The 57,671-nt window shown below is 32.3% G+C and carries 55 protein-coding genes, 5 pseudogenes and 1 riboswitch (2 of these 61 cut by a window edge); of the genes and pseudogenes, 19 read left to right on the top strand and 41 right to left on the bottom strand.

All coding sequences use genetic code 11. The features are described 5' to 3' along the window. The 4 genes from KI230_RS02115 to KI230_RS02100 form a co-directional block, all read right to left on the bottom strand. A protein-coding gene (locus KI230_RS02115) for a sodium-dependent transporter (RefSeq protein ID WP_000828722.1) crosses the window boundary here: on the bottom strand, nt 1-894 show its 5' portion. 444 nt of this gene lie to the left of the window's left edge; the window shows 894 of its 1,338 coding nt (coding positions 1-894); its start codon is at nt 892-894; its stop codon lies beyond the left edge, outside the window. A gap of 164 nt (nt 895-1,058) precedes the next feature. Continuing rightward, nucleotides 1,059-1,172 carry a hypothetical protein gene (locus KI230_RS02110; RefSeq protein ID WP_000510434.1) on the bottom strand — a complete coding sequence of 38 codons (114 nt, stop codon included), beginning with the start codon at nt 1,170-1,172 and terminating at the stop codon, nt 1,059-1,061. A 177-nt stretch (nt 1,173-1,349) separates the two neighbouring features. Next, the gene (locus KI230_RS02105; RefSeq protein WP_001220807.1) at nt 1,350-2,084 is read right to left on the bottom strand and encodes an alpha/beta hydrolase; all 735 of its coding nucleotides are present in this window, start codon (nt 2,082-2,084) and stop codon (nt 1,350-1,352) included. A gap of 36 nt (nt 2,085-2,120) precedes the next feature. Beyond that, nucleotides 2,121-2,795, bottom strand: coding sequence for a phosphatase PAP2 family protein (locus KI230_RS02100; RefSeq protein WP_000565820.1), 675 nt, complete (start codon nt 2,793-2,795; stop codon nt 2,121-2,123). 37 nt (nt 2,796-2,832) lie between these two features. Here KI230_RS02100 and KI230_RS02095 point away from each other — a divergent pair, with 37 nt between their 5' ends. Further along, nucleotides 2,833-3,249: a hypothetical protein gene (locus KI230_RS02095; protein WP_001789536.1), complete on the top strand. Its 417-nt coding sequence runs from the start codon at nt 2,833-2,835 to the stop codon at nt 3,247-3,249. A gap of 228 nt (nt 3,250-3,477) precedes the next feature. Here KI230_RS02095 and KI230_RS02090 read toward each other — a convergent pair whose 3' ends face one another. The 3 genes from KI230_RS02090 to KI230_RS02080 all read right to left on the bottom strand — a co-directional run bounded on the left by KI230_RS02090 (nt 3,478) and on the right by KI230_RS02080 (nt 8,204). Then, nucleotides 3,478-3,840 (bottom strand): Na-translocating system protein MpsC family protein, encoded by a 363-nt coding sequence (locus tag KI230_RS02090; protein ID WP_000831496.1) that lies wholly within the window; start codon nt 3,838-3,840, stop codon nt 3,478-3,480. 161 nt (nt 3,841-4,001) lie between these two features. Then, nucleotides 4,002-6,707, bottom strand: a complete 2,706-nt coding sequence (locus KI230_RS02085; RefSeq protein ID WP_045177097.1) for a DUF2309 domain-containing protein — start codon at nt 6,705-6,707, stop codon at nt 4,002-4,004. 12 nt (nt 6,708-6,719) lie between these two features. After that, complete coding sequence (locus tag KI230_RS02080; RefSeq protein ID WP_045177096.1) at nt 6,720-8,204, bottom strand: NADH dehydrogenase subunit 5; 1,485 nt, start codon at nt 8,202-8,204, stop codon at nt 6,720-6,722. Nucleotides 8,205-8,724: 520 nt separating this feature from the next. Here KI230_RS02080 and KI230_RS02075 point away from each other — a divergent pair. The 4 genes from KI230_RS02075 to KI230_RS02060 all read left to right on the top strand — a co-directional run bounded on the left by KI230_RS02075 (nt 8,725) and on the right by KI230_RS02060 (nt 9,133). Further along, nucleotides 8,725-8,790 carry a phenol-soluble modulin PSM-alpha-1 gene (locus KI230_RS02075; RefSeq protein ID WP_014373781.1) on the top strand — a complete coding sequence of 22 codons (66 nt, stop codon included), beginning with the start codon at nt 8,725-8,727 and terminating at the stop codon, nt 8,788-8,790. Between the two features lie 31 nt (nt 8,791-8,821). Further along, nucleotides 8,822-8,887, top strand: coding sequence for a phenol-soluble modulin PSM-alpha-2 (locus KI230_RS02070; protein ID WP_014373780.1), 66 nt, complete (start codon nt 8,822-8,824; stop codon nt 8,885-8,887). A 51-nt stretch (nt 8,888-8,938) separates the two neighbouring features. Next, the gene (locus tag KI230_RS02065) at nt 8,939-9,007 is read left to right on the top strand and encodes a phenol-soluble modulin PSM-alpha-3 (protein WP_014373779.1); all 69 of its coding nucleotides are present in this window, start codon (nt 8,939-8,941) and stop codon (nt 9,005-9,007) included. Nucleotides 9,008-9,070: 63 nt separating this feature from the next. Beyond that, complete coding sequence (locus KI230_RS02060; RefSeq protein ID WP_014532416.1) at nt 9,071-9,133, top strand: phenol-soluble modulin PSM-alpha-4; 63 nt, start codon at nt 9,071-9,073, stop codon at nt 9,131-9,133. Between the two features lie 643 nt (nt 9,134-9,776). Here the strand turns inward: KI230_RS02060 and KI230_RS02055 are convergent. After that, nucleotides 9,777-10,979: a GTP-binding protein gene (locus KI230_RS02055; RefSeq protein WP_001062998.1), complete on the bottom strand. Its 1,203-nt coding sequence runs from the start codon at nt 10,977-10,979 to the stop codon at nt 9,777-9,779. Nucleotides 10,980-11,097: 118 nt separating this feature from the next. Between KI230_RS02055 and KI230_RS02050 the strand changes: the two genes are divergently transcribed. Then, the gene (locus tag KI230_RS02050; RefSeq protein WP_001798389.1) at nt 11,098-11,358 is read left to right on the top strand and encodes a hypothetical protein; all 261 of its coding nucleotides are present in this window, start codon (nt 11,098-11,100) and stop codon (nt 11,356-11,358) included. 289 nt (nt 11,359-11,647) lie between these two features. Here the strand turns inward: KI230_RS02050 and KI230_RS02045 are convergent, their stop codons facing one another. The 6 genes from KI230_RS02045 to KI230_RS02020 form a co-directional block, all read right to left on the bottom strand. Further along, nucleotides 11,648-11,944 (bottom strand): hypothetical protein, encoded by a 297-nt coding sequence (locus tag KI230_RS02045; protein WP_000074800.1) that lies wholly within the window; start codon nt 11,942-11,944, stop codon nt 11,648-11,650. 18 nt (nt 11,945-11,962) lie between these two features. Beyond that, a complete protein-coding gene (locus KI230_RS02040; RefSeq protein WP_000971506.1) occupies nt 11,963-12,286 on the bottom strand; it encodes a hypothetical protein in 324 nt (107 codons plus the stop codon). Continuing rightward, nucleotides 12,283-13,605 (bottom strand): alpha/beta hydrolase family protein, encoded by a 1,323-nt coding sequence (locus tag KI230_RS02035; protein WP_000066172.1) that lies wholly within the window; start codon nt 13,603-13,605, stop codon nt 12,283-12,285. The genes KI230_RS02040 and KI230_RS02035 overlap by 4 nt, the downstream gene beginning before the upstream one ends. After that, nucleotides 13,598-14,413 carry a tandem-type lipoprotein gene (locus KI230_RS02030; RefSeq protein WP_000970849.1) on the bottom strand — a complete coding sequence of 272 codons (816 nt, stop codon included), beginning with the start codon at nt 14,411-14,413 and terminating at the stop codon, nt 13,598-13,600. Before KI230_RS02030 ends, KI230_RS02035 begins: the two co-directional genes overlap by 8 nt. A gap of 178 nt (nt 14,414-14,591) precedes the next feature. Beyond that, complete coding sequence (locus KI230_RS02025) at nt 14,592-15,368, bottom strand: tandem-type lipoprotein (protein ID WP_045177091.1); 777 nt, start codon at nt 15,366-15,368, stop codon at nt 14,592-14,594. Nucleotides 15,369-15,436: 68 nt separating this feature from the next. Then, nucleotides 15,437-16,216 carry a tandem-type lipoprotein gene (locus KI230_RS02020; RefSeq protein WP_045177119.1) on the bottom strand — a complete coding sequence of 260 codons (780 nt, stop codon included), beginning with the start codon at nt 16,214-16,216 and terminating at the stop codon, nt 15,437-15,439. A gap of 366 nt (nt 16,217-16,582) precedes the next feature. Between KI230_RS02020 and spn the strand changes: the two genes are divergently transcribed. Further along, nucleotides 16,583-16,891, top strand: coding sequence for a myeloperoxidase inhibitor SPIN (gene spn / locus KI230_RS02015; protein ID WP_000669519.1), 309 nt, complete (start codon nt 16,583-16,585; stop codon nt 16,889-16,891). A 106-nt stretch (nt 16,892-16,997) separates the two neighbouring features. On the opposite strand, the gene KI230_RS02010 is transcribed toward spn, so the two are convergent. The 15 genes and pseudogenes from KI230_RS02010 to KI230_RS01945 form a co-directional block, all read right to left on the bottom strand. After that, nucleotides 16,998-18,488, bottom strand: a complete 1,491-nt coding sequence (locus KI230_RS02010) for an FKLRK protein (RefSeq protein ID WP_045177089.1) — start codon at nt 18,486-18,488, stop codon at nt 16,998-17,000. A gap of 21 nt (nt 18,489-18,509) precedes the next feature. Beyond that, entirely contained in the window at nt 18,510-19,193 is a 684-nt protein-coding gene (locus KI230_RS02005) for a superantigen-like protein SSL11 (protein ID WP_045177088.1), read from the bottom strand. A 402-nt stretch (nt 19,194-19,595) separates the two neighbouring features. After that, nucleotides 19,596-20,096, bottom strand: a pseudogene (locus KI230_RS13895) (restriction endonuclease subunit S); the annotation flags it as partial. 69 nt (nt 20,097-20,165) lie between these two features. Further along, a pseudogene (locus KI230_RS13890) lies at nt 20,166-20,756 on the bottom strand (restriction endonuclease subunit S); the annotation flags it as partial. Continuing rightward, nucleotides 20,749-22,305, bottom strand: a complete 1,557-nt coding sequence (locus KI230_RS01995; protein WP_045177083.1) for a type I restriction-modification system subunit M — start codon at nt 22,303-22,305, stop codon at nt 20,749-20,751. The pseudogene KI230_RS13890 and the gene KI230_RS01995, both read right to left, overlap by 8 nt. Before the next feature lie 263 nt (nt 22,306-22,568). Then, a complete protein-coding gene (locus KI230_RS01990) occupies nt 22,569-23,252 on the bottom strand; it encodes a superantigen-like protein SSL10 (RefSeq protein WP_045177081.1) in 684 nt (227 codons plus the stop codon). Between the two features lie 365 nt (nt 23,253-23,617). Further along, nucleotides 23,618-24,316 (bottom strand): superantigen-like protein SSL9, encoded by a 699-nt coding sequence (locus tag KI230_RS01985; protein ID WP_000778500.1) that lies wholly within the window; start codon nt 24,314-24,316, stop codon nt 23,618-23,620. A gap of 376 nt (nt 24,317-24,692) precedes the next feature. Further along, on the bottom strand, nt 24,693-25,391 hold the full coding sequence (locus tag KI230_RS01980) for a superantigen-like protein SSL8 (protein ID WP_000673034.1): 699 nt from the start codon (nt 25,389-25,391) through the stop codon (nt 24,693-24,695). A gap of 338 nt (nt 25,392-25,729) precedes the next feature. Further along, nucleotides 25,730-26,425, bottom strand: a complete 696-nt coding sequence (locus KI230_RS01975; RefSeq protein ID WP_214958307.1) for a superantigen-like protein SSL7 — start codon at nt 26,423-26,425, stop codon at nt 25,730-25,732. Nucleotides 26,426-26,856: 431 nt separating this feature from the next. After that, a complete protein-coding gene (locus tag KI230_RS01970; RefSeq protein ID WP_045177078.1) occupies nt 26,857-27,561 on the bottom strand; it encodes a superantigen-like protein SSL5 in 705 nt (234 codons plus the stop codon). 363 nt (nt 27,562-27,924) lie between these two features. Further along, nucleotides 27,925-28,872, bottom strand: coding sequence for a superantigen-like protein SSL4 (locus tag KI230_RS01965; RefSeq protein WP_214958306.1), 948 nt, complete (start codon nt 28,870-28,872; stop codon nt 27,925-27,927). Nucleotides 28,873-28,980: 108 nt separating this feature from the next. Further along, nucleotides 28,981-29,118 (bottom strand): hypothetical protein, encoded by a 138-nt coding sequence (locus KI230_RS01960; RefSeq protein ID WP_001791691.1) that lies wholly within the window; start codon nt 29,116-29,118, stop codon nt 28,981-28,983. Nucleotides 29,119-29,236: 118 nt separating this feature from the next. Then, entirely contained in the window at nt 29,237-30,307 is a 1,071-nt protein-coding gene (locus KI230_RS01955) for a superantigen-like protein SSL3 (RefSeq protein ID WP_214958305.1), read from the bottom strand. A 290-nt stretch (nt 30,308-30,597) separates the two neighbouring features. Then, nucleotides 30,598-31,293 carry a superantigen-like protein SSL2 gene (locus tag KI230_RS01950; RefSeq protein ID WP_045177072.1) on the bottom strand — a complete coding sequence of 232 codons (696 nt, stop codon included), beginning with the start codon at nt 31,291-31,293 and terminating at the stop codon, nt 30,598-30,600. 285 nt (nt 31,294-31,578) lie between these two features. Then, nucleotides 31,579-32,259: a superantigen-like protein SSL1 gene (locus KI230_RS01945; RefSeq protein ID WP_000668995.1), complete on the bottom strand. Its 681-nt coding sequence runs from the start codon at nt 32,257-32,259 to the stop codon at nt 31,579-31,581. Nucleotides 32,260-32,730: 471 nt separating this feature from the next. Between KI230_RS01945 and KI230_RS01940 the strand changes: the two genes are divergently transcribed. Both KI230_RS01940 and KI230_RS01935 read left to right on the top strand, forming a co-directional pair. Further along, on the top strand, nt 32,731-33,576 hold the full coding sequence (locus KI230_RS01940; protein ID WP_001024382.1) for an SDR family oxidoreductase: 846 nt from the start codon (nt 32,731-32,733) through the stop codon (nt 33,574-33,576). Between the two features lie 18 nt (nt 33,577-33,594). Then, nucleotides 33,595-33,954 (top strand): DUF1304 domain-containing protein, encoded by a 360-nt coding sequence (locus tag KI230_RS01935; protein WP_001021571.1) that lies wholly within the window; start codon nt 33,595-33,597, stop codon nt 33,952-33,954. Nucleotides 33,955-34,210: 256 nt separating this feature from the next. On the opposite strand, the gene KI230_RS01930 is transcribed toward KI230_RS01935, so the two are convergent. The 3 genes from KI230_RS01930 to KI230_RS01920 form a co-directional block, all read right to left on the bottom strand. Further along, nucleotides 34,211-34,900, bottom strand: coding sequence for an NYN domain-containing protein (locus KI230_RS01930; RefSeq protein WP_000416469.1), 690 nt, complete (start codon nt 34,898-34,900; stop codon nt 34,211-34,213). Between the two features lie 221 nt (nt 34,901-35,121). Beyond that, nucleotides 35,122-35,583 (bottom strand): 2-thiouracil desulfurase family protein, encoded by a 462-nt coding sequence (locus KI230_RS01925; protein ID WP_000600869.1) that lies wholly within the window; start codon nt 35,581-35,583, stop codon nt 35,122-35,124. Between the two features lie 46 nt (nt 35,584-35,629). Then, entirely contained in the window at nt 35,630-36,037 is a 408-nt protein-coding gene (locus tag KI230_RS01920) for a YjdF family protein (RefSeq protein ID WP_000423531.1), read from the bottom strand. Nucleotides 36,038-36,399: 362 nt separating this feature from the next. Between KI230_RS01920 and KI230_RS01915 the strand changes: the two genes are divergently transcribed. The 3 genes and pseudogenes from KI230_RS01915 (at nt 36,400) to KI230_RS01905 (ending at nt 37,827) form a co-directional block, all read left to right on the top strand. After that, complete coding sequence (locus KI230_RS01915; RefSeq protein ID WP_000248840.1) at nt 36,400-36,552, top strand: hypothetical protein; 153 nt, start codon at nt 36,400-36,402, stop codon at nt 36,550-36,552. Nucleotides 36,553-36,820: 268 nt separating this feature from the next. Next, a pseudogene (locus KI230_RS01910) lies at nt 36,821-37,404 on the top strand (SAR2788 family putative toxin); the annotation flags it as partial. Then, nucleotides 37,405-37,827 carry a hypothetical protein gene (locus KI230_RS01905; RefSeq protein ID WP_000843946.1) on the top strand — a complete coding sequence of 141 codons (423 nt, stop codon included), beginning with the start codon at nt 37,405-37,407 and terminating at the stop codon, nt 37,825-37,827. A 537-nt stretch (nt 37,828-38,364) separates the two neighbouring features. Here the strand turns inward: KI230_RS01905 and KI230_RS01900 are convergent. Further along, nucleotides 38,365-40,191: a DUF262 domain-containing protein gene (locus KI230_RS01900; protein WP_000542272.1), complete on the bottom strand. Its 1,827-nt coding sequence runs from the start codon at nt 40,189-40,191 to the stop codon at nt 38,365-38,367. A 1,104-nt stretch (nt 40,192-41,295) separates the two neighbouring features. Next, nucleotides 41,296-41,631, bottom strand: a pseudogene (locus KI230_RS01895) (hypothetical protein); the annotation flags it as partial. Nucleotides 41,632-42,553: 922 nt separating this feature from the next. On the opposite strand from KI230_RS01895, the gene KI230_RS01890 reads away from it, so the two are divergent. Both KI230_RS01890 and KI230_RS01885 read left to right on the top strand, forming a co-directional pair. Then, nucleotides 42,554-43,033 carry a YqxI family protein gene (locus KI230_RS01890; protein ID WP_000704946.1) on the top strand — a complete coding sequence of 160 codons (480 nt, stop codon included), beginning with the start codon at nt 42,554-42,556 and terminating at the stop codon, nt 43,031-43,033. Between the two features lie 21 nt (nt 43,034-43,054). After that, complete coding sequence (locus KI230_RS01885; RefSeq protein WP_000888757.1) at nt 43,055-43,447, top strand: hypothetical protein; 393 nt, start codon at nt 43,055-43,057, stop codon at nt 43,445-43,447. A gap of 625 nt (nt 43,448-44,072) precedes the next feature. Here KI230_RS01885 and KI230_RS01880 read toward each other — a convergent pair. The 5 genes and pseudogenes from KI230_RS01880 to xpt form a co-directional block, all read right to left on the bottom strand. Then, the gene (locus KI230_RS01880) at nt 44,073-45,179 is read right to left on the bottom strand and encodes an Abi family protein (RefSeq protein ID WP_000361527.1); all 1,107 of its coding nucleotides are present in this window, start codon (nt 45,177-45,179) and stop codon (nt 44,073-44,075) included. Nucleotides 45,180-45,690: 511 nt separating this feature from the next. After that, nucleotides 45,691-47,232, bottom strand: a complete 1,542-nt coding sequence (gene guaA / locus KI230_RS01875; RefSeq protein ID WP_000424963.1) for a glutamine-hydrolyzing GMP synthase — start codon at nt 47,230-47,232, stop codon at nt 45,691-45,693. A gap of 24 nt (nt 47,233-47,256) precedes the next feature. Beyond that, on the bottom strand, nt 47,257-48,723 hold the full coding sequence (guaB, locus tag KI230_RS01870) for an IMP dehydrogenase (RefSeq protein WP_000264071.1): 1,467 nt from the start codon (nt 48,721-48,723) through the stop codon (nt 47,257-47,259). A 37-nt stretch (nt 48,724-48,760) separates the two neighbouring features. Next, nucleotides 48,761-50,024 (bottom strand): annotated as a pseudogene (pbuX, locus tag KI230_RS01865) (xanthine permease PbuX). Next, nucleotides 50,024-50,602: a xanthine phosphoribosyltransferase gene (gene xpt, locus KI230_RS01860; RefSeq protein WP_000421410.1), complete on the bottom strand. Its 579-nt coding sequence runs from the start codon at nt 50,600-50,602 to the stop codon at nt 50,024-50,026. Before xpt ends, pbuX begins: the two are co-directional and overlap by 1 nt. Before the next feature lie 230 nt (nt 50,603-50,832). Continuing rightward, nucleotides 50,833-50,935, bottom strand: a riboswitch (purine riboswitch). A 179-nt stretch (nt 50,936-51,114) separates the two neighbouring features. On the opposite strand from xpt, the gene KI230_RS01855 reads away from it, so the two are divergent. From KI230_RS01855 to KI230_RS01845, 3 genes are all read left to right on the top strand, one after another. Beyond that, a complete protein-coding gene (locus tag KI230_RS01855; protein ID WP_000763767.1) occupies nt 51,115-51,522 on the top strand; it encodes a general stress protein in 408 nt (135 codons plus the stop codon). Between the two features lie 142 nt (nt 51,523-51,664). Then, on the top strand, nt 51,665-52,327 hold the full coding sequence (locus KI230_RS01850) for a hypothetical protein (RefSeq protein ID WP_000394698.1): 663 nt from the start codon (nt 51,665-51,667) through the stop codon (nt 52,325-52,327). Nucleotides 52,328-52,444: 117 nt separating this feature from the next. Beyond that, on the top strand, nt 52,445-53,389 hold the full coding sequence (locus KI230_RS01845; protein ID WP_045177561.1) for a prolipoprotein diacylglyceryl transferase: 945 nt from the start codon (nt 52,445-52,447) through the stop codon (nt 53,387-53,389). A gap of 1,009 nt (nt 53,390-54,398) precedes the next feature. Here the strand turns inward: KI230_RS01845 and KI230_RS01840 are convergent. After that, nucleotides 54,399-54,497 carry a hypothetical protein gene (locus KI230_RS01840; protein WP_001792089.1) on the bottom strand — a complete coding sequence of 33 codons (99 nt, stop codon included), beginning with the start codon at nt 54,495-54,497 and terminating at the stop codon, nt 54,399-54,401. Nucleotides 54,498-54,581: 84 nt separating this feature from the next. On the opposite strand from KI230_RS01840, the gene KI230_RS01835 reads away from it, so the two are divergent. Beyond that, nucleotides 54,582-55,970: an L-cystine transporter gene (locus KI230_RS01835; protein ID WP_000991018.1), complete on the top strand. Its 1,389-nt coding sequence runs from the start codon at nt 54,582-54,584 to the stop codon at nt 55,968-55,970. A 79-nt stretch (nt 55,971-56,049) separates the two neighbouring features. Here KI230_RS01835 and nfsA read toward each other — a convergent pair whose 3' ends face one another. Then, entirely contained in the window at nt 56,050-56,805 is a 756-nt protein-coding gene (gene nfsA, locus KI230_RS01830) for an oxygen-insensitive NADPH nitroreductase (RefSeq protein ID WP_045177559.1), read from the bottom strand. Nucleotides 56,806-57,296: 491 nt separating this feature from the next. Between nfsA and ahpC the strand changes: the two genes are divergently transcribed. Then, nucleotides 57,297-57,671 carry the 5' portion of an alkyl hydroperoxide reductase subunit C gene (ahpC, locus tag KI230_RS01825; protein WP_000052781.1) on the top strand. 195 nt of this gene lie beyond the right edge of the window, so the window shows 375 of its 570 coding nt (coding positions 1-375); it begins with the start codon at nt 57,297-57,299; its stop codon lies beyond the right edge, outside the window.

Genomic DNA, 57,671 nt, shown 5'->3' with positions numbered 1-57,671 from the left:
TTGACTAAAGACCATTGGCAGTACTTTAAATAATAATCCAGGCCCTTCTTGTGGTTCATAGCCAAAACTATGTAACGCCGGAAATATAGCTAGACCTGCCAATACAGATACAAAGATATTCATAACAACGATAGAAATAGCTGATGACTTAATCGTCATGTCTTTAGAGGCATAACTCGCATAAGTAATCATACCTGTAGTTCCTAATGATAACGTAAAGAATGATTGGCCTAGCGCAAACAAGATACCGTCAGCAGTAATCTCTGACACTCTTGGTTGTAAAATAAATTTCACACCTTCTAAGGCGCCATCTAATGTTAAAGACTTAATCACAATGATGATTAAAAAGACAAACAGCAATGGCATCATAACTTTCGATGCCTTTTCTAATCCTTTTTCAACACCTAACATGACAATAATCATCGTAGCGAATATGAATATACCTTGCCCTAGAACAGTTAACCAAGGATTTGATATTACCGCTTCAAAATTCATTTCTTGGAGATGATTGATGCGTTGAAATATAACTAATTGCCATAATACTTGTCCGATGTAAATGACAATCCAACCACCGATAACACTATAGAAGCCAAATAAAATAAACACGGCCAAATTACCGTTCCAGCCAATGATATTGAGCCATTTTTTACCAGTTAATTTACTATATATTTGTGTTGTATATGTCCGTCCCATTTTCCCAACAGTGAATTCCATAATGAGTAATGGTAACCCAACAAAAATGGTGAATATTAAGAACATAGCTAGAAAGGCACCGCCGCCATAAATCCCTGCCATATATGGGAATTTCCACATGGCACCAAGACCGATTGCAGAACCCGCACTAGCTAAAATAAATCCAGTTGATGACTTCCATTGTGATTGTTGTCTTTTCATCATTCACATCTCCTTTAAAGCGTTAAAGCGTCTACGTGTTTAAGTAACACTCTAACATGTATGTAAATAACATGCAATACACCTGCATCAAAATTGTTTCATTAATACGGTAGCGCCTGGATTTATCATAATATAGTCAACTCTTGTAATGTGTTGTCATTACGCTACATTAAAATTCCTGGTTCAACGCTGTATACGTGCGCCAATATCTCGCCACATACAACACCATCTATATCCCCAACATCTCGCCACATAACAACTTCAGGTGCAATGCCCATAAAATGCCCACAACATTACAATACAAATCAACTTCTGGTATAACTCCATAATATTTCCACGACATCACACTAAAAATTAACTTTAGTTAAGTTCCCTATACTATCACGCCACAAAAAACACTCAAATGACAAATATAATAACATCGTCACTCAAGTGTTAATTTTTAAAATCTTCAATTATGTTAAAGCATTGAAAAAGCGAATAACATTTTCTTCTAAAATATCTCTGCCTTCTCCATGCGTCATTAAATGATGCGAATCCTTCAGACCATTTAATTCTTTGTCTACTGATCCTAAATGTTCATAAATAAAATGTGCACTTGTTTCATAGGATGGCGCATCTTTACCACCAAATAATATATTAGCTGGCATTTTAATAACATTTAAATTTGTCATGATATCATCAATAAAATGTTGAAACTTCGTAATTTCACCTTCATAATCATCAATTGCTGCTAATTGCGCACTCGATGCTTGCTGATCTAAATTTAAAATATCCGACATGCGTTGACTATAATAAACTAAATGTTCTATTAAACCATCGTCACTCTTTTCCTTTGGTGCTGACATGACAGCGATACGTTTCAAAGGATAGTGTTGCGCCAATTTTAATGTCATTAATCCACCTAAAGACACACCCGTTGCACTGATAGATTCATAACCTTCATTGACTAAAAATTGGTAAGCTTTCTCAACTTCTTCCCACCAATCATCTACATTATATGTCATGAAATCTTTCAACAGTAAGCCATGACCTGGATAATTCGGTGCATAACAACTAAATCCTTGGTCATTTAACTCAGCTGCAAGATGCTTCACATCCCGATTTGTACCTGTAAATGAATGTAATAATAATATCGCATGTCCATTTGTGCCTTTTAAATAAGATGGACTCGGTGTTTTAATTCTCATTTTTCTATATACCTCCACTATGTCTAAAGATGTTTGCTAAACGCGTTGTCGTCGATGATTAATAAAGTATGGGTATACCATTAAGAATAACGCTACCCAAATGATTGCTAGTGACGTGCCGCCAATGACATCTGAAAAGTAATGCGCATGAAAATAAAGGCGACAAAATAATATGCTAAGCCATAATATTCCCATAACTAGCGCACTCAACACTTTTGTTATTGTCTTAGCAGCAAGTGAAATAATTATGATCATTAAAGCGAAATATAATAATGTGCTGGCGTTGGAATGTCCACTTGGAAATGAAAAGCCTGTATCAACGGCTAAATGATTATATGGTCTTGGACGTAAAACAGTATCTTTAATTAATTTGTTCATGATGACACCTGAAACCAAATATGTCACAAACCAAACCGCTAAATGCCTCTGTTTAATAAACAGTATGATTGTGACGATAATGGAAATCAACACGACACCTTTGACATCTCCAATTTCCGCACTAAACGTCATATAGTAATTAAATAAATTGTTAACATACTGACGTTGTGGCTCACCGAAATAATCTGTAAACCATGTTAATGATCCCATATCTATATTTTTAAGCCATTCTTGATTTGTCACTACACTGTAAAACATACCTATAAATACAATCAGCGCGATTAAAAATAAAGGCACTGTCATTTTCGGTGATGTTAATTTTTTATCTATCATCTTACAATCTCCTCGTATCATCATTTTCATTTTACAAATGTTATCCATAATATCAATGTGCCACAAATTTCACTTTACCGACAATATCAAAATTATAAAGTTCATATTGTTATGTATATTGCAAATAAAACATTGTATAATTGAAATAACAATATTTTGCTATTTTCAATTTAGTACGATCTATATTTATTATACAGAGGGGGTAAGGCGTATCAATAGAGTTATTTTTGTCTATATAGCGTTAATCATTACATTAGTTAGATTCTTTACCCCTATTCATCCATCGTTTTCAAATTTGATTTACTGGATATTTGTATTATATTTTATTCCTATTATACTATGCGTTATCGGTTTCAAGGCCGAAAAACTTATTGCAACAATGGTCATTATACCTAATTTTTTAGGCATACTTTATCGATTATATGCCTACGTCACACATATACTCTTTATGTAAAAGGATAGTGGGCATGTCTCGCAACAAATATGCTTGCGTCGACTTGTCACCATTCGCAAATTTTATGACATACGCCTTTCACGGGCTATATTCAGACCCACGCATTCATCCACGTAATAAACACATCATATAATAGAAAAACAGCACACCCAAATATATGGCGTTGCGCTGTTTAACCAAACATACTTCTATAGCTTTAATAAGCCAACAAAAGCATACCTAACCTTCTTAAATATGCTTTTCCAAATTATCCTCAAGTTTGAATACGATAATACGTTCACCTGTAACTGTACTTAAATCACTGTGGAAGCTCATCACTTTGATACCTGTAATTTTAAGAATGATATCATTCAAATCTTGCTCACCGGATTCAACTAATTCAGAACGTGTTCGTTTAATATTTAGTAATCCTTCATTCGTACTACACACACGATATTCTGCTGGCGTTAAGATACCTTGTAAACTAATAATCACCATATCTCTTAAAATGTCTGATTTAACCGACAAGGAACCTCTGCCAAGGAAATCTTTTTCCCATTGCGTAATGGCTTTACTGATTTCAGCTTCGATTTCACCTTTCGTTCTTTTCATATCACTAACTCCAATAATATTAAAATTGATTATTTCATCTTTGTATCGTTATCACGACATCAACTATTACATTAAGTTTATCATTTTTAGTATATTTTAAGAAGCTAGAACATTGTAGATATGATGATATATTAGTTACTTAGCATCGCAACATTTCATCGTTAAATCCAACTTTTAAAACGCCCTTCCTCATTAACGCTCATTAAACGCAGCCAATGATTAGACACCTTCCTAGCGAAATGCTCATTATTCGCGAGTAGTCTAGCTACAACATAGTCGGGTGCCTGAATAACGACAAGTAAACGAATTGGCGAATGATACATCGTCCGATCAGCAGCCATAACAGATTGCCATGATAAGCCATACATCAGATCACTCGCATTACCTTGCATGACACCAACACCTGACGTGACGGTTTGTGTCGCTTTATTCCCACTTCCGTAAAAATGCGGCGCAACTGTCGACGCATAATATTGTAAATTAATCCATTGTGCCACAAGCGCCGGACCAGAAATGATGGTATTTAACAATGTGCCATCTTTATCTTTACGCCAATCATAATTGTGTAAAAATGTCCGCCCTTCTAAATCAATGCCTTTTGTTAATTGGCGTCGTCCAATTATAAATGATGCATTTTTAGCCAAGCCCCATTCTGGACGTACCTCACTCCAATCACTTGCAAACCGCTGTGCTTCTTCCACTGGATGATTCACACGACCAATCGTTGGCAGTTTGTCCAAACGTTCGCGATTCGCTTGTTCAGAAATCATCGGCATCGCGTCATTCAATGATTCATATGCATCTAGAGCTAAAGCTGATAATGTGTCTGGCACATATACCCATGCCAACGTATCAGTAGACGTATGATGTTCTGCTGCCGCAAAAACAGTTGTCTCTGGAATATACACGCCTGCTTGTTTTAATCCTTGTCTGACATTTGGACGATTACATATCATCGCTAATAACTTAGCATTAAAACCGCTTGATGCGCCACCACAAGCCCCACATTCAAGTGATGCATGATGTGGATTATTGTGAGAATGACTAGCATGACCTGCTAACACAACGAACGGCGCAAATGCTTCGGTTAAATCCATCAATTTCAACGCTTGTAACGCGAAATCAATTTGCTCTTGCTCAGTAAATCCAACAGGTAAGTCTGATGTTCGGTCAAACTCACGATCAATCGTTAACTTTGTTTCAGGCTTTTTCAACCATTTTTGTTTTATTTTTTGTAAAGACGCGCGACTTTTTCTAGGCATAATCGAATTGACAATGGTACTCAAGCTTAAAAATGGCCCACTTAATTCAGGCAATAACAGACTAGGCATGACATTATTTTTCATCAATTTAAATGTGTAAAACATCGATGACATTGTCTGTTGCTGTTGTCGATAAACATTCATATCGTAGCGGTCTGCAAATTCTTTAATGCGATATGCCGGCGGTACCATGACAGGTAATGAATCATGTTTGAATTGTTCGTCGACGGCATCTTTTTGAATAGGTAATCCAAAGAAACCTGCAATACCAATCGTTTCAAAGGGCCCTGCTGCTTCGATATGTCTACGAAATGGTTCTGAACGAACATCTATACAAAATGCAATTTGCGCTTTCGTTGATGTGCCCACCTGATTTAGCTCGCTATTATTTTCATCAACTGCTTGTGCGTCATTTAACAATACTGAATGTGGCTGATTAGCGTTATCATTTTCTGAGACATTTACTTGGTTTGCATCTAATGCGCCCGCCACACTTTCATGACCTGCTTTAATTTTTTGTTTTAACTGAGATTCGTATGTCATTTCCCAGGCAATTAGCCATAAATTTTTAAATACATTTTTATTCATAGTTGCTGCAAAATGAATAAACGTTTGAATTTCATTGACGTCATGTTGTAGTAATACATCGCTAGGCATATCACTGTAGTAACACAATGATGCAACAGTTTGCTTAAACCAATTTTCCGATCTACTTTCACAATCTTTAGTGACTGACTTAAACTCATCACCAACTAGCAATTGTTCGACAACTAACCGAATTGCCAAATAATCCGTTAACAAATGTTGTTCAAAGTGATGCTGTTGTGAACGGTAATATAACATACCTGCCCAACCCGGTAACGCCAAAAGATGTCCTTCAACATAAGCTTGGTAGTCTTCCTGATCTATTGAAAAATGAGTTAATACTGACTCTATCGTCATTTCAGGATCATTGGGTAAGCCTTTAATCACTTGGCGCTGTGCTTTAGTAAAACTATGGTCATGTTGCGCTAAATGCAACCATGCATGGTAAAAACTTTGCTCACGCTTCGGCATTGTCCAACTCGATAGAAATTGATCGATATAAAGTTTCGTCCATTTAATCATTTGACGATTCACTTGTTCGCTAAGTGGCTCACCTTGTTCATCTATTATTGCATCACTCATCGGACGTACATCATAGTGATGATATGATTCAGCCATATCACGTTTTGATTTTTCTAATAGTAGATCAGCAACAACATCAACATTTGAATGATCCATATATGATGCAGGTACGTCTTTTAATGTTTTAATGTTATCAATATAAAGATTGATGTAGTGTTGCGGGATATTGTAGTAATGTTCAAGTAACATATCAGTAACAAGTTGATTAAAGACACTTTCATCTAATTCACCACGTGCCACAGCGCTTTCTATTAATGCTTTATTTGGGAAAATATCCACATCTCGAACGTCACGTAACCATTTTGCGACATCTTCAAACGTATCCGCTTCTAATCCTTCCCATGGATTTCGTGCTGCAAAAATCGAAATCGGTGATAATGGTGTAATAACACGTTTCGCATTTTCAATGACTGAATTGATATTTAACTGTGTTGTCATACCTTTCACCTCCTATAAATACTTCTTCAAATAATTCGGATGACTTTCTATCGCTTTCGAGCGTGCTTCACCTAAATTAACTAACCACACGTACAATACCGCAAAAGTCTTAGAGTATCGATGACGCGCTACCCAAATACTTAATAAACTACCAAAGATTAAAATGACAACACTAATGATGACACTCACTGTAGGCGGCGTTGTCGCATGTGTTGTTATATTTTGTAATACATCGTAAAAATAATTATGTGTGATGATGTAGATAAATGTCACAATTGAAATCAAAATCATGCCAACCAGACGTGCCATACGCCCTTTACTAAAGGCTACCATTTGATTCCAAGATACAAGTAATGACCATGCTAGAATGAGTGCACTTAACACTTCATATGCACTTCTGTCACTACTCATCCAAAACAGAAATGCCACGATAATAGCTAATACACGTCCCATGACAATCCAGCCATAAGCGTCTTTAGCAGATGCTTGTTTTGGAATATTGAATCGCTTCACGATAGAACCTGATTGTAAAAATAATGTTGCTTTAAAAATACCGTGCAATATTAAATGAATAATCGCTGCTGAATAGACACCTAGCGCACACTGAACTAACATAAAGCCCATTTGACTCATCGTAGAGCCGACTAACTGTCTTTTGTAGTCCACTTGAACCAAGCTAATACCCGATCCTAACAATACAGAAATACTAGAAAGGATAAGTAATAATGATAACGCAAATCCATTATCAAATATCGGCGCAAAACGAGTTAGAATAACACCACCTGCATTCACAATTCCTGCATGCATAATTGCCGATACTGGCGTTGGTGCTGTTACAGATTCAATCAACCATCGATGAAATGGAAATTGTGCTGCTGGTATCATGACAGCTAATACAAGTAGTACATTCGTCAACAATGACCATGTCGAATTAGACATATGTTGAGGCACGCGCCACTCGCCAGTCGCAATATAAATAGTTACAATTGCTCCAACGAATGCAAGCCAACCACATAAAAATGTCATGCTTGATAATTTCGCAGACTCACGTGGCACTTTCCAAAAACGATTAACGTTCATCAGCAGTGTTAAACATAATAATGTCATACCCCAGCAGAGTGCCATCAGTCTTAAGTCTTCAGACATCCATGCTAAAGATGCAAACGACGTAATCGCAGTGAACAATGGAAAGTAATGTCTATAATGATGATCACCTAGTAAATATCGCATTGAAAACTTTTGAATAATAAAGCCAAGCGCCATTACAAAGCCAGCTAATAACCAAGATAAACGATCTATTTTAAATGGGCCTAAGACATGTTGACCATGAATACCGAAAAAGCCAATGACTGCAAATAATACTGGCATGACTAGTATGTATAAATGTAATTTAATATATCTCATTGGCATAACTGGTGCTAAAAACAACAAGCCACTTATCAATGCAATGATAAGCGCAATAACAAACAGTGAAAATAGCAATTGAAAACTTAACACTGCATAACCTCCTTATTTCTAATCTCTCGCATAATTGCTTATGTATAAAAATAAAAACCTACAATAGTAGATTCTGTACATAATGGCAGAAAATTTACTATTGCAGGTTTCAGTTTAACTAGACACTGCATCACGGTACGTTGATATACCTTGTTGCAGTGTTCTCTTTAAGCGTGCTCCCATGCACATATGTATATAAAATGTTACTTCTGTCTGTTCAATTCATCTTCATAAATATGCTTTGCCTAGACGAGACCTAACGTGTTATTCGTTTTAAACTTATAACATAAAATATAATTAAATTTCTGCTTCATGTCAAATTCATGAGCTTAACCTCTATTAAACCAATGATTGTAAAGATTTTGTAAATGCACCTGTACAGTTAGGCAGTATTTCCCGTCCTTTTAAAATAAAAAATTCGCAGTTATGATCATAACAATTCAAGTTAGGAAAAAAATCAATTACGCACAAGATAACTATGTACAATGAAGTTAACTCATAAGCAAAGGAGGTAATCTTAATGGGTATCATCGCTGGCATCATTAAAGTTATCAAAAGCTTAATCGAACAATTCACTGGTAAATAAGATTTCATAACAAACAAAGGAGGTCTTTCACATGGGTATCATTGCAGGAATCATTAAATTCATTAAAGGATTAATTGAGAAATTCACTGGTAAGTAAGTTATAAAAATCTCATAGATATGAACATCTTATTTGAAGGGGGCCATTCACATGGAATTCGTAGCAAAATTATTCAAATTCTTTAAAGATTTACTTGGTAAATTTTTAGGTAACAACTAATCTCAAACATTAACGATCAACAACTCATCACTATGTTAAATCAACATACAGGAGGACAAAACGATGGCTATTGTAGGTACTATCATTAAAATCATCAAAGCAATTATCGACATTTTCGCAAAATAATTTAAGCGAATTGAATACTTAAAATTCTCAGGCCACTATGCCAATAGGGATGGTGGCTTTGCTTTGTGTTGATTTATTGATGTGAGGTTAGTCTTGTTAGTTTGTTGCAAATAAATGGTCTTGTTTTTTTTGTATAGGATGTTCTTGGTGGGACGTACGGAATATTCGTGATCTTTGGAGTCTGACGCGTTATATTTTTGTGGCGTGTTTTATGTTTGATACTCGAGGTCTGAGACATTCATGATTTGGCGTGCGAAATCTTAATGATTTTCATGATCTAGCGCAAGATATATTGGCCACGTACGGAATTGCGTTGCACGTTTAGACTGAAACACTCGTGTGACCGTAAGCGGTAATAGTACATTGATAGCTACATTTACTCCACTCATTTTTATGACCGTTAAACAATGATTGTGCTTTCATTTGATGATTATCATTTTTCATCAACGTAAATATAAAAAGGACTAAGACACATACATGTCCTAGCCCTATGGATAAAATGCAAATTTCTGCTTTATCAAAACTATCACACTTTAGATAGATTGAAAACAAAAAGATCCTAAGAACATCTTAACTTTTTATTAATTGTCATAAATTGCAAACAATTAAGCCACAATTTAAAAATGATTATACTTCATTCAACTTATCGTGCTGGTCTAATTTGCCATTGATATGGATCTTCAAATTGTTGCCAATCTGCATCAATTTCTTGCGCATTGACTAAGCATGCATCGAGTTCTTTTGTTAATTTTTCTTCATCTAATTCTGTACCAATAATGACAAATTGTGTATGACGATCGCCATATTCTGGATCCCATTCAGCTGCGACATCTTGACGTTCTGCTAATATTTGTGTTTGTTGCGCTTCAGACATACTAGCCACCCAATATGTAACTGGGTGAATATTGCAAGATGACCCTGCTTGAGATAATAAACATGCTACATGATTGTATTGTGCTAGCCATACGATACCTTTTGATCGAACGACATTATTTGGCATGGTTTCTAACCAATCATTGAACCTTTTAGCATGGAAAGGAAGTCGACGTTTATATACAAACGATGATATACCATATTCTTCTGTTTCAGGTGTATGCGATGCATGCCCACCAGACTCAAGTTCTTTGATCCATCCTGCTGACTCGCTCGCTTTTTCAAAATCAAAACGCTGCGTATTTAAGACTTCTTTTAAATCTACTTCAGAATTTGTTGTCTTAATGATTTTAGCAGTCGGTTGCAATGCGCTTAACACTTTTTCTAACTTTGCAAGTTCTTCTTCACTAATTAAATCAATTTTATTAATAATCAATACATCACAAAATTCAACTTGGTCAATTAATAAATCAGCAATCGAACGTTCATCTGTTTCATCAACGCTTTGATCACGATCCATCAATAAATCTTCTGAGTTGATGTCATGTACGAAGCGGTTAGCATCAACAACTGTAACCATTGTATCTAAACGGCAAATCGCTGTAAGATCAATGCCAAGTTCATCATCAATATATGAGAAAGTTTGTGCAACAGGTACTGGCTCTGAAATCCCTGTTGACTCAATAACAATTTGATCGATGCCACCTTTTTTCACTAAACGCTCAACTTCTTTTAATAAATCATCTCTAAGTGTACAACAGATACAACCATTAGAGAGTTCGACTAATTTTTCATCTGTACGCGATAGTCCCCCACCATCTGCGACAAGATCTTTATCGATATTGACTTCACTCATATCATTTACAATTACCGCGATACGTCGACCTTCTCGATTTTGTAAAATATGATTTAACAACGTTGTCTTCCCCGAGCCTAAATAACCACTTAATACCGTAACTGGAATTTTAGCCATATATATACCCTCACTTCAATTTATTTGTAAATAGGAATAATTACGTTTTACATTATATAGGAGCGTTTCCTCTTTCGCAATCTTCGATAATAAAAAAATAGTATACTTAATTAAATTATTGAGCACTTTACTTTATAATGGAGACAAAGATATATCTCACGAAAGAGAATCGAGGTGTATAAACATGCTATTTGTCATTTTAGTTTTATATGTCATTGGTATTGCATTTATTCTACTCAGTGTTTTTGGTTCAAAGACTGAAGGATTATCTACGAAACATACTTTATATACCATTGGCAGTGCTATTATAACGATTGCTATTTTCATTTCAATTGGCTATGCCATTCAATACTTAACTGCAGCGCTTTATGGTTTGTAAGGTGAGGATGATTTATGGCAAGTAGTTCGGTCGATGTTGACTTGCGTTGATTTTGATAAAGTGGTCATAGCTTTTGGTACTTGAGGATTTTTATTGTTGCTGTTACGAATGTGGTCATGTTTAATGCGGGACAGTAATTTAAGTTGTTTTTTTACAATTGAGAGTGTGATATGTCCATTCGGTTCGAATTACTTTACATGGGAATAAAATAAATTAAAAAGAAGCGGCCTAGAGTCAGTTGTGAATATACTGAACATTGGTCGCTTTATTTAGTAGTATGATATGTAGTTTAGCTATTAATTTTTTTCAGGTCATCCTTAATGCTGTCAATCTCAGACATGGCACTTTTAACCCAATCTCCTTGAGCTGCACCTTTAAAATTAGCTTTAAAAGCTTCGCAATGCTGCGCCATTTGTTCAATCAATACTTTTTCTTCACCTTTTAATTCATTTTCAATATTTTTCTGTTTTTTCTTATGTTCAGGTGCAATAACTGTGCGAATATTTACTTTTTGAGCATCCTTTATCATTGACGATATACTCGGTACTATATCCGGTCCTATAACTGGTCCTACCATTGGACTCATTTAATCTCCTCCAAATTATCAATCACTTAGTTTATCTAACTGATTTTTATAAGATTTTTTTAAGTCTTCTTTATATTCTTCTAATTTCCATTCTTGCTTTCTAATTATCTCATTGATTTCTTGCTCATACGCTTCTATATTTCTCGTCATTTTCCTTTGTGCATCTTCACTATAATTCATTTCGTGTTTCAAATATTGAAAGACATCATAACTACGTTCATTTTCTTTTCGAGCTCTATGCCTAAACTCATTCAAATTTTGCAGTTCATTCTCTATACGTTTTTTCTCATATTCATATGATTCTTCTAATTCATTTTTATTATTAATTCGATTGAACATCATAGTAATCCACCTATTTGTGATGCAAGCACTTGATCTTTATCAACGATTTCATTAATACTAGATCTAACTCTTAGAATATAATTTGATACAGAAGACCCTATCGTTGAAAGTTGTCTTTCTTTTGCAGATATCATTTGTTCAGGATCTCCTACCATACTACTTTCATTCACATGACCTTCATCTAAAGCTTCTAGCACTTCACTCACAGTTATATCTTTACCTACAGCGTTTCCAGCTTTTTGCGCGTCTTCCCAATTTTTTTCAAATTTCTTTTCCTTTTCATTATACATTTTTTTAATTTGATTAATTTCATCATCTATCAGTTGACTGAATGACTGCGCAATTGTTAAAGCTGATAAACTTTCTAAAGCTTTTTGTTGCGAAGAAGATAACCAACCTCCATTTGTAGTCATCATATTTGTTCTAAGTAATTCTATACTAGCTAATTTAGATATGGCATTATTAGAATGCTTTACAAATGACTTATTATTTTCTTCTACATAACCTTGTAGTTTTTTAAGTTCTTTTTTTATAGCTTTTTGTTCTTGTTCAGTTAAGAATCCATCCATTGAATGACCTTTACCATTTTCAATCACTATCTCATGTCCAAAATAAACATATTTCGTATATCCCTGAATAAAATTAGTTAACTCATCTTTATTAGATACAACTCTAGTAATGTTACCTTTATATCCTTTATATAATTTAAATAATCGAGAATTAGGGTCTAAGCCAATAGCTGATATGGGAGCTGGATTATAAACAACGATATTAGGAATACCATTACTCATACCTAATATTACCGCTTCTCTACCGCCTAATGAATGCCCAGTAATAAAATCAATATCATACTTATTTTTTATTTTTTTGATGAACTCTTGTGTTTCTTCATAATGTTTGCTTTTATCAGACGGAGGAAATGTTCCAATTTGGACATCGGAAATTAAATCCTTTCTAGTCTCAGCTGAGTCAATTTTATCTTGTTTTGTTGTTGCAAACCCTGGTAGCAAAAGTTGCTTCGCAAGAGCTTCCTTTTTGAAGTTTGTTCCAGTCATGCCAATAATCACTTTCCCAGTATCTTTGTTTAAGAAAGCTGATGCTGTCACACCGTACTTTTTATCTGTGTGACTATCTATATATTCAAGATTAGAAGGGAATTCATTAGTTACTTTTAATCTATCAAACTGCAATTGCAAATTAGTTTTTGGCAATCCATTGAGATTAGCATTTTCAATTTCATATGATAATTTAGAAACTGCACTAGTTGTCTCAGTCTTATTATTTATAAAACTATGATCTAAGCGAAATTTATTACTCATTGTTTTCACCCTTCGAAGGGTTATAATTTAAAAAGTCACTGACAGAAATTTGGTTATCTTTTTTCTTTGAAAAGATATATTCCACTTTTTTATATCCCACCGAGCTACCTTTTATATCCCCATCTATATGAAGTTTTAAAGTTGGTGATTCACTGGTTGTAATAGGATAAACATCTCTTAGTTTTTTTACATTACTATCACTATTTTTCATTTTGTACTCTGCTTCATAAAACGGCACATTTTCATTGCTCGATATTTTTCCATTTCGATAATTTTTCAAGTCTTTAAAATCTGCATATTGTCCAAAAAATTTAAATTTTTCTATTTTATGTTTAAGTTTTTCATCTTCTACCTTATCTAAAAGTACTATTTTATTATCTTTAAGTTCAACACGATAATCTTTCCTTTGCGGCATCTTATCCTCTTCATCATAAGTTTTTCTGACAAAATAATATCCTTTAGCTGTCCGTGTATTTCTATTCAAATGTAGTACCATACCTTCACTATCCAATTCACCTGCTTTTTCACTTTTAGCAAAGTCTGAATATATCGTCCATGTCCCCTTGTCGTCCTTTTTAAACTCTCCATCACGATAGCCTTCTTTGTCATATAAATCTTCAAGATTTTTGATTGGGTACATATCTAATGTTTTCGCAAAGCTCTTTTTGATTTGTTCTTCTTTTGAATCTGTTTTATTTGTTTGTACTTCTTTTTTCTGTTCATCTTTCATATTTCCACATCCCCCAATAAAAATGATTAAAAGTAATACACTCATGTACAAAGCAATTTTTTTTATATACTCCATCATTTCACATCTCTCTGCTTTAATTTTATAAACATTTGAATATTTCATGCAACTTAATAAAATAGTGATTATTGCACTTTTATGTTATCAAACAAAACTCACTTAATCAATTTAATATATATAACTAATTTAACTTTATTATTAAATGTTCTAACGTTATTTTTTATAATCCTAATTATACTTAAATATCCTCACTTGGATTGAAATTAATAATATCTGTGAAGTAAATATTTTCTTCTTTGTTTCCAACAAAGGTAAATTCAATATTTTTATATCCGACTGATGAACCTTTTAAATTGCCTGAGCCTTTCAATAACAATTTAGGTACCTTTCTTGTTGGGATATTATATCGCTTACGTAGTTGTTCTACATTATGATCACTGTTTTTCAATTGATATTGTGCAGAGTGTATTGGTACTTCTGGGTTATATGTCACTTCACCGTCTTTATAGTTTTCCAATTCTTCAAAATTCCCATATTGTACAAAGAATTTAAATTCTTCAATTTCTTTTTCAACTTTTTCATCATCAATTGGTTTTAATGGAATAATTTTATTATTTTCAATTTTGACTGGGTATTTTCGTTCATCACTATATACCTTGCCCTCACTGTCTTCTTTAATTATCCTAACAAAATACTCACCTGTAGTTGTTCTGGTATTTCTATTTAAACGTACAACCATACCTTTGGACTCCATATTTTCATCTTTTAGTTCTGTTGTCATTTCAGATCTAATAACCCAAGTACCTTTGTCGCCTTTTTTAAATTCTCCATCTCGATATCCCTCTTTGTCATAAAAGTCTTCTAGATTTTCAGTAGGATACATATCTAATGTTTTCGCAAAGCTCTTTTTGATTTGTGTTTCTTTTGAACCTTTGCCATCATTATTACTTTCGCATCCTGTGATTAATACGATTAAAATTAATATAAACATGTATAATTTCTGAAAGCACTTCATCTTGTCACATCTCTTTGCACATTTTTGATATTTGATCATTTCATCAAACCACACATTGTAATTTAACTTTACTTATTTGGTATGAATTCAACACTATCGTTAAAATAAATATTCTCACCTTTTCTTTCAACAAATGTAAATTCAATATCTTTTTGACCAACTGAGGAACCTTTTAAATCCCCACCACTTTTTAAAAGTAACTTAGGCGCTTCTTTTGTTGAAATGTCATATATTTTACGTAGTTGCCTTACATTATAATCGTCGTTTTGTAATTGATATTTAGCCGAATAAATTGGTGCTTCAGGATTATATGAAAACTCACCATTTTTGTATTTTTCAAAATTTTTAAAGTTCCCATATTGAACAAAAAACTTGAAGTTTTCAATTTCTTTTTTTATTTTCTCGTCATTAATTTGTTCAGTAGGAATAATTTTATTTCCTACCATTTTCACTTCATATTTTTCTTCCTTATCTTTATTTACACGATTATTATTTTCACTTATTTCTTTCAAAACAAAGAAACCTTTGGCTGTTTTGGTATTTCTATTAATATATAATTGCATACCTCTTGTTTTCATTACTTTGCCCTTTGGCTGTTTAACTATTTCAGATCTAATTAGCCAAGTACCTTTATCATCTTTTTTAAATTCTCCATCTCGATATCCTTCTTTGTCATATAAGTCCTCGAGATTCTTAATTGGGTACATATCTAATGTTTTCGCAAAGCTCTTTTTGATTTGTATTTCTTTTGAATCTTCTTTTGTTTCATTACCTTTGCCACAACCTGCTATCGCAAATATTAAAATCATAACGCTTATGTACAATGCAAACCTTTTTAAATATCCCATCGTTTCACGTCTCTCTGTTTTATACTTCATTTATATTCTCTTTTCATATAAATAATTAATTATTTTGTATATTTCTCTTTTACGTTACCAAAATATACATATACAATCAATTTAATTTCTTAATTAAATTTGTAGTTTTTATTATGTTGTAGCAATTTTTTATTATTGTTTCATTTGAATTTAAATATCTTCGAAACCTACTTATCAATTCGAAGAAATACAAGCATTGCACTAAAGATTAATTGTTTTTTATCAATATTTGCCATTTTAACTATTTATTAAAAATTATTAAATCGACTTAATAAACGTAATTTTCTTAATATTCAGTGTTATTATGGAGTTACAATTTTTAGAGGAGTGATAGATATGAAATTTAAAAAGGTTTTAGTAGCTACGGCAATGGTAGGTGTTTTAGCAACTGGCGTTGTTGGATATGGTAATCAAGCAGATGCGAAAGTTTATTCTCAAAATGGACTCGTACTACATGATGATGCAAACTTCTTAGAACATGAATTAAGCTATATCGATGTGTTATTAGATAAGAATGCTGACCAAGCTACAAAAGACAACTTAAGATCATACTTCGCCGATAAAGGACTACATTCAATCAAAGACATTATCAACAAAGCTAAACAAGACGGCTTTGATGTTTCAAAATATGAACACGTAAAATAAATTCAATAACGCTTTGTAACAAAGCACAAAAAACAGCTCAATGACGTTGAAGTCAGTGATTAACTCACTAATTTCATTACATCATTAAGCTGTTTTATTTTATTAATTATTTTTCTAATTTTGGTGCCTTACGTTCAACTTTCTTTTCACCTAATGGATAAAACCAAGTTGATGGATTACCTTGAACATCATATCCTACAATTTTATCACCATGTAATTTATGATATGCAGGCGTGTTTTCAAGTTTTTCTTCAAATTCACGTTCTTTCTTTTCTTCCGGAGATTCATAAACATCGATATACTTAGAAACAAATCCTTTATGTAATAGTTCACCACTAATCGGTTTAACTACTGCGAAATTTAATGTTTCTCCGTTTTGTAATCTGAAACCAGCTTTTTCAGCATCAAAGCTAAATTTACCATTTTCATCTACTTGAATATCAGGAAACAGTTGTGCTTCACCTAACTCTGAATATACTTTTACTACTGCATTCGCGAATTTAGTCTTTCCTGTAATCTCTTTAGTTCCTTGTTTATCAAGAATACCTTTACCTTGTTTTGTATGATACAAACTGCCGTAGATTTCATCTACATGTAACTCTTCATTAACATCTTTCAAAACATTAACTTCTTTCACTTTTGCATGATCATATTTTGTTTCTGATTTATCGATATCTTCTAAGCTCGTTACTTTAGTTTTGAAAATTAATGACTTCAATGCTTCATCTTCATCATCAGGTGCAAATGTTAATGAGATCTCATCATTTTTCTTTAATTCTAAGTTATCAAAAGGATTTTTTTTGAAATCAAAATCAAAATATCCTTTTTCATTAATAGGCATCCAAATACCATCGGAACTAGCTTTAGTATCTTCTTTACTAATTCCATCTTTAGCTCTTTCTTCAAAATTAATAAATTTATTATTAATAGATAGAGCAACTTTACCTTTTACAGAAGTATGGCCTTTAATAATACCTGATCCTTCAGTAATAGGTTCAATGAAAACTTGATGGTGTCCACTTTCCTCTTTTAATCGTTCTTTTGGTATTTCATACGCTTTTTCATAGCGTGGTGTTGTATATTTAGCCTTAGCATCTGTACTTTCTTCCTCAACACTTGCTTTTTCAGTTGAATCTGCTTCTACTTCTTCATCTTCTTCATCTTCGCCTAAATCATCTAAAGAAGATGATGATACCTCAATTTCTTGGTTATGAACTATTTTACGATTATGAAGTGGATACTCAAATTTTCCATCTTCTTTTGAAGTTATAAATGAACCGACGTCTCCATCTACTGAATCAGCACTTTTGCCATCTATATTAAGTAAAATAATATGATTCGGTAATGTAGTACCTGTTACTTTTTGAGCTCCTGGTTTGATAGGATCTAAATTTACAAAGTTTTTAGAAGACTCTGCCGCTTTTGTTTCTTTGTAATTTTGTTCAGTTTGTGAAACAGCTTTTGATTCTTGATTTGTACTTACCTTCTGATTAGTTTCAGAAGCTTCAGCTTGTCCGTTTGTCATGATATATAACATAGTAATTGCAACTGATACTAAACCGACTTTCATTTTACGTAATTTAAAATTTTCTCTCATGATATACTCCCTCGAATATTATTATAAATTCACTTCAATTTTCTCTATATTTCTACTATCAATCGTATCACCCATGCGATGAGTCTGTAATTTTTTATTTAATTCAAATGTATAATAGCCACCGTTTTTCATAGTAATTCTAATTTTACTGTCTTTAGGTTCTGTCTTATAAAGATCATGTTTATCAATTAAATGCTTTCTTAATTTAAAATCAAGTTCTTTTAATGAGATTTCTTCTTTATAGATGCTATAGTATTCTGAAGTCACAGAAGTAGTGTGTTGACCTGTACTCTTAGAAACTGACAAATTAACGTTTTGAACAGTATCTTTATGTTGAGTCCCATTTGTCTTTGTAATTCCACCAATCGATGTTGTGATAGCTGATTTGTCACTACCTTCTCTTACTACAAACACGTCAACATTAGAAACTTCGTCATCATCTTTAACAGTTAATTTTTCATTTCCTGTCAATGTAACATCAATTTGTTGAGAATTATCTATAAATGTAACTTTATTTCCGTATTTATATCCTGTTACATTTGTTAATTCAAATCCTCTCCCTTTATAATATTCACTCAAGTCTTGAGTAGCTTGTGATCTAACCTCTAATGTACTTGCTTTTACTGGCTGAGCAGTAGTTGTAATCATACCTGTTGTTAAAATCCCTAGTGCTAAACTTGCTTTAGCAATATTTTTTAATTTCATAATTCTATGCTCCCAATTTTTAGTCTATTTGATTTATTCTATTACGCAATACGAACAATCCTCATTCATTATAATGAGCAATGGTCGTGCTTCACATTAAACTTACTTTAACTAAAAATTAATCATTATTAAGTAATTTAATAAATAGTTAACTAATATCATTCAATTCCTATCGATCTACTATCTTTTATTTACGAATAACACTTTATCTCAACTTAATCTTTATTTAACTACTTATTCTGTACACAATTTCGACACAAAAAAGACACTGCGCTTTCACAGTGCCTAAATTTAATGTTCGTTTTTGAATTAGATAAAAATTTACATCTTATTTATAAAGTTATATCGTGTGATGAAACAGCTGAAATAAACAAATAATTAAAACTATATTGTAGCGACAAATTAAATAAACATTTTCTGTAAAATCGCTCTTTTTCTCTCTTTTAATAAATCTAGTTTTAATATCTGTCTTTCAATTAATTCTTCAAACCAAACAAAAAAGTCACCTATTCTTTTTTGTTCCTCTTTGACAGGTAATTCTATTTTAATTAATCCAATATCTTTTGCATTGTATGATGGAAGTGCACCAACCTGGGCATATTTAGGTAAATAAATGGTTTGAAACAATGTTCTTCCAAAATTAATGTTCCATTCTTGCGAAAATGAATAACTCATAGTATTGTTATCGATTAAAAATGGTTCTAAAACTAATCTTTTTCGATTCAACATTATTGCAGCTCCAACTTTAGCAAAAATCATAGATGGTACGTTAGTTATAATTTTCCATTTTTTAGACTCTATAATCCCATTTGAAACGTAGTTATTAGCATTTCTCATAATTATTTCATTGCCTTTATTATTCATATCAGAAATTTTAAAGAAAGGTATTCCTTCTTTCCCACCCTGTAAACTTTCAGGAAATCCAATACCAGTATTAAATGTTCCAATCTCGCTAAGTTTATAAAGTAGACTTTCCGGATAATCATTACCATTCTCATCTTTGAATCGCAATTCTTGCGAGAAGATTTTCTGCATATAGCCTTTTTTCTGTTGTTGAAGTAATTCAAGTTTTTGTTCTTCTAATTCAATTTGCCGGTCGAGTTTGCTGAAGAACTTGCCTATTTTTTGCTGCTCTTTATTTGTAGGGACAAATCTATTTATTTTATTAATGGTTTGTTTGCTTAAGCTTGGCACACCTGTTGATTCATCGTATACTTTCCAGTTTATTTTTCTAAATAAACTTAATATAAATAGTATGTCTGTTTCTTTTTTAGGTGTACAATAAAATAATGTATCCACCGTCCAAAACGGCGCCTCAAGCAAATATGGTTTGTTTATAGTCCCTTTTCTCCCAATACCAACAGCATCAATTTCACTTAGTGGTTCTGAAACACTTGTCATATAACCGCCAGTACCATAGACTGGTATATCGCCTTTATCCAAATGTTTATAATCTTTTCCAGAATTAACTTTTATAATATCCCCTAACTGCTTCTCTTCCCATTCGCCTTCAAACCCTAGGAACCTCAACTCTGGCACATTTTTCTTTTGTGTATTACTCATCTTTCAACACCCCAAGCTCTTTCAGGTATGCATTGATTTCTTGTTCAACTTCTGCGATTTCTTTATCGATATTTTTCAAATCTTGTTGGACTTGATCTAAATCAATCGGTGCTTCTTCTTCGAATGTATCAACATATCTCGGTATGTTTAAGTTGTAATCGTTATCGGCAATCTCTTGTAATGTTGCGCTGTAGCTATATTTATCAATGGTTTCTTTACGCTTATATGTGTCTATAATGCGTTCAACTTGGGCATCGCTTAAATGATTTTGATTTTTTCCTTTTTCAAAATCATTGGATGCATCGATAAATAATACGTTGTCGTCTTGTTGGCGACATTTTTTAAATACTAAAATACATGTTGGAATACTTGTCCCATAGAAAATATTGGCTGGTAAGCCAATCACGGCTTCTAGGTAGTTCTTTTCTTCTATTAAATAACGACGAATGACGCCTTCTGCAGCACCACGGAATAAGACACCATGTGGGAGTACAACGGCCATGGTACCTTCATCGTCTAGGTAATGTATCATGTGTTGAATAAAGGCAAAGTCTGCTTTAGACTTTGGCGCAAGTTTGCCGTAACCACTGAAGCGTTCGTCATTTTCAAATTTTGAATCTGCTGTCCATTTTGCACTGTATGGCGGATTCGCTATAACCGCATCAAATGTATGGCCTAAAAAGGCTGGATTTTCCAATGTGTCATCATTACGGATATCGAAATTTTCATAACGTACATCATGTAATAACATGTTCATGCGCGCTAAGTTGTAAGTGGTATTGTTACGTTCTTGACCGAAATAACGATACACTTGCGTTTCTTTACCAACACGTAACAACAATGAACCGGAACCACATGTTGGGTCGTACACATGACGTAATTTATCTTTACCGTCTGTGACAATCTTCGCCAGTATCTTAGATACTTGTTGTGGTGTATAGAACTCGCCTGCTTTTTTACCCGCTGTCGCCGCAAAGCGCCCGATTAGGAATTCATATGCATCACCTAACATATCAATTTCCATATCACTGTGAACGAATGGTAAGTCGTCAAGATTAACCATGACTTTAGAGATTAAAGCAGTACGTTCTTTGACATTGTTACCTAGTCGCGTTGAACTCAAATCCATATCGCTGAACAGACCGATAAAGTCATTTTCACTTTCTTCACCTAGCGTTGATGTTTCAACTTTACGAATCGCCGTCGCCAAATGTTCGATATCGAAATCTTGCGTTTCAATTTCACGAATCATCGCACTGAATAAATCTTGTGGCTCAATGAAGTAACCGACTTGGTCAATTAATTCTGCTTTTAAATCTTCACGGTATTCTTCGTCTGCCCATGCTTCTTGATACGTGATGTCTTCACCTGACAAGGCATCTGCATATTCTTGTTCCGCTTTTTCAGATAAGAAGCGATAGAAAATCAAGCCTAAAATGTAATTACGGAATTCACTCGCATCCATGTTTCCTCTTAAATCATTCGCAATCGACCATAATTTTTTATGTAATTCAGCTTGTTGCTGACGTTGTTTTTCAGTAATAGACATGTGATTCCTCCGCCTTTGAATAAGTAATTTATCTCTTTGTGTAATAGATTTATTATAACATTTGGTTATGTTGCGATGTTGAGAATTTTGAGGTTGGTTGTGGAAATTTTTATATTCATGAAAATTGGGGTAGAATCCATGAAACGTAAACCAAAACAGCTTAACGACGATATCGATTGATGCATCCTTTTTATAAGGTATGCGCATCAATTTACTTTTCATCGTTAAGCCGCTTCAATTAATTTTTTCTTATTCGTAATTATTTACTTTAAGTTAACTTCAATATCTTTAATTTGTTTGCTTTCTATGACTTCCCCCATATATTTAAATTTTAATTTAGACCTTAAATCAAGGTTATAAAAACTGCCATCTTTCAAGCTAATTTTGACCCTACCATCTTTTGAGATTGTTTTATAAAGTCCATATTTTTCGATTAGATGCTTTCTCAACTTAAAATCTAACTCTTTTAATGTTATTTTTTCTTTTTTAATATAATAAGGGTATCCTTTCACAAAAGCATCTTCACCCTTTTCTTTTGTAACATTTAATATTGGGGCACTGACAACTCCAGATGTTTTATTCGTCTGTATTACGCCACTAACAGTATAAAATATGTCGTGCTTGTCTCTTTTTTCTTGAACAAAAAACACATCTAAGCCCTTATAACTACGCTGTTGAAATCTATTTTTATCATTTCCAAGCAGCAATACTTGAATCTTCATACCTCTATACTTAAAACGCAAGTTATTTTTACCATGCTTCATAGCATTAATGTTTTTCAATTCCATAGTCTTTCCAGTGTAGTATCGGTATAATGCTTCCTTGTCATGTTTGTTTACTGTCTCTTGATTTTGTTTTGCATGACTGGAATGAGCCTCTGTTGTTAAAGTTCCTGTTGTTAAAATTCCTAAAGCTAATGTTGCTTTTGCTAATGCTGTAAATTTCATATTTATTTGCTCCAATCTTAATATATTGGATTGTTTTCATTACGTAATTTGAATCATACATTTTTATTATAACGTGCATCGTTTCATACGATAATTAACCTCGATTTAAATATACTTGAATTATTCTTAATGAAAAACAAATATATTTTAATGTTCAGGTTAAATGACTTTCATTATTTCATTTAGTTGTTTTACTGGATTATCGTTTACTACAACTGATGATGTTACTCTGTTCTGCTCTTTGAATTACAAAAACAACTTAACAACAGTAATGTATTTAACACAGTTCCTTATATAAGGACACAGATGTCAATTCACATTTTGTCGTTAAGTCGCTTCTTAAGCTATTATGCTATTAACTCAAACTAATTCAAATTCACTTCAATATTTTTAATTTGCTTACTATCCATTACATCAAACATACGATCAAAACTTAATTTTTCACTTAAATCAATTACATATTTCTTTTCGTCTTTCATATTAATAACGATTCTACCTTTATCTGACGCGCCTTTATACAATCTATATTTTTCGACTAACATTTTTCTTATTTTAAAATCCAGTTCCTTCAACGATACTTCTTCCTTTTGAATAAAGAACAACTCATTTATCGAAAAGCCATGTTTAGCATCAACTTTTTTAACTTGTAGACTTGGATTACTTACAAATCCAAACACTGATCTCACATTTTTCTTTGTTATACCGCCAACGCTATATATGCCACCTTTTATATCTATTAATTCAGGTACTGCAAAGACATCAAGGCCATGTGTTTTTTCTTTATATTTATTTTTATCGTCACCAAGCAGAAACACTTTGAAAGTTTTATTTCGTTGGTTAAAGTTTAAAACGTTAGAACCATAGTAATCTTCACTTTTAACGCTAATGTTTGTTGATTCAAAACTTTCTTCAGAATAGTATTGATGTAGCATATTGATATAATATTTGCGTTGTGTCTCATCAAGTTCTACTTTCGCGTGAACAGCTTTACTTTCTGCTGTAAACACACCTGTAGTTAATATTCCTAATGCTAATGTTGCTTTTGCTAATGCAGTCAATTTCATATTTATTTGCTCCAATCTTGATATATTGGATTGTTATGATTACGTAATTTGAACTATCTGTCTTTATTATAAGGTGCATCAAAACAGACTGACATTAACGCTCATTTAAATAAACTTGAATCATTATTAATGAAAATCAAACGTATTTTAACATTCGTATTAACTGATTTTTAATAGCAACATAAATTTTTTTTGGGGAATCATTGTTCTTTCCGATTAGTTTTAGATCTTAAGTTATTCGATACAAAGTGTACAAAAAAGCAGCTTAATAACGTAGTCAATGTTCGATATGTTTTTATTATTAAAACACGTATCAAAATCATTAAACATGGGATTATTAAACCGCTTCTTAAGCTTTTATTCTATATATCATTGATTATTTCAAATTCACTTCGATGTTCTTAATTTGTTCACTATTAATGACATCTGCCATACGCTCGAAATCTAATTTATCACTTAAATCAATTTCATACTTATTTTCATCTTTCATATTAATAACAATTCTACCTTTATCAGCTGACCCTTCATACAGTTTGTATTTTTTAATCAACAGTTTTCTTATTTTAAAATCAAGTTCCTTCAATGACACTTCTTCCTTTTGAATAAAGAAAAATTCATCAATAGAAAAACCGTCTTTATCGTCTATTTTTTTAACTAGTAAGTTCGGCGTTCTTAGAGACTCAAATATTGATTTTACGTTTTTCTTCGTTACACCACTAACACTAAATATTCTTCCATCTAAATCTACTAATTCTGGTACCGCAAAGACATCTAAACCATGTGTTTTTTCTTTGTATTTATTTTCATCTTTTCCCAATAAAAATACTTGGAACTTTTGATTTTGTTGGTTAAAAAGCAAAACGTTAGAGTCATAATAACCTTGACTTTGGCCACTAACATTTGTTAACTCATAACTAGGTCCTGAATAGTATTGATGTAACTTGTTTGTATCATATAAACGGTTCATTTTTTCATACTTTCCTTTTGCATTAACCGATTGATTTTCTGTTATCATTACACTTGTTGTTAATATTCCTAATACAAATATCGCTTTAGCTATCGCTGTAAATTTCATATTCATATGCTCCAATCTTAATATATTGGATTGCTTTTATTACGTAATTTGAATAATACACATTTATTATAAAGGGCATTGAGACAGACTGACATTAACACTCGTTTAATTAAAATTAAATCATGGTTAATGAAGAACTAATTAATATTCAATGGACATCACTTTCAGAAGTAATGTGAATTTTTAGTACGCTCATACCCTGCGTTATAAAACATAAAAACAGCCTAACGACACTGTTGATTTAGATACGCCCCTTTTTGGAGGATGTACGTATTTATTCAACATTTCATCGTTAAGCTGCTTCAAATTTATTACTTTAAAGTCATTGATTGTTTAATTTAAATTTGATTAATAGTCACTGCTATATTTTGAATATCCTTACTATTCAACACATCACCCATGCGCTCGAATTGCAGTTTATCACCTAAATCAATTACTTCCTTTTTCTCGTCTTTCAAATTGATAGTGATCTTACCGTATTTAGTCGTACCTTTATATAAACCATATTTTTCAACTAATTGCTTTCTAATTTTGAAATCAAGTTCTTTCAGTGAAACTTCTTCTTTATTAATTGAAAATGAGTCAATTGATGCATGTAAATCTCCTCCATACACTTTATTAACTACTAAAGGTGTATTAGTTTCAGAAGATTGGTTATTTTTCTTCGTTACACCACCAACAGTAGATAGTCTACCGTTTGGAGCAATTAATTCTTTTACCACAAAGACATCTTGACCTTGAAGTCCTTGTTTATATTTAGCTTTATCTTCTCCTAATAAGAATAATTGGTGATTTTGACCATCTTGGTTAAAGCGTACAACGTTAGAACCGTTATAATTTTCAACCTTACCTCTAATATTACTGAATTCAAAACTTTCTGATGAGTAGTATCGATGTAAGTCTTTAATATCATATAAATGTTGTACTCTCTCTTGCTTTTCTTTTGCTTGAACTGCTTGGCCTTCTGATGTAATCACACCAGTAGTTAATAAGCCTAATGCCAATGTTGCTTTAGCTAACGTTTTTAATTTCATAGTACTATTCTCCCAATCTATTTATAAATTTTGTCTTAATATATTTTTATATGATTAATTCAATTACGTAATACGAACAATCTACTATCATTATATAAGCGAGATACTGCGCTATGAATTAACCTCTTTTTAACTATTTTTGAACCAACGTTAAGTTAGTTAATGAAATCCTAACAGTATTAATTATTTTTTATAACACAATGCTAATTTTTTAACTATTCACACTTTCCCTCAATTTAATTATGTTTTCCACATTGTTTCATGTCACGAAAAGGACAACGCGCGACTATAGGTATCAACTATTTCCAAAATTTTGATCATGAACCCGCTTCTATTTTTCATCTCTCCAACACAAAAAAGAAGCTAAGCAACTTATGTTGCCTAACTCCTCTATACTATCCATATTTTACTATTATCCATATTTCATTGAATTATCTAATGTTGGCTTCTATTTTTTCAATATTTCTACCGTCAATGACATCACTCATGCGATTTGTTTGTAATTTTTTATTAAGTTCAAACGTATAATAGCCGCCATCTTTCATTATCACTTTTATCTTACTATCTTTAGGAAACTTTTTATACAGATCAAAATTTTGAATTAAATACTGTCTCAATTTAAAGTCGAGTTCTTTAAGTGAAATCTCTTCTTTATAAATGTAGTGTACTCTACCGTACGTAGCAATACCGTCACCTTCATCTCTCTTGATTTGAAATCTTGGTGCGTTTATATAATCATAATAAGCGTCTTGATTTTTCTTAGTGACACCACCATATGAAAACACTGTGCCATTACGGTTTTCCGCTTCTTTAACTACAAATATATCTAAACCTGGATTTTTACGTGTTTTAAGTCTTTCTATATCTTTGCCAAAAATTTGTATTCTAGTGAACTTTTGATGTTTATCAAAGATAAGGTAATGCTTGCCACCTTTGCTATAACGATAACCAGTAACATTTTTAAGTTCCTTACTTGTGCCACTATAGTAATCTCTTAAGTCAAAGATATCTTTTGTCACATTTTCATATTTTGCTTCATGTTCACTTGCATTTACAGTTTGATGCGTTGATGTTATTGTTCCTGTTGCTAAAATACCTAATGCTAAACTTACTTTCGCAATTGCTGTCATTTTCATAGTTGTATGCTCCATTCGTAATTATTAGATTTGTTCGCTTACGTCTATTGAATCATACAGCTTTATTATAGATGGCGTATTTGACCTTTCACATTAAACCATGTTTAATAATCATTGAATCATTATTAAGTAAATTAAGGAATCTATAATGTTCGTTAAATAAAACTGATTCCGTTATGCTTCACACCCGATAGATAGGGATTTACAGATAAATTCAGGACTTTTCCACGTCATATTTGGGCCCATCGAAAATTCGGGTTCTCAAATCATCGAACATAACAAAAGAAGCTAAGCAACATGTAGGCCGTTGTCACTTAACTTCTTGTTTTTCCGATGACAGCTTCTATTTAGAGAATGTCATGATTATTTTATATTCACTTCAATGTTATCAATATTAGTGCCATCTATGACATCTGCCATGCGATTTTCTTGTGATTTTTTGTGTAATTCAAACGTGTACTTTCCACCGTTTTTCATTTTAATAACAATTTTACCTGAACCAACGTTACCGTACAGATTATGATTTTCAATAAGTTGTTTTCTCAATTTAAAATCAAGTTCTTTCAAGGAAATCTGCTCTTTAGTAATCTTGAATTCTGAAACATCATGAGAGATTATACCTTTATTATCTTCCTTAGTAATTCTTACTCCTGCTTTGTGATCAACTTTTTTACTATTACTCTTTGTGATACCACCGACAGAATATTTTTCCAGATTGTAATTATTTTCTTCTAAAACGACAAATACATCGACATTCCTATGTACTCCTTCACCATATTTTTTATCGTCTTTACCAACTAAAGCAATTTTATATATGAAATAATCTGGAACAATATTCATAAATCTTATTGTCGTCCATTTTTTTAAAATAATACCAATCTCATTTTTAAATTCTAAACTTGGTTTCGTATAATACGCTCTTAAATCTTTAAATTTAGGATTTATTTCTGTTGGTACTTGTTTTGTGGTTGGCGATTGTAGTGGTGATGTGTCTACATTAGACGAAGGTGGTGTTGTCGCGTTTGGTTTTGATTGCGGTGCTTCTACTTTAGTTGAAGATGGTGTTGTTGCATTTGCTGCTTGTTTTGGTACTTCCACTTTAGTGGAAGATGGTGTTGTCGCGTTTGCTGCTTGTTGTGGTGCTTCCACTTTAGTTGAAGGCGGTGTTGGTGCATTCGGTGTTTGTTGCGGTGTTTCCACTTTAGTTGAAGATGGTGTTGTCGCGTTTGCTGCTTGCGTTGTCGTTGTGATTACACCTGTTGTTAAAAGGCCTAGTGCTAAACTTGTTTTAGCAATCGTTGTTATTTTCATAGTTGTATGCTCCATTCGTAATTATTAGATTTGTTCGATTACATTCATTGAATCATACAGCTTTATTATAGATGGCGTATTGCTCCATTCACATTAAACCTTGTTTAACTATATTTGAATCATCGTTAAGTAAATTAAGAAATCCATAATGTTCGTTAAATAAAAATGATTTTGATGTGATTCAACACTTGGCACATTTGAAGTTTCGTCACTTTTAAGACATAGAAATGCCACTTTTACAAACAAATGAATATTCGTCTTTTTACATCATTGCACATAATAAAAGAAGCTAAGCAACATGTAAACCGTTGTCACTTAACTTCTTGTTTTTCCGATGACAGCTTCTATTTAGAGAACGTCATGATTATTTTATATTCACTTCAATTTTATCAATGTTTGTACCTTCTATGACATCTGCCATACGATGCTCTTGCAGTTTTTTGTGTAATTCAAACGTATACTTCTCACCGTTTTTCATTTTAATAACGATTGTTCCTGAACCCATGTTACCGTAAAGATTATGTTTTTCAATGAGTTGCTTTCTCAATTTAAAATCAAGCTCTTTCAAGGAAATCTCTTCCTTAGTAATCATGTATTCTGAAACATCGCGTGAAATCATACCTTGATTATCTTTTTTAGTAATGCTTAATTCTGCTTTGTGATCAACTTTTTTACTATTAGTCTTCGTGATGCCATCGACAGAATATTTTTTCAATTGATATTTATTGTCTTCTAAAACGATAAATACATCGATATTATCGTAAGGTCCATCTTTATATTTTTTCTCATCTTTTCCAACTAAAGCTATTTTATAGATGAACCTATTTGGAATAACATTCATAAACCTAACCGTCGTCCATGGTTTGAGCATAAATCCAAACTGCTTTTCAAATTCAAAACTCGGTTTCGTATAATACGCTCTTAAATCTTCATATTTAGGAGTTATATCTGTTTGTACTTGTTTTATGGTTGGAGATTGTGGTGTGTCTGATTTAGTAGATTGCATTGGTTGTGACGTGTTTGTTGATGGAGGTGTTGTCACTTTAGTTTGTTGCGTTGTGGATTCGGTTGTCGTTTGTGATTGTTCTTGTTTAGGCGCTTGCGTTGCTGATATATTAAGCGATTTCTGCGCTTCTTGTTTAGGTTGTGATATTTTTTCTATTTTGGAAATTGAAGTTTTTTCCTCATTAGTATTTGGTGCCTTTTCGAGTTTAGGCATGCGTTCTTGTCTTGTGTTAGCTGCTTGCGTTGTCCCTGTATTTGCACCTGTTGTTATGTTTATCATTGCTGATCGCTCTGCTTTAAGCGTTGATACTTTGTCAACTTTAGTTGATTGTACTTTTTCTGCTTTGACCGATTGCGTCGTTACTGTAATTGCGCCTGTTGTTAAAATCCCTAGCGCTAAACTGGTTTTAGCAATTGTTCTCATTTTCATAATTGTATGCTCCAATCTATATTATATTCGATTGTCTTTTTACGTAATTTGAATCATACAACATCATTATAGATGGCGTTCTAAGATAATCACATTAAACCCCTTTTAACAATTATTGAAGTATTATTAAGTAATTTAAGCAAAAAATAATGAGTGATTATGAGATTAATATAGCGTTTCTATGTGCCTTTGAAATGATTTTTAAGCATTAAAAAGAAGTTAAGCAACGTTTGATCATCACTTAACCTCTCTATTTCAATTTCAAATTATTTCGTCGTCAAGTATGTGTGTTATGCTTTTCTAACTTTGATTTCAATTCTATCAATATCTGTGACATTGATAACATCGGACATCCGGTCTTCTTGTAACTTTTTATCCAATTCAAATGTATACTTTCCGTAGTATTTCTTTTTGACGGTAATTTTCCCTGTACTCATTTCACCGTAAAGCCCATAATTATCAATAAGGTATTTTCTTAATTTAAAATCAATCTCTTTCAATGACATTGCTTCTTTATCTATTTTAAATGGGAAAAAGTCATAATCATATTCACCAATATGATCTGCTTTAATAACTCTTGCTTCTGCTATTAGGTCGACAGCTTTATCGTTTGCACTCGTGATACCGCCAATGGAGTACTTTGCACCTTCAAATCTCTTATCCTCATTAACGTAAAATATATTAAGATTACGATGTACACCCGTATGATAATGTTGCTTATCTTTGCCAATTAAAGCAAGATTATTAACAGAATTACCATCTATGATATTCATAAATTTAATACTTGGTTGAATGAAACTGATATAACCTGTCACATTTTTATATTCAATACTCGGTTGAGTATAATAAGCTTTTAATTTTTTGCTATTTTCACTTATTACAATAGGTTTCTTTTCGGCATGAACTGGTTTTTCCGTTGTAGTGTTTACAACTGTTGCTAATATTCCTAATAACAAACTTATTTTTGCAATATTTTTCATTTTCATAGTTGTATGCTCCAATCTATTATAATTAGATTGTTTTATTACGTAATTTGAATCATACACCCATATTATAGGAGCTGTATTCGGATATTCACATTAACCTGTTTTTAACTATTCATAAAATATGATTAAGCTATTTAAGCAAAAGATAATGCGTGGTGCGACTGTTTGTGTGCGTTTTGTAACTTTTCCCCTCAAAAAAAGAAGCTAAGCAACAGTACGTCGCTTAACTTCCATATATTTCCATAACAAGCACTATTCAACATAGCGCTTTGTTATTAGAAAGTATTATTTCATTTCTACTAGAATTTTATTAATCTTAGTGCCGTCGATTGACTCACCCATACGTTCTTTTTCAAGTTTTTGACTTAAATCGATTGTATGTGTTGTGCCATCATTCATTGTAATTGTAATTTGACCTTGTTTAAGACCATTTGAATACAAGCCGTGTTGTTTAATCGCACGTTCTCTTAATCTATAATCAAGTTCTTTTAATGAGATGTCTTCTTTATAAATTTGGTATAGACTACTTTGTGGTTCTTCTTTACCTTTCTTGATTTCAAGGATTGGTGTGTGTATATAGTCAATAAAAGGTTGACTGTTTGTTTTTGTTACGCCACCAATTGAGTAATTCGCAGCTTGCCTACTGTCACCTTCCCTAACGACAAATATATCTAGACCTGGATTATTTCCTTCTTTAAATTTATCTTTATCCGGACCTAGTAACGATATTTGATAATACTGATGATCTGTTGCGACTTCCATATAATCTTTACCATTTTCAGTATATTTATATCCAGTCACATTTTTACGCTCGAAAAATGGTTTATTATAATAGTGTTTCAACTCTGATTCACTTTGTTGTTTAACTTCTGTTTTCGCTTGTACTGATTGTATATTCGACGTTATTACACCTGTTGCTAACATTCCCAATGCTAAACTTGCTTTTGCTATCGCTTTAAATTTCATAATTTTTAGCCCCAATCTATTTAAATTTGATTTTTCAATTACGTAATATGAACAATCTACCTACATTATATTGAGGCGCTATCCCCTTTCAAATTAAACCTCATTTAACTAAACTTGAATCATTGTTAAGGTAATTAATAAAATGCTAACTGTTATTAATCAATTCTTATCCGTCGAGACTCTTTTTTATACAAATCACACTTTATACCATTTTTATTTTAAAAACTGTAAAACTTTCAGACACAAAACAGACATCATATTGTCGTAGTACCTGATTAAAATTTTCAAAGATATTAGTGATACACATCAACTAAAACGCGTCATTACGGCATTTTCAACATTAATAATATTTACGTATTTACTATACACGTCGACAATAAATACAGATTAGAATTTTTTATAAAATCAAATGTTTTGAAAACCATCAAATAAGTATTATGTTATGTATATAAAGATTAGGAGATGAAGTGAATGAATATTATGTTAACAGGTGCTACAGGTCATTTAGGCACACATATTACAAATCAAGCCATTGCAAATCACATAGATCATTTTCACATTGGTGTTAGAAATGTTGAGAAAGTTCCAGAAGATTGGCGTGGAAAAGTTTCTGTTCGACAATTAGATTATTTTAATCAAGAAAGCATGGTAGAAGCATTTAAAGAAATGGATACCGTTGTGTTTATTCCAAGTATTATTCATCCATCATTCAAACGTATTCCTGAAGTGGAAAATTTAGTATATGCGGCAAAGCAAAGTGGCGTTGCTCATATCATTTTCATAGGTTATTACGCAGATCAGCATAATAATCCATTCCATATGAGTCCTTATTTTGGTTATGCAGCACGTTTATTGGCAACAAGTGGCATTGACTATACGTATGTAAGAATGGCAATGTACATGGATCCACTTAAACCATATTTACCAGAATTGATGAATATGCATAAACTGATTTATCCAGCTGGTGATGGTCGTATTAATTATATTACTAGAAATGATATTGCTAGAGGTGTCATTGCTATTATTAAAAATCCAGATACTTGGGGCAAACGCTATTTATTATCAGGCTACAGTTATGATATGAAAGAACTTGCTGCTATTTTATCTGAGGCATCAGGCACAGAAATTAAATATGAGCCCGTTTCATTAGAGACATTTGCAGAAATGTACGATGAACCTAAAGGCTTTGGTGCATTATTGGCATCAATGTACAACGCAGGAGCAAGAGGACTATTAGACCAAGAATCCAATGATTTCCAACAATTAGTCAATGATCAACCACAGACACTACAATCATTTTTACAAGAAAATATTTAATAATAAAGGAGCGATACAGTGAATATCATATCGATAATTTTAATCATATTTGTGGCATTAGAGTTTTTCTATATTATGTACCTTGAAACGATTGCTACAACTTCCAAAAAGACTAGCGAGACATTTAATATAAGCGTCGATAAATTGAAAGACAAAAATATTAACCTACTTTTGAAGAACCAAGGCGTATATAACGGTTTAATCGGAATTTTGCTAATATACGGTTTGTTTATCAGCAGTAATCCAAAAGAAATATGCGCAGCTATTTTAGTGTATATCATTGGCGTTGCTATTTATGGTGGCCTTTCAAGCAATATTAGTATCTTTTTCAAACAAGGCACATTGCCAGTATTGGCACTCATATCAATGCTTTGGTAAATATTGGTGTTTGGGGGTTTGGAGATGTAGTCTGGGGTTGAGAGTTTGGAGGGTTTGAGTGTTTTGGGTGTGGACGTTCATAAACTCAGAGTATTTCATCCTAATTATTTCAAGCAGAGGTGACAGTAACGTTGCCTCTGTTTCCTTATAGAAAAATTATTTAATGAAGAAAACCCATATCTGATTTAATTTTCAGCTGATAAATACTAATAGCTATAAACGTCTGTAAAGTAGAAGATGCGTTTTAAAAAAATTATTATTTAAATAGTTGATTTAAATAAAATTTAAATTTTTCATCACAAGTACGCCTACCATCAATGTGTAATGACAAGTTGTTTCTAATATCTGCCCCTAAAGAATCTAATACAAAATCAATTCCTTCTGTTCTTGCTAGTTTAGCAGCAGGTACAAAATCGCTATCACCAGCTATTAAAATAATTTTATCTACTTGATGTTTAAATGATAATGAAGCTATGTCTAAACCTATTTTCATATCAACACCTTTTTGTTGTAATGATAGGGAAAAATCTTTTTCTTTCAAATCATTTAAATCGATACTTCCATTTAATAATTTTTTTGTAATAGAGTATTTTAAGTTGTATTCAACTGAATACTCACTCAACTCTCCTAACCTCAATGCTACCTTTCTTTTTTTGCTCATTTCTTTGAAAAAGTCTTCTGTCCACTTTTTCGTATCAGTATTGGAAAAATTTACATTCTTTTTTAATAAGGGGTGATAAACTATCTTATCAATAGGAGGACAATCATAGTAAAATATTCTGTATAATTTATTATATATTTCTTCTTTGAAATGTGTCTCTTTTAAGTGTCTATTGCAATAACTATATAACTCGTCAGCTCTTTCTTTCGCTGTAACTTTTCCGTAGACTTTTGCGCTTATCTTTCTATAGTATCCACCATCTACTAAAATGGCTACTTTTTCCATTACATCACTCCTTTATATCAAAAAATCCATGATTTCGAAATTCCCGTATGGTGGGGTTCCTACTCTCATGGATCTGTTAACAAAATTATCTGTACCGATATATTATCACAACTTGAATATCCTTTCAACGATTTTAAAAAATATTTTATAAAACATCGCACAACTTAAACACTTGGTTTATTACGTATATCCTCAATACTTACTTTTCATGTACTATCGTTTCAATCATGGTTTTGGTCAAAAAACGTATTTTCATCATAAACTTTTATACCTTCATTAATGAGTAAAGCAGTTGCCACACCTACACCCTTTTTCTTATTTCCTGTAAAATTCCCATCATATATCTCTTGTGATCCACATGATGGGCTATTTGCTTTTAAAATAACTGTATCACATTGATATTTTTTCAAAATTTTTAATGTAACTATTGCTCCATGTTTATAATCGTCAGTTACGTCTTTGTCAGAAATAGTAACAACCTTTGCAGCGTTATTCCACACATCAAAACCATCTCCACCAATAATTTCTGCAGGTTCTCTAGGAATTAACAATCCACCAAGCAATTCTGGACATGCGTGAATAGCTTTTCCACTGTCTATTAATTTTTTCAATCTAACATCCAATTGATTGCCACCATCGTATCTTACATTTTCGCCTATCAAACACGAACTAATTAAAATCATCCCAACCACCTATAAATCATTTTGCTTTAATTTATTTGTCGTATTGCTAATGCCCCTTATGCTTCTCTTTTGCTTTAACCTTTTTAATTTCTCTTTTTCTTTTTTGAAATGCATCACGTTTTTCTTTATAGTTCTTCCGCTTTTGCTTTTTCTTTAATTCTAATTCTTTCTTAATAGCTATTTGTGCTTGGGTAGAGTATTTAGGTTTCTTTTGCTCCTTAGCAATTTGTCTTTGTAGCCTTTTCGGGTTTACTTTTCTAGAAATATTTTTCGTATAAACAATAGTTTGCATATCATCAATCATTTTCATTAATTGATGATGAATAAAATCCAATACCTCTATATCATCAGGTTCATTCCCAAATGTGTATTGGATAAATTTTGATTTATTTCCCATTTTATATTCTACCAATGCTACAAAAAATTGCCCATTGTAAAAAATAGATAGCTCCATGCTATCCCTCCTCTAGTTTAATTAGAAATGACGGACGACCCGAGGAGGAAGGTTACTGACAGTTTTAAAACTGCATTAGGACTACCAACCCAATTGTGTTTTTACACTTCTATATACAGAATATACGCCACAACGTTCCATGTAAACTGTAATTTTAAAAATTCACATTACAGAAGGTATATGTAAATAACGCTAATAAAATATTAACAGGGAAATACTTACACCCCATTAGTGTTGATTGGCATTGCATAACGCTTTTAAACAAATAATTTGGTAACAATAAGAAACGATTTACACAAAGGTAATTGTATAGTAAAATTATTTTATAATACTTAAATTGAATTGTACAAGGAGTGAATATCATGGTACCAGAAGAAAAAGGTTCTATTACTTTGTCAAAAGAAGCAGCTATCATATTTGCAACTGCAAAATTCAAACCATTTCATAATAGAATTAAAAATAACCCACAAAAAACAAATCCATTTCTTAAATTACATGAAAACAAAAAATCTTAATCACTTTATTTATAGCATTTCTGATCTCAGAAATTTAATAAAGGACAACGCCCTCTTTCATAACTATATAAGTCAAGAAACCAAGAAATTCCAAACATCTTTAAACCCTTCAATAGCACATTTCCTAAAACATAAAGCAATAAAAATGAACGATCAAAATTCCATACGTACGTATTTAATTATAGATAAATCAGACCTTGAAATAATGGGATACTTCTGCTTAAAAATTGTAAATATAAAGCTTGAAAAAGACGTTAGTGGAAAAACGAAAAAAGATATTGATTTAGATAAAAATATTCAATATGATTTGAATACTAATACTATGGATGATAAGGGCAGATACGTCGATGAAAATGGAAAACTAATAAATAAGGATTATGACGTTTTCGTAGAACAATTTGAAAATGAAGAATATGAAGCTACATTAATCGACAAAGAAACTGGCGAAATAATAAAATTCAACTCAATTGAAGCTAAATCTTCTGCATTGCCATTAGTAATATTAGCTGCTGTAGCTGATACGGAATAAACTATGCAATTAAAACATATGGAAAAAAGCAACTCAAACCGCTATCAAAACAAAGAGTTTTGGTAAATTTTTACCTTCTGTAGCCAATCTAGGAGCTAATAAAAGAAAACATATTCTTGCTAGTAAACATAATTGGAATAAAGTTACTAAAAACAATTGGAAAGATGTTTCTAAAGTAATGTCGCATGTTATGAGGTATGGAAAGCAAAGCCGATACAAAAAGTCCGCATACCAAAAAACACTTGTCATGAGTGATAGAACTGTAGTCATAACTTATACACGAAAAAATGGCAATATATATATCGAATGGATGGGTTAAATAAATGAAAAGCGTTAACATTCTATTAAATTTATTACCAACTGAATTAAAAAATATGTTAGAGAATAAAGATATGGAGAATATTCTAACATACTTTATGTCGAACGAAATTTCAGATGAAAAATTAGTATCATATTTATCAAATCTTGCGAATCAAATAAATACAATTGAATATCATGAAATGGTCGCAAGCATCTATCACTTTCATTTCAATTACATAGATAATGCCTATGATTTAGCATACTATCATTATTGGCAATCGTTAGAGATTTCGCAATTTAATAATGCTAATTTATTATACGAATTTTTAGAAATCCTTGGAGAACCAGACTTTAATATGATTTCACATGAGAATATTCAATTGGTCGCAAATAAAATTCTTGAAAGAGACCCTAATAATAAGTTAGCAATTAAATATATTAACTAAAAAACTACTAGGCATAAGGAATGATGGACATTTAATTTCATCGTTCCTTTTGTATTTCTAATATGCTTCGTTGTATCCATCTACAAATATTTCACTTCAAAAATCCAATATTATTTCACTAACTTTAAAAAATAAAACCATACAGTACTTGCTATTACAATAACTACGAAATTGCTAACAAGTCAAATTCTATAACAATTCACAACATACTAATACTACTTGTTTTATATATCATTTTAATATATAAAATTACTCCTTTTTTACCTTTAAAAATGACCTCACTCTTAAATTAATAGGTGCTGTGGTTTGGTCATTTATATTATTATATAAAAATGGCGACCAACAAAGGCCGCCTAAACAATTAAAACAATCTATCCATCGTATCAAACAATTAAATGATGCCATGATTCAATTAGCACAACAACTCAATTATTTTAAAAATATTCATTCGATACCTGGTATTGATATCAATCAGGTAATACACACTTTAAAGATACCATCAACTAGCGTGATAATAAAAAGCAAGATATATCAAACTTATTTATATAATTCTCTAACAACTTCTTCTATTAATTTATCACCACGATTTTTGATCATTTTTATTAAACTATCATATTTTTCATCAATTATATCTATTTCAATAGTATCTATTGTTCTTTTATCTGGATAAAAACTGTTGTTAACATACTGATTTTCTATAGTTCCCGTAATAGATGCCTTATCAATATCTATTGCTGAATAAAGAAATTTTTCTTTTTTTCTTCTATTAATACCAGAGTCAAGTAACATGATGTTACCTAAAGATCCAGCAGGGATTATTGCATTACCTTTATGCAGCTTGTATAATTTTCTTGAAAAAATATGTTCATAATCTAAATTATCATTCAAAGATGAATAGAAGCTTCTAAATTTATTAGCAATAAAAGTAATGATCATCTTCTCATCCGTTTGAATATTAATACTTGTCTTATTTATATTCTCTTCATTCCATCTAAGTAGCTCATTTCTAAACACTTCTTTTGCTAACGGCTTTAAATATCTATTGTTTTGAGATATGTATATATCCATTAATTTTCGATCACCTGTTCCTGACCAGTACTTTCTTATCACATCATAAATTGCATAAATTATGATATTAGACAAAATCACTTGTTGATTTTTTTTCAAAGATTTAGTTTGTTTAATAGAAAATGTGTTTTTATTTTCATCTAATTCAATACTATACGATGAGATCCATAAAGATGAAAAGAATGACATTATTTGTAATCTAGTAAAAGATTTAGTTTCATATTTATCTTCTCTTGACGATACTACCATAGAGAAAGCTTCTTTAAACTTGTTATTTATTATTTTATATATCTTCACAATTTTTTCAAACAAGATTTCTATATTATTTTTATTCTTCATATATTGATATTTATATGGTAACTCATTCATCTTATTTGTAGGAATGCCAAATACAATTAGCATTGTTTGAAATCCTAATTCATTGCATATATCTTCTGTTGACTCTTTAAAAAATGCTTGTAATTCATCAGAAATCACTTTACCAAGTCCATAACATAATTCAGATAAATTAATTACTCTTGACGTCTCCATTTCTTTAGGGTCAAAATTTTCAATTAAGATACCTCTATCATTATTTAATCTTTCGTACCTTTCTATTACATTTTTAAGTATCTCATCACTATACTTTAAATCTCCCAATTCAACTTCATATCTGTCCCAATGTGCAGCAAAAACTTGATACTTCGATAACTTTTTACCTCCACTGTTTAACCTTTGAAAAACTTCTGCCAATTCAGTCTCTTCTCCTTCAAAGAAGATACACGGAATCTTGACATTACTAATATCTAGTTGATTATTAAAATAAGTAATAACATCTGACTGTATTTGAGTGATTTCATCTCTAATATCTGTTTCACCTAATACTGGAAATTTATCCACCATTTTTTTAGCTAGTTCATTTACTTTTACATTTTCTTTTGTAGAATCAATATATTTTTCAATAATTTTCAGCAGAATATCTTCGGCATAATTAACTACTTCTGCTTTTGTACTCTCTGATGCCCCTTTATACAATTCAGCAATTTTCAATGTAAAATCTTCAAATTCAATATAGTTTGTTGGATTCTCCATGAAATCTACCATTGTAGAATACCTTTGCAGGCCATCAATAAGACTGTATTTATTATCATTTTCATATTCGTATAACAGAATAGAACCAAAAGGAAAACCATCTTTCAGCGTTGAGAAAAATTCTTGCTTTTGATTATTAGACCAAACTAGTGCTCTTTGAAAAGTTGGTAACTTTAATTTTCCTTCTAACTCTTCAAACGTTCTTGTTTCTATTCTATATCCCATCCAAACCTCTCCTTTTATCTCAAATACGAATTAAATAGCTATAAAACTATAAAAATTGCTAGAAATATGACATACAAATATATTATAAATTGAAATGTTGTTAAAATACAATATCTTTTCCATTTACATCTTATGTTTAAAGATCAATAGTACTACAACTATTTAAGGATAGATATACATTCTAAGTTTTTAAATACATTCTTCAGTTATATTTGTATATTCCAAATGTTTATTAATAGCATTTCTGATCTCAGAAATGCCATTAAGGACAACGCCCTCTTTCATAACTATATAAGTCAAGAAACCAAGAAATTCCAATCATCTTTAAACCTTTCAATAGCACATTTCCTAAAACATAAAACAATAACAATGAACGATCAAAATTACTTACGTGCGTATTTAATTATAGATTTGTCAATTTCAAGTGATTTAGCCATAACTATAAATTTTCCTATTACAAAAAAAGGCCAGCTATGTTTCGCATTGTTAAGAGGCGTTAGCTGACTTCTGATAAATTAATATTAATCTAAGTGTTATTAATTTTCAAATATAATTCCATTAATATTTGAAATAAATCATCAATTCTATAATTTAAAATACATCTATCCTCAAATCTCACTATATCTTCAATAAATATAGGTACTAATATTGGAATATCAACAATTAAAAGTAAAAAGCTATTTACAATCTATTCGTCTTATTATATATATGTCTGACATTATGACTTATTCACATAAGTATAATAGATTTCTTCCGAGACATACTCTGTTGATTGGAGAACATGTTCATACTCATTTTCAATTACAAAATAATTTACAAATAAAAAATAGCTCTACATCTATATAAACTTATATATGTTCGAGAGAAAGACAAAATCGACTTTCTTTATACTTGTTTACTGATCGCCACTGTTTTTTTGAAACGAATGAACTTAACTAAATATAGTAAATAAGCAATAAATATAAACAGATTAGAAATTAATATTTGCATCGTGCTGATATTACCAAATTTTATACTAATTATTACCCATGATATTATTACTAAAAATAAGAACGAACATACCCATAGATTAAAAAATTTTTTCATGGTATCACTCCTACACTATTAGCAGAATGTGGCTCCACCGGTTAGACCCCCGCCGACAGCACCACCAACAGCTCCAACTACGCCTCCACTAACTGTCCCAATTACTGGAATAGTAACTGTTCCTACTCCTGCACCTGCAAGACCTAAAGTAGTGCCTCCTGTCACTGCGCCACCCGCTATACCAGAAACGCATTTCCCTACTCCACGTTCTTTTTGTGTTTTCTGCACATAAAAACCTAATTTACCGTCTTTTTCAAAATAAATTAACGTAACATTTTTACCATTTTTATCTTTTGCAGTTGATGGCAAAATTTCCTTTTTACCAGTCTTTACATCTTTTAGTGTTGCCACTCCGAACTCCTTTTATATAAAGAAAGAATCCCACATATACTCAAAAGGCATACTAGAGTTCTCTACATAATCTATAGACTCATTTTAACCATTTACAATATACAAGTAAATAAATCAAATAAACCTTTTCGTTTTTAGTAAGTTTTTATTTCTCCGAAAAATTTTATTAAACGATATGCATGATTTCAATCTAGATTGATTTTTCAACTACTTACCGAGCTTTCCATAAACTATGTCGTTTTCTTACATATGTTTCAATCTTCGACCAATCTCAAAGATAGATTGATCGAAGATGTTGAAGTCGTGTTTCACGACGCCACATTTACGATTAACATATCTAGTTATCCAAATTCCTCTTCCACTGTAACAGTGGCGTTTCCCAGCGCATAATAATCTCTAACAATCTTAATAGATTTAAATAAATTAACGACTCTTAACAGTTAAGAATAATATTCTGACACTTATGCAAAACAATTAAATTTAATAGCAATCTCTTCTAAACTATTTTATGAACGGGATGGCAATATGGTAATCAAGTTCATGTGAAAAATTTATTAGTTACTGGCTACACAACTGGAATTTTGAAAATCATAGGGCAAATGTTACTTGCTGTAGCAATTTTTTCACTAACTATTTATTTTGCTTATATAATGGAATCTTTACTTTTTGGGTTCTTACAAACAGTCACTTCATTAGTACTTTTAATATGTTCACTTGTATTAGCTTGGACTTCTTTCATAGTTACATTACTTTTAATAATTGTGTTAAGTGGCATTTTCTATTTTGGTGAAAACGATTAATTAAATTATTAAATGCTAGTTATACGAATTAGGACCTTTCACTCACTTTGTTTTTTTAATGATTATTTACTTATATTTCAAACATTTGGTTTTGCAAATTCACTATTAAAGGAGATAAATGTATAATGAAAATCACAAAAGCTATTGGTTCACTAGTCTTGACTGCCGTTTTATTAACGTCTGTTTCACCTTTAACTAACGCAAATGAAATACAGACAAACAATACAAAAACTGCTCACCAAAGTTATGAAAATATAAATGGTGTGAAAATTAATCGCAATCCTAACTTGCCAATGAATCCAGAAGCACAACAACGAATTGGCGGAACAAAAGTAGTTAAAACTGCTATAAAGCTAATTATTAATAATAGGGGCAAAGCAAAAAATGTCATACAACAAGTTGGTGGCAAAAAAGCTGCAACTATTTTTGATAAAGGGTATTCAGGTATTGTAAAAGAATTGAAACCATTGCTAAAATGGTCAGAAGTACCAGCTAACGCTGTCGGTGATGCAGTTAAACGAGGCGCAATAAATGCCGGTCTAAGTAAAAGTGATGCTGGAATAATCTCAACTGTAGTCAAAGAAGCCATTGCATGGTTATTCTAAAATGATAAAGGAGTGTTTCATATGCTTGAAGATAACGGCGATATCAGATTGCTATATCAATCAATAGAAGAACTTGCTTCAGTTTTGGGTCAAAGTCAATTCGAAACTAAAACTGTCAGCTTAATATTTGTACAAATGGACTTAAGATATAGCGTTTTCGAAAAAGTGCAAACTGATTTTATGAAGTATTTAGCACATAAAAATTCTGATGAAATAAAATATATAGACTTAATCAAAATAATAGAAAATGCATTACCTGAAGATAAAGAACTTAGTATCAATGTGATTAATTCCATTATTATTGGTTTCGCTAATAACTATTATCCAATATTGCAAAGTTTAGTACCGGAAATACAAAGTAGTTATGGCATAACCATAAATAAAAATTTCAATATAGATAGTATAGATTTTTAAATATTATTTAATAAGAATAGGAAACCGATCCCAGGACATAAAATCCAAATCGTAGGCTCTACAATCTTATATTGGTAGTAGTTGACTGCGGAGCCCCAACATAAAGAAATTGGTACGCCAATTTCTACAGATATAACTCCCATCATTTCATCACATGATGTTGCCCATACCAATCGCACCAAAAAAGGCTAGAAACCGCATAATAACGGTACTTCTAGCCTATCATTTGCTATATATAATTATTCCCACTCGATGACAAGAGTACTTTTCGTTAATTTGTACCAGTTTATAACTATTGATATATCAAGATTTTTAATGCTCTATACTTCTCAACAGTTCATGTCACTGCATAATTTACGTATTCATTGCCTACAACGTATGAGATGATATATCAAATCAACTCTACAAGGTTGTAAAATATCAACATTGAAAGCAAGGTACATTTACTCATTATTTGTGGCGGATAAAAGATAAATGCTTTTTATTACTCCTATAAAATAAACCGACCATATTATAATTCAACATTTTTATAAATATAGTGTTATTTGAAAATCTTTCTAACTACAACACAGGGCATTATTCAGCGTAAAAAGACAATCACTTAGTTATTAGTGTGCGCTATTTTTTATTTAGTTATTTTAAAGTAAGAAAGGTTATTTTCAATAACTCCTAACCTAGAAAGTTTAATAAAGTTATGTTCTGAACATTTATTCTCTATCTTAGTTAGAGTCTCATTCCATTCAATAATATTATTTTCTGGCATACTCATAAATATTTTCTTCATAGCTAATAAAAATGTAACTAACCTTTGCTGATATTTATACTTTTCTATATTTACATACATTTCCTCATCACTATGATGTTTTGCACAGGTGTTTGTAAAATTAATTCCATAAATTATATCTGTGTGAGCTATTCTATTTCTCAAAAACCTGATACTATTCAACCATGCACACAATAACTTTTCTGGAAGTTTTATGCTTATACCAGTATTTTTTTCTATTAAATTTTCAATTCGCTTACTTACTTTATTTCTATAAGTTGGTAATGTAGTTCTATAAAAAGTAGACAAATCTCCAAAACTAAAATTTTGGAATAAAACCCAAGCTGGTATAATATTGTATTTTTTAATATTATGTTTAACGTTATCGTTACTTTTCTTTTTTTCTATAGCTCTCCAAAAAACATTTTGTAACCTATTGAACTCTTTTAGCTTTTTGGCAGAATATTTATACTCATCATTAACTTTCTCAAAATATAAATCTTTATCTAAATAGAACAGTGTCGAAGGCTTGTTATTATACTCAATTTCTAACATATATACTTCTAAAATAATATTTCTTATATGAGTTTCCAACATATTTACTAAACTAAATAATTGTTTCAATAAATATCTATCAAATTTATAAAGTATATATACTTCATCAAAATTTTTCGGCTCATCTTTACCAAATTCATTATACATAAAATGCTTCAAATTATAATAGCCAACACTATGTAAAAGCTCCACACATTTTTCTTTTGACTTAATTTCAGGAAAATATAAATTTTTAGTTTCTAATTTATATAACATTTGTTCTATTGTAAAGGGAGTGGGTATTTCACTTTTAGGAGCATCGTTTAGTGTCTCAAAAGTTACTTTTAAATTATCATACTCTTTAACGTCGATTACTTTTTCTTTATACATTATGCTTTCTAATTCTTTTAAGTTAATTTCAAGTGATTTATCCATAACTATAAATTCTCCTATTACAAAAAAAAGGCCAACTGTGTTTCGCATTGCTAAGAGGCGTTAGTTGACTTCTAATAAATTAATATTAATCTAAGGGGTGTCAATTGTCAATTGTAATTCAATCATTCTTGTCTTCTCAAACCTCACTAAATCATCAATAAATATAGGTTCTAACATAATCAGATTTACCTTATCGCCAAATATTCTATGATAACGACCACTTTCTTTTATGTAGTACAAAAGATATTTATTTAAAACTCTTGTCTCTTAGTAACAAATAAATTTGCTCTCACTCCTCTAACGGATATCATCTACAATCATTGTATGTCTAGGATTGTCGTTAAATACTTCTTCTACATTTTTGTCTAACTTCTCATCATCTCCGTCTCAAAATATAAGAAAGAGATGACTCCCATCATTTCATCACATGATGTTGCCCATGCCAAGCACACCAAAAAGGCTGGAAACCGCGTAATAACGGTCACTCCAGCCTATCATTTGCTAAATATAATTATTCCCACTCAATTGTGCTTGGTGGTTTTGATGTAATGTCATAGACTACGCGGTTAACGTGGTCTACTTCGTTTACGATACGACTTGAAATCTTTTGTAGGACTTCCCAATCGATGCGTGCGAAGTCACTTGTCATACCGTCGATAGATGTTACTGCACGGATACCTACTGTGTGATCATACGTACGGTAGTCTCCCATAACACCTACTGATTGAATATTTGGTAACACTGTGAAGTATTGCCAAATTTCTCTTTCAAGGCCTTCTTCTCTAATCACTTGGCGTAAAATCGCGTCTGATTCTCTAACGATTTCTAGTTTATCTTCAGTAATTTCTCCAAGTACACGAATACCAAGACCAGGTCCTGGGAATGGTTGTCTCCATACTAAATGTTCTGGAATACCTAATTCAATACCTAATTTACGTACCTCATCTTTAAACAATGTATTGATTGGTTCGATTAATTCGAATTCCATGTCTTCTGGTAATCCACCAACATTGTGATGTGATTTGATTGTTTGTGCTGTCTTGGTACCTGATTCGATAACGTCTGTATAAAGTGTTCCTTGCGCAAGGAAGTCTACACCTTTCAGTTTTGATGCTTCATCATCAAATACATATACAAATTCATTACCAATGATTTTACGTTTTTGTTCAGGATCTGAAACACCTTTTAATTTATTCATAAAACGATCTTTCGCATTAACACGAATAATATTCATGTTGAACCCTTCACCGAATTGTTCCATAACCATGTCGCCTTCACCTTTACGAAGTAAGCCATGGTCTACAAAGATACATGTTAGTTGATCACCTATTGCTTTATGCAATAATACAGCAACAACAGATGAATCTACGCCGCCACTCATCGCACATAATACACGACGGTCTCCTACTCGTTGACGAATCTTTTCAATTTCGATTTCGATAAAGTTTTCCATTGTCCATTGACCTTTACAATCACAAACACGACGGACAAAATTATTTAATAAATCATTACCATATTCTGTATGACGTACTTCTGGATGGAATTGCACACCATAAATGCGACGTTTCTTATCTTCGATTGCTGCATAGTCTGTGCTTGGGCTATCAGCGATAACTTCAAAGCCTTCTGGAATTTCAATAACTTTATCAGAATGACTCATCCAAACAGTTTGTTCTGCTGGTAAGCCAGCGAATAACTCATCTGACTTCGCATTAATGATTGCTTTACCGTATTCACGTTCATTGGCACGTTCAACTTTACCACCTAATAATTTAGTAGTTAATTGCATGCCGTAACAAATACCAAGTACTGGAATTCCTAAATTATATATTTCCGGATCAATTGTAAATGAACCTTCTTCATAAACTGAATTTGGACCACCTGATAAGATAATACCTTTTGGATTCATTTTCTTAATTTCTTCAATTGAAATTTCATGATCGTGTAATTCACTATAAACGCCCATTTCACGAATTCGGCGTGTAATTAATTGGTTGTATTGGCTACCAAAGTCTAAGACAAGGATTAACTCTTGTTCTTTTGCCATTTCCATATTTGTCGTTCTCCTTTATCTTAATTAGAATGAGTAGTTCGGTGATTCTTTCGTAATTTGAATATTATGTGGGTGACTTTCTGCTAAACCAGCAGGGCCCATACGTGTGAATTGTGCTTCTTCGCGTAATTCTCTTAAATCGTGTGAACCAGTATAACCCATACCAGCACGCACACCGCCCATTAATTGGTAAATTGTATCTTGTAACGCACCTTTATATGCCGTACGTCCTTCGATACCTTCAGGAACAAATTTCTTAGGCGCTTTGTCCTCTTGGAAATAACGGTCGTTTGAACCTTTTTCCATCGCACCTAAAGAGCCCATACCACGGTATACTTTATATTGTCTACCTTGGAAAATTTCTGTTGCGCCTGGACTTTCTTCAGTACCTGCTAATAAGCTACCTAACATAACCGCATGTCCACCAGCAGCTAATGCTTTAATGATATCTCCTGAGAATTTAATACCACCATCAGCAATGATAGCTTTACCATGTTTGCGTGCTTCAGTTGCACAATCATAAATTGCTGTAATTTGTGGTACACCAACACCTGCTACAACACGCGTCGTACAAATTGAACCTGGGCCAATACCAACTTTAACAATGTCTGCACCCGCTTCAAACAAATCTTTTGTTGCTTCTGCAGTTGCTACGTTACCAGCTACTAATGTGATTTCTGGGTAAGTCTTCTTAATATGTTTCACTTGATCGATAACGCCTTTAGAGTGACCATGTGCTGTATCGATAACTAAGACATCCACACCTGCTTCGACTAATTTTTGAGCACGAATATCAGTGTCTTTTGAAATACCGATTGCTGCGGCTACAAGTAGACGACCATGTTCATCTTTTGCTGCATTAGGGAATTCGATTACTTTTTCAATATCTTTAATAGTAATAAGACCTTCTAGACGTCCGTCTTTAACTAATGGTAACTTTTCAATCTTATGTTTTTGGAGAATTTTTTCTGCTTCTTCAAGTGTTGTATTCACTGGAGCTGTAATTAAATTTTCTTGCGTCATTACATCTACAATTTTAATTGAGAAGTCTTCAATAAAACGTAAGTCGCGGTTTGTTAAAATACCTACTAAGTTGCGATCTTCTTTATTATCAACAATTGGTACACCTGAAATACGGTATTTACCCATTAATGCTTCTGCTTCATAAACGCTTTCTTCTGGCGTTAAGAAAAATGGGTTTGAAATGACACCATTTTCTGAGCGTTTTACTTTTTGAACTTCGTCCGCTTGTTCTTCAACGCCCATATTTTTATGAATAACACCTAAACCACCTTGACGAGCCATAGCAATCGCCATTTTAGATTCAGTTACTGTATCCATACCAGCAGAAATAACTGGAATATTCAATTTAACTTTGTCTGATAATTGTACGCTTAAATCAACGTCTTTCGGTAAAATATCAGATTGTGCTGGAATTAATAACACATCATCAAACGTTAATGATTCTTTTGCAAATTTACTTTCCCACATTAAAAACAGCCTCCATTTTTCAAATTAATTAGTTATATTATTTCACATTTTCTTCCGTTTGTTTATACTTTATTCCATTAAAAAAGAAATTAAGAATAATTGCAGAGATTGCGCCTAAAACAATTCCGTTTTGAGTCAACCATGCAAATTGTTCACCTAAACCTTTAAATGCTTGTGGTACAGCGCTTATACCAGTACCTAATCCTACTGATACAGCGATAATTAATAAATTGTTTTGATTTTTAAAATCGATATGTCCTAATATACTAACACCATATGCCATTACCATGCCAAACATAGCTATCATCGCACCACCTAACACAGGTAGCGGTATGATATTTGCTAATGCACCAAGCTTAGGTATACAACCACATATAAGTAATAACACGACCATGCCGTATATAACATTATTTTTCTTAGCGCCGGATAAAGAAACAAGTCCTACATTTTGCGAATAGGCTGTATACGGAAATGAATTGAATATAGAACCTAACACTATCGCTAGACCTTCCGCAGTATAACCTTTACGAAAATCTTTTCTTTCTAACTTCTTACCGGTAATTTCACTTAACGCATGATAGACACCTGTCGACTCAATTAAACTAACGATAGCTACAATAAAGAACACTAACGTCGATGTCACATCAAAGCTAAATCCAGAGAATCTAAACGGCACTGGGATGCCTAACCAACCGGCATACTTGATTAATATCGACCATCCCAAGTAAGCCAGCACCTATCGTTCCTAAAACGAGTCCAATTAATATGGCAATACTCTTAATAAATCCAGTTGTGAATCTTTGTAAAACAAGAATAATGATTAATGTCATTAAACCTAACAAAATGTTCTTAACATCTCCATAGTCCTTTGCACCTTGACCTCCAGCTAAGTAATTCATTGCTACTGGCATTAAATTGATACCAATGATAGTAACAACACTACCCGTTACTACTGGTGGGAAGAATTTTACAAGATGTGAAAAGAAAGGCGCAATGATAATAACTAATATCCCTGATAAAAATAGCGAACCATAAAGTACATCTATTCCTTTCGTTTGACCAATTAAAATCATGGGCGCAACAGCCGTGAATGTACATCCAAGAACGATTGGTAATCCTGTTCCTGTTACTTTATTGGCTTGTAAAAATGTGGCAACCCCACACATAAATATATCTACTGTAACTAAGTAAGCGATTTGTTCAGGTGTAAACTTCAAACTTGTACCAACAATGATTGGAACTAAGATGGCACCTGCGTACATAGCTAAAAGATGTTGAACACTTAGGATTAAATTTTTCATTATTCTTCTCCCACCAATGTCACTTTGTTTCCTTCTAGTGAAGCAACCTTGCAGAGAGAAGAAACTGTTAAACCTGCTTCTTCTAAACGTTGATGCCCATTTTGGAAACTCTTTTCAACAACAATACCAATACCAGCTGTCTTAGCATTCGCTTGCTGTGCGATATCGTATAATCCTAATGAAGCATCACCATTTGCTAAAAAGTCATCGATGATGAGTACAGTATCTTCTTCTGATAAAAATTCTTTTGAAACAATGACCGTACTTGTTTTATTTTTAGTAAATGAATGAATAGATGTTTCATAATAACCATCCGTCAAAGTGCTAGGTTTTGCTTTTTTCGCAAATAAACATGGCACATCAAAATGCAGTGCAGCCATGATTGCAGGTGCGATACCGGAAGCTTCAATGGTTAAGATTTTAGTAATCCCTTTATCTTTAAATTGCTCGTAAAAAGTGCGACCAACTTCATTCATTAACTTTGCATCAATTTGATGATTTAAAAATCCATCGACTTTTAAAATCTTCTCATCAATGACAACGCCGTCTTCCTTTACTTTTTGTCCTAGTAACTCCACTCTTAAAACCTCCTCAGATTTGTGTGAAACATTTTGCTCTTAAATTGGTGCTAGATACAAAAAAATCCCCAAACTAAATAATAGTTTCAGGGTTTATGAGTGAACGAACATGCATAACGAATTTGTCATGCAATCAATGTAAAAGAAGTTTCATCAAATAAACTGTGACCATCATATAAAATGATATAAATCACCCACCATGGTTACAATTTAATGGCTGAAGCTACTCCTAGTATTGTGTTGTTACTCATAGTCATGTCGTTCAAGGCAACATGGTAGAAACTTCTAAAGCCATATTCTTTAGATTATATGAGTTTATGTAAATTATTTAACGATAATAGCAAATTTTCGGCATTTTTTCAATAACTGCTTAGGTAATCTTTTAATAGTTTTATAAATGTACAGAGACGTTTAATGCGAATGAAGACTTATAACTTAATAATGTAAGGGTTTTACTTTATAATAAGAAGGGTAAAAGATTAAATAAACAAATTTTTAAAGGGGCGACAACTATGGCAGATATTACTGTAGTAAATGACACTGGCGAATTATACAACGTAATCAATCAAAAGAAATCTGAAGGTTATTTAGAATCAGAGCTAACAATTATTAGTAAAAGTAAATTACACCTAAATGACTTACACGACTCTGAAATCTCCCTTATCTCAACAAGTGGAACATTTAGTGATAGAATGACTAAACTGTTAACAGGAGAAGATGGTGAACATGCAGTTTTATCACGCTACAACTTAGCGCCTGATGAATTAGAAAAATATAAACAACTTATTTTAGACGATAAAATGTTAGTTGTAGCGGTTCGTGACAAATCATCACATAAAGAAGTTCAAGAACATAACTCAGCATATGAAGAAATTGATATTACTCATTTTGCTGAAGCATCTAAAGGTCCCAAAGCTTAGTTATCACACTAAATTCAAAATGAGATTACTGTACTGTCTAATTTAAGATAGTGCAGTTTTTTATACCATTTAAAAGTTTATGAACAGTCTTTTACAGCAGGCGATTATGCTATAATATTAATTAAATTGGGGAGGTGTTCTTATGGAATTTAAAACCATTCAATCTGTCAAAGATCCACATTACAACGAAGCACTTAAACTTTACGATACTAAGTTAAATTTATCTTTAACTGAAGATAAACGTATCATCAAACGCTCATTAGAAAACAACAAAACTGAAAACGATTATGTCTTTATCGTAGGCTTAGAAAACGATGTTGTTGTCAGTCTAGCAACTGCACATTATGAAGCCACAACCAATTCAGCATTTTTAATTTATTTATTCGCAAAAGACCTACCCAACCATGATGAGTTAATGACGCAAACATTACATCAAATTGAACATGAACTAAACTTATTATCAAACCTTGTTCATTCTAGAAGTATTAACTTTTTAATGATGGAAGTCCCTAAAGAACCTGCAGATTTAACACAAGATAATGGACTCATTATTGAACACCGTAGACAGTTTTTATACGAACATCAATTTGAAAGACAAACTGAAATTGATTACATTCATCCAACTAATGATGGTCACACTAAAAAAGTCGACCTATTTTTAAAGAAAAATATTAAACTGACAAAGGATATCTACGGTACAAGTGTTAAATCAAATTATATTTTGAAGTATGTATTTGCCAATGGTATCGCACGTGAAATTATTTATGCTTTATTAGAAGAAATGGATTTACGTAAACCATTTTAAACAAACTTGAAATCACTAACAATAACGTTTAAACTATGTATGAAGCAAGACTGACGTTTCACTGCCCGTAGACAAACGTCAGTATACATAAAGTATATGCAGAAAGGACTTTAAAGTATGTTAACTAAAGAATTTGCACAACGCGTAGAACTAAGTGAGAAGCAAGTCCGTAAAATTGTTCAACATTTAGAAGAACGTGGTTACCAACTAAGCAAGACTGAATATCGTGGTCGTGAAGCAACTGATTTCAAAGAAGAAGATATCGAGCTTTTCAAAGACATTGCCGACAAAGTAAAACAAACAAATAGTTATGATCTAGCGTTTGATGAATTAGAAAAAGAAAAAGACTTCCTGCAAGTCATTGTCAAAAACGATGACAAAAACTTACCTACTAATCAAAATGTCGCTCAACTAGTAGAAGATTTACGCCTAGAAATCCAGAAAATGCGCGAAGAACGTCACCTACTTGGTCAAATGATGAATCAAGTACATCAGCAACAACAAGAATTAAAAGAACTTCAAAATCAACTTACATCTAAAATCGATTCAAATAGCGAATCCTTAAAAGCCATCCAAACATCACAAGAGGCTATCCAAGAAGCACAAGCATCTCAAGCTAAAGTATTGGCTGAATCAACAAATAAAGTTGAAAATAATGCTGTTATTGAAGATAAAGCTGACAGTAAAGATTCGAAAGAGTCAACAGCAAATGCTGCAACGGATACTAATGCTGAAAATGCAGGCGATGGCACTGCTACTAAAGTAGATAAAGAGGATCAAATTTCTGCAACTGAAGCAATTGAAAAAGCCAGCGTTGAGCAGTCTAAAAATGACAATGCAGCTGAGCCTTCAAATAAAGAAGCTACAGTAGATGCAGAAGCGCAACATGATGCTGAACAACAAGTAGCAGAAGCCCATGCAGAAGCTTCTAAACAAGCTACTTCTAACGATTCATTGGAAGCGAAAGCAGAAAATGACAGCACAGCTTCACAGTCTGAAATGGCAGAACCTAAACCTCAAGAAGAGAAAAAAGGTTTCTTCGCACGTTTATTCAACCTGTAGGGAGTGGGACAGAAATGATATTTTCGCAAAATTTATTTCGTCGTCCCACCCCAACTTGCATTGTCTGTAGAAATCGGGAATCCAATTTCTCTTTGTTGGGGCCCCGCCGGCAAGGTTGACTAGAATTGAAAAAAGCTTGTTACAAGCGCATTTTCGTTCAGTCAACTACTGCCAATATAACTTCGTAGAGCATAGAACATTGATTTATGTCCCAGCCTGTAAGACTCAGTAATATATATCTATGATTTAAAAACTGATTTTTTATAAAACTATAGAACTGTAATTTATTTTCAAATTTAATACTCAATTCATAAAACCTGAAACAAGCTGATATACTCCATTCAATATCTACTTTGAAGAGAGCATATCAAACTAATTTGTTTCAGGTTTTTTAATTATTCATTATGATTAATATTGAATTTTGAATAAATTTTTATAGTATGTTACTTTTAAATGGGATGGCTCCTGTGTATTCCTAAATAGATTCATCTTAATAAGCCCATTCAATTTATATGTTTGGCTGTGTTAGTAACTGACGAATCGCATAAGGGCACACTCATATTCACATTTTCTACAAACGCCTTTTTGCTCAAACAAAAATATTTGTTTACAGTAAGCTTTTGAACTACCACCTGCACACACGAACACTCAAAAGATGCTAATTTTGATTCGACAGATTTTTTTACAACGTGTTTGTTCGAAGCGTCTTTTCAAGGTTGATCATTTATTATCTTTTTATTCAATAAATATGAGGTTAGCAATTTTTATCAAACCGTCATAGCCACATCTCGATTCAGGAATACATTTGTTTTCTCATATCTTATCTCTCATGACAGTACACGATATATATCTTTTCCAAATGTTAATCACTTTTTTCCTGTTAAAATCATTTCTATTATTAACGCTGTAATGACAACTCATTTAATTTATTGCATTTAATGCCCTGCTTCATTTTCAAATATCGACTTTAATCGACTAGCTCATAACACTATTAACGCTATTAACGATATTAACCCTTTTCACCTTTCTCTACTAAATTCAAAACGATTTGTTTACAAATTCCCTTATGCCAACGGTCGAATTTCATCATGTTTACATTTAATTGCAAATGCCCTCTTGAAATATTTTAAAATTAATATTATTCTTAGCATACTAGTCGGAATTATATTCAAAAATTTGAGGAGTGACGTTCATGAATGCTTTTCTTACACTGATTAATATTATTGTATTGGTGATTTTCATCGTAATATTGCACATGATGGCTCGCAAACATATATCTTTTGCGAAACGTGTGTTTACAGCTTTAGGTATCGGCATTGTATTTGGCGTGTTATTACATCTTGTCTATGGAACACATTCGAATGTTATTACATCAACAAGTGACTGGTTCAACATTGTCGGACAAGGTTACGTTGCATTGTTGCAAATGATTGTGATGCCTTTAATTTTCATTTCTATTGTCGCTGCATTCACTAAAATTCAAATCGGAGAAAAGTTTGCTAAAATTGGTAGTCTCATTTTTATCTTTTTAATTGGCACTGTCACCATTGCTGCAATTGTTGGTGTTGTTTATGCCTTGGTGTTTGGTTTAGATGCATCAACAATTAATCTTGGTAACGCTGAACAAGCACGTGGAAGCGAAATTGCTAAACAAGCGAAAGATTTAACAGCACATACGTTACCACAACAAATTTTGGAATTATTGCCTAAAAATCCATTCTTAGATTTCACTGGACAACGTGCAACTTCCACGATTGCTGTCGTGATATTTGCTTCGTTTATAGGATTTGCTTATTTACGCGTAGCACGCAAACAACCTGATCATGGTGAATTGCTTAAGCGTGCGATTGACGCTATCTATTCACTAGTAATGGCGATTGTGACGTTCGTCTTACGTTTAACGCCATACGGTGTATTAGCAATTATGGCCAACACATTATCGACAAGTGACTTTGGCGCCATTTGGACTTTAGGAAAATTCTTAATCGCATCGTACGCTGCATTAATTACGATGTATATCATTCACTTAATTATTTTAAGCCTGTTAGGTATTAGCCCAATTCGCTATGTTAAAAAGACTTTGGAAGTATTAATCTTTGCATTCACATCACGCTCAAGCGCGGGTGCCTTACCATTGAATGTACAAACACAAACAAGACGTCTAGGCGTGCCAGAAGGTATTGCCAATTTCGCTGCGACATTTGGATTGTCGATTGGACAAAATGGTTGTGCAGGCATTTACCCTGCCATGCTTGCAATTATGGTCGCACCCGTCGCTAATGTAGAAATTGATTTACAATTTATTGTAACGTTAATCGCTGTCGTGATTATTAGTTCATTCGGCGTTGCTGGCGTCGGTGGCGGGGCTACATTTGCATCCATATTGGTGTTGTCAACGTTAAACTTGCCAGTCGCTTTAGCCGGCGTGCTCATCTCCGTTGAACCATTGATTGACATGGGTAGAACAGCATTAAACGTGAACGATTCAATGCTAGCTGGTACAGGTACCGCCAAGTTAACAAAACATTGGGACAAAGATACTTTCGAATCAAATGATAATGCTGCATTAACTTCACACTAATTCATTGCAAGAAATACCCGCCCCCTCTAGCTATACTTATCATTTTAAGCTAGAGGGGGCGGGTTATTTTGGTATCTTGCTATCGCTGTATTAAGCCTGATTTTTGCAATTGTTCTAACATATCTAATCTTGCTTTGTTTCCTAGGAACATCTCAATTTGCTGCGACCATGTTTCTTTGCGATTCCCGTTTGTACGTTGATCATAGTACTCGCTGATTGTCTGGTCGTAATCTGCCATTTGTGCATACTGTGTTTCCTTATCAGCATGATACTTATTATGATGGAAGACATGGTCAAATGGTAAGCGTGGCTTGGCTGCACCATTTTCATCATCTGCGGGTTCCCCTACTGCCATACCAAATACCGGGAAGACATAGTCAGGTAAGTCTAAAATTTCTCGAACTCGTTCAACACCATTTCTTAATGATCCTAAAAAGACAATGCCATACCCCATATCTTCAGCAGTTACCGCAATATTTTCAGCAACTAATGCTGCATCGATTGCACCTACTAGCAAACCTTCCGTTGAACCATATGCATTTTCCATATCAGTTTCAGCATGTTGATCAACTAAATGATGACGATAATAATCAATAACAAAGACGAATAAATAGCCATTTTCTACAACATAAGGTTGTCCAGAAACTTCTCGTAAATTTTCTTTAATCTTCTCATCGTCGATACCAATAATTGAGTATGCTTGCAGGAAACTTGACGTCGAAGCGCTTTGTCCAGCTTCTACCAATTTCTTAACAACGTCTTCACTTAAAGGCTTATTCTTAAATTTTCTCACAGAATGATGCTTTTTCACAAGATTATATACATGATCTGACACGTTACCCACTCCTCGATACTTTACAGTTAATTAAAAATCTTCATATTGCAATTGTACACGTCCAAACTTTTTTATAGCAATTATTTGCTTATAAGTTAATAATTGCACTTTTAAAAATATTGTCTAGTACTTGAAAAATCCAGTTTCTCACTCATCACCTTCATCCATCTCGAACAAATATTCTCACACCATTATCAATAAGGTTGACTTAGTTGAGAATACAAATCTTCTTTTTTTACATTTTTTACATTAAAATCAAGATATTAAATATAGACACAACCTTTTAAATCATCAACTACAAAATCCATTATCAAAGCACTTTATATTATCTTTCTTTATTTTAAAAGTAATCATTCACTTTACAAAGTTATCCAGTTGACTATTCTGGATCAAAATGTAATAATGCTAACTAAGAGATTAGAATTATTATAATTAAGCACAATCAATTGATAGTTCTAATTCATACTTAAATTCTTAGGAGGAAGATATTTATGTCATTAATTAACAAAGAAATCTTACCATTTACAGCGCAAGCTTTCGATCCAAAAAAAGATCAATTTAAAGAAGTTACACAAGAAGATTTAAAAGGTTCTTGGAGCGTAGTATGCTTCTATCCTGCTGACTTCTCATTCGTTTGTCCAACTGAATTAGAAGACTTACAAAACCAATATGAAGAATTACAAAAATTAGGCGTAAATGTATTCTCAGTATCAACTGATACTCACTTCGTACACAAAGCATGGCATGACCATTCAGATGCAATTAGCAAAATCACTTACACTATGATTGGTGACCCATCACAAACAATCACTCGTAATTTTGATGTATTAGATGAAGCTACTGGTTTAGCTCAACGTGGTACATTC

The organism is Staphylococcus sp. MZ3, assembly GCF_018622755.1.
In the GTDB taxonomy this organism is placed as follows: Bacteria; Bacillota; Bacilli; order Staphylococcales; family Staphylococcaceae; genus Staphylococcus; species Staphylococcus aureus.
Note: the sequence above shows the minus strand (reverse complement) of the source record. Positions and strands in the feature narration are given on the sequence as shown.

Bases quoted from the DNA above. Each gene is read 5' to 3' on its own strand.
- KI230_RS02110 (WP_000510434.1), bottom strand. From the start codon at position 1,172: ATGGGCATTGCACCTGAAGTTGTTATGTGGCGAGATGTTGGGGATATA.
- KI230_RS02105 (WP_001220807.1), bottom strand. From the start codon at position 2,084: ATGAGAATTAAAACACCGAGTCCATCTTATTTAAAAGGCACAAATGGA.
- KI230_RS02100 (WP_000565820.1), bottom strand. From the start codon at position 2,795: ATGATAGATAAAAAATTAACATCACCGAAAATGACAGTGCCTTTATTT.
- KI230_RS02095 (WP_001789536.1), top strand. From the start codon at position 2,833: ATGTTATCCATAATATCAATGTGCCACAAATTTCACTTTACCGACAAT.
- KI230_RS02090 (WP_000831496.1), bottom strand. From the start codon at position 3,840: ATGAAAAGAACGAAAGGTGAAATCGAAGCTGAAATCAGTAAAGCCATT.
- KI230_RS02085 (WP_045177097.1), bottom strand. From the start codon at position 6,707: ATGACAACACAGTTAAATATCAATTCAGTCATTGAAAATGCGAAACGT.
- KI230_RS02055 (WP_001062998.1), bottom strand. From the start codon at position 10,979: ATGGCTAAAATTCCAGTTACGGTATTAAGTGGTTATTTAGGCTCGGGG.
- KI230_RS02045 (WP_000074800.1), bottom strand. From the start codon at position 11,944: ATGAGTCCAATGGTAGGACCAGTTATAGGACCGGATATAGTACCGAGT.
- KI230_RS02040 (WP_000971506.1), bottom strand. From the start codon at position 12,286: ATGATGTTCAATCGAATTAATAATAAAAATGAATTAGAAGAATCATAT.
- KI230_RS02035 (WP_000066172.1), bottom strand. From the start codon at position 13,605: ATGAGTAATAAATTTCGCTTAGATCATAGTTTTATAAATAATAAGACT.
- KI230_RS02030 (WP_000970849.1), bottom strand. From the start codon at position 14,413: ATGATGGAGTATATAAAAAAAATTGCTTTGTACATGAGTGTATTACTT.
- KI230_RS02025 (WP_045177091.1), bottom strand. From the start codon at position 15,368: ATGAAGTGCTTTCAGAAATTATACATGTTTATATTAATTTTAATCGTA.
- KI230_RS02020 (WP_045177119.1), bottom strand. From the start codon at position 16,216: ATGGGATATTTAAAAAGGTTTGCATTGTACATAAGCGTTATGATTTTA.
- spn (WP_000669519.1), top strand. From the start codon at position 16,583: ATGAAATTTAAAAAGGTTTTAGTAGCTACGGCAATGGTAGGTGTTTTA.
- KI230_RS02010 (WP_045177089.1), bottom strand. From the start codon at position 18,488: ATGAGAGAAAATTTTAAATTACGTAAAATGAAAGTCGGTTTAGTATCA.
- KI230_RS02005 (WP_045177088.1), bottom strand. From the start codon at position 19,193: ATGAAATTAAAAAATATTGCTAAAGCAAGTTTAGCACTAGGGATTTTA.
- KI230_RS01995 (WP_045177083.1), bottom strand. From the start codon at position 22,305: ATGTCTATTACTGAAAAACAACGTCAGCAACAAGCTGAATTACATAAA.
- KI230_RS01990 (WP_045177081.1), bottom strand. From the start codon at position 23,252: ATGAAATTTACAGCATTAGCAAAAGCAACATTAGCTTTAGGAATTTTA.
- KI230_RS01985 (WP_000778500.1), bottom strand. From the start codon at position 24,316: ATGAAATTGACTGCATTAGCAAAAGCAACATTAGCATTAGGAATATTA.
- KI230_RS01980 (WP_000673034.1), bottom strand. From the start codon at position 25,391: ATGAAATTTACAGCGATAGCTAAAGCGATATTTGTATTAGGAATATTA.
- KI230_RS01975 (WP_214958307.1), bottom strand. From the start codon at position 26,425: ATGAAATTAAAAACGTTAGCTAAAGCAACATTGGCATTAGGCTTATTA.
- KI230_RS01970 (WP_045177078.1), bottom strand. From the start codon at position 27,561: ATGAAAATGACAGCAATTGCGAAAGTAAGTTTAGCATTAGGTATTTTA.
- KI230_RS01965 (WP_214958306.1), bottom strand. From the start codon at position 28,872: ATGAAAATAACAACGATTGCTAAAACAAGTTTAGCACTAGGCCTTTTA.
- KI230_RS01955 (WP_214958305.1), bottom strand. From the start codon at position 30,307: ATGAAAATGAGAACAATTGCTAAAACCAGTTTAGCGCTAGGGATTTTA.
- KI230_RS01950 (WP_045177072.1), bottom strand. From the start codon at position 31,293: ATGAAAATGAAAAATATTGCAAAAATAAGTTTGTTATTAGGAATATTA.
- KI230_RS01945 (WP_000668995.1), bottom strand. From the start codon at position 32,259: ATGAAATTTAAAGCGATAGCAAAAGCAAGTTTAGCATTGGGAATGTTA.
- KI230_RS01940 (WP_001024382.1), top strand. From the start codon at position 32,731: ATGAATATTATGTTAACAGGTGCTACAGGTCATTTAGGCACACATATT.
- KI230_RS01930 (WP_000416469.1), bottom strand. From the start codon at position 34,900: ATGGAAAAAGTAGCCATTTTAGTAGATGGTGGATACTATAGAAAGATA.
- KI230_RS01925 (WP_000600869.1), bottom strand. From the start codon at position 35,583: ATGATTTTAATTAGTTCGTGTTTGATAGGCGAAAATGTAAGATACGAT.
- KI230_RS01920 (WP_000423531.1), bottom strand. From the start codon at position 36,037: ATGGAGCTATCTATTTTTTACAATGGGCAATTTTTTGTAGCATTGGTA.
- KI230_RS01915 (WP_000248840.1), top strand. From the start codon at position 36,400: ATGGTACCAGAAGAAAAAGGTTCTATTACTTTGTCAAAAGAAGCAGCT.
- KI230_RS01905 (WP_000843946.1), top strand. From the start codon at position 37,405: ATGAAAAGCGTTAACATTCTATTAAATTTATTACCAACTGAATTAAAA.
- KI230_RS01900 (WP_000542272.1), bottom strand. From the start codon at position 40,191: ATGGGATATAGAATAGAAACAAGAACGTTTGAAGAGTTAGAAGGAAAA.
- KI230_RS01890 (WP_000704946.1), top strand. From the start codon at position 42,554: ATGAAAATCACAAAAGCTATTGGTTCACTAGTCTTGACTGCCGTTTTA.
- KI230_RS01885 (WP_000888757.1), top strand. From the start codon at position 43,055: ATGCTTGAAGATAACGGCGATATCAGATTGCTATATCAATCAATAGAA.
- KI230_RS01880 (WP_000361527.1), bottom strand. From the start codon at position 45,179: ATGGATAAATCACTTGAAATTAACTTAAAAGAATTAGAAAGCATAATG.
- guaA (WP_000424963.1), bottom strand. From the start codon at position 47,232: ATGGAAATGGCAAAAGAACAAGAGTTAATCCTTGTCTTAGACTTTGGT.
- guaB (WP_000264071.1), bottom strand. From the start codon at position 48,723: ATGTGGGAAAGTAAATTTGCAAAAGAATCATTAACGTTTGATGATGTG.
- KI230_RS01855 (WP_000763767.1), top strand. From the start codon at position 51,115: ATGGCAGATATTACTGTAGTAAATGACACTGGCGAATTATACAACGTA.
- KI230_RS01850 (WP_000394698.1), top strand. From the start codon at position 51,665: ATGGAATTTAAAACCATTCAATCTGTCAAAGATCCACATTACAACGAA.
- KI230_RS01845 (WP_045177561.1), top strand. From the start codon at position 52,445: ATGTTAACTAAAGAATTTGCACAACGCGTAGAACTAAGTGAGAAGCAA.
- KI230_RS01835 (WP_000991018.1), top strand. From the start codon at position 54,582: ATGAATGCTTTTCTTACACTGATTAATATTATTGTATTGGTGATTTTC.